58 protein-coding genes and 1 pseudogene (1 of these 59 only partly in view) are annotated in these 49,012 nt (G+C 66.4%); 33 read left to right on the top strand and 26 right to left on the bottom strand.

Features of this window, described 5'->3' with window-relative positions; all coding sequences use genetic code 11:
- From GJ631_RS01130 to GJ631_RS01145, 4 genes are all read right to left on the bottom strand, one after another.
- On the bottom strand, positions 1 to 4,215 hold the 5' portion of the coding sequence (locus GJ631_RS01130) for an AMP-binding protein (RefSeq protein ID WP_370518519.1). 1,176 nt of this gene lie to the left of the window's left edge; 4,215 of the gene's 5,391 nt are visible here — the first part of the coding sequence; the start codon lies at positions 4,213 to 4,215; its stop codon lies off the left edge, out of view.
- A gap of 100 nt (positions 4,216 to 4,315) precedes the next feature.
- Positions 4,316 to 4,735, bottom strand: coding sequence for a universal stress protein (locus GJ631_RS01135; RefSeq protein ID WP_156707370.1), 420 nt, complete (start codon positions 4,733 to 4,735; stop codon positions 4,316 to 4,318).
- Positions 4,736 to 4,777: 42 nt separating this feature from the next.
- Positions 4,778 to 5,953: an inorganic phosphate transporter gene (locus tag GJ631_RS01140; RefSeq protein WP_156707371.1), complete on the bottom strand. Its 1,176-nt coding sequence runs from the start codon at positions 5,951 to 5,953 to the stop codon at positions 4,778 to 4,780.
- A gap of 40 nt (positions 5,954 to 5,993) precedes the next feature.
- Positions 5,994 to 6,593, bottom strand: coding sequence for a hypothetical protein (locus GJ631_RS01145; protein WP_231753836.1), 600 nt, complete (start codon positions 6,591 to 6,593; stop codon positions 5,994 to 5,996).
- Between the two features lie 279 nt (positions 6,594 to 6,872).
- Between GJ631_RS01145 and GJ631_RS01150 the strand changes: the two genes are divergently transcribed.
- Genes GJ631_RS01150 through GJ631_RS01160 form a run of 3 tightly spaced genes read left to right on the top strand, consistent with a single transcriptional unit; the run spans position 6,873 to position 8,987 of the window.
- Positions 6,873 to 7,700, top strand: coding sequence for an undecaprenyl-diphosphate phosphatase (locus GJ631_RS01150; protein WP_370518520.1), 828 nt, complete (start codon positions 6,873 to 6,875; stop codon positions 7,698 to 7,700).
- A 43-nt stretch (positions 7,701 to 7,743) separates the two neighbouring features.
- Positions 7,744 to 8,445, top strand: coding sequence for a DUF4330 domain-containing protein (locus tag GJ631_RS01155; RefSeq protein WP_156707374.1), 702 nt, complete (start codon positions 7,744 to 7,746; stop codon positions 8,443 to 8,445).
- On the top strand, positions 8,442 to 8,987 hold the full coding sequence (locus tag GJ631_RS01160; protein WP_156707375.1) for a hypothetical protein: 546 nt from the start codon (positions 8,442 to 8,444) through the stop codon (positions 8,985 to 8,987). Before GJ631_RS01155 ends, GJ631_RS01160 begins: the two co-directional genes overlap by 4 nt.
- On the opposite strand, the gene glmS is transcribed toward GJ631_RS01160, so the two are convergent.
- Together glmS and GJ631_RS01170 are read right to left on the bottom strand one after the other, a co-directional pair.
- Positions 8,988 to 10,781 carry a glutamine--fructose-6-phosphate transaminase (isomerizing) gene (gene glmS, locus GJ631_RS01165; RefSeq protein WP_156707376.1) on the bottom strand — a complete coding sequence of 598 codons (1,794 nt, stop codon included), beginning with the start codon at positions 10,779 to 10,781 and terminating at the stop codon, positions 8,988 to 8,990. It lies immediately after the preceding gene.
- Positions 10,781 to 11,965 (bottom strand): sugar phosphate nucleotidyltransferase, encoded by a 1,185-nt coding sequence (locus GJ631_RS01170; RefSeq protein ID WP_156707377.1) that lies wholly within the window; start codon positions 11,963 to 11,965, stop codon positions 10,781 to 10,783. Before GJ631_RS01170 ends, glmS begins: the two co-directional genes overlap by 1 nt.
- Positions 11,966 to 12,058: 93 nt before the next feature.
- Between GJ631_RS01170 and GJ631_RS01175 the strand changes: the two genes are divergently transcribed.
- From GJ631_RS01175 to GJ631_RS01200, 6 genes are all read left to right on the top strand, one after another.
- The gene (locus GJ631_RS01175) at positions 12,059 to 12,259 is read left to right on the top strand and encodes a hypothetical protein (RefSeq protein WP_156707378.1); all 201 of its coding nucleotides are present in this window, start codon (positions 12,059 to 12,061) and stop codon (positions 12,257 to 12,259) included.
- A 71-nt stretch (positions 12,260 to 12,330) separates the two neighbouring features.
- Positions 12,331 to 13,578, top strand: coding sequence for a tRNA pseudouridine(54/55) synthase Pus10 (locus GJ631_RS01180; RefSeq protein WP_156707379.1), 1,248 nt, complete (start codon positions 12,331 to 12,333; stop codon positions 13,576 to 13,578).
- Between the two features lie 69 nt (positions 13,579 to 13,647).
- The gene (locus GJ631_RS01185; protein ID WP_156707380.1) at positions 13,648 to 14,205 is read left to right on the top strand and encodes a response regulator; all 558 of its coding nucleotides are present in this window, start codon (positions 13,648 to 13,650) and stop codon (positions 14,203 to 14,205) included.
- A gap of 50 nt (positions 14,206 to 14,255) precedes the next feature.
- Complete coding sequence (gene rnhB / locus GJ631_RS01190; protein WP_156707381.1) at positions 14,256 to 14,888, top strand: ribonuclease HII; 633 nt, start codon at positions 14,256 to 14,258, stop codon at positions 14,886 to 14,888.
- A 55-nt stretch (positions 14,889 to 14,943) separates the two neighbouring features.
- Positions 14,944 to 15,384, top strand: a complete 441-nt coding sequence (locus GJ631_RS01195; protein WP_156707382.1) for a DUF2240 family protein — start codon at positions 14,944 to 14,946, stop codon at positions 15,382 to 15,384.
- The gene (locus tag GJ631_RS01200) at positions 15,384 to 15,788 is read left to right on the top strand and encodes a hypothetical protein (RefSeq protein ID WP_156707383.1); all 405 of its coding nucleotides are present in this window, start codon (positions 15,384 to 15,386) and stop codon (positions 15,786 to 15,788) included. Before GJ631_RS01195 ends, GJ631_RS01200 begins: the two co-directional genes overlap by 1 nt.
- Here GJ631_RS01200 and GJ631_RS01205 read toward each other — a convergent pair.
- Positions 15,738 to 16,403 carry an HAD family hydrolase gene (locus tag GJ631_RS01205; RefSeq protein ID WP_370518521.1) on the bottom strand — a complete coding sequence of 222 codons (666 nt, stop codon included), beginning with the start codon at positions 16,401 to 16,403 and terminating at the stop codon, positions 15,738 to 15,740. The genes GJ631_RS01200 and GJ631_RS01205 overlap by 51 nt on opposite strands.
- Positions 16,404 to 16,505: 102 nt before the next feature.
- On the opposite strand from GJ631_RS01205, the pseudogene pyrF reads away from it, so the two are divergent.
- Positions 16,506 to 17,316: pseudogene (gene pyrF, locus GJ631_RS01210) on the top strand (orotidine-5'-phosphate decarboxylase).
- Between the two features lie 27 nt (positions 17,317 to 17,343).
- Here the strand turns inward: pyrF and GJ631_RS01215 are convergent.
- The gene (locus GJ631_RS01215; RefSeq protein WP_156707384.1) at positions 17,344 to 17,553 is read right to left on the bottom strand and encodes a hypothetical protein; all 210 of its coding nucleotides are present in this window, start codon (positions 17,551 to 17,553) and stop codon (positions 17,344 to 17,346) included.
- A gap of 300 nt (positions 17,554 to 17,853) precedes the next feature.
- Here GJ631_RS01215 and GJ631_RS19335 point away from each other — a divergent pair, with 300 nt between their 5' ends.
- Complete coding sequence (locus tag GJ631_RS19335) at positions 17,854 to 18,159, top strand: J domain-containing protein (RefSeq protein ID WP_370518522.1); 306 nt, start codon at positions 17,854 to 17,856, stop codon at positions 18,157 to 18,159.
- A gap of 46 nt (positions 18,160 to 18,205) precedes the next feature.
- A complete protein-coding gene (locus GJ631_RS01225; protein WP_156707385.1) occupies positions 18,206 to 18,799 on the top strand; it encodes an NUDIX domain-containing protein in 594 nt (197 codons plus the stop codon).
- Positions 18,800 to 18,887: 88 nt separating this feature from the next.
- Here the strand turns inward: GJ631_RS01225 and GJ631_RS01230 are convergent, their stop codons facing one another.
- Positions 18,888 to 19,355: a ferritin-like domain-containing protein gene (locus tag GJ631_RS01230; RefSeq protein ID WP_156707386.1), complete on the bottom strand. Its 468-nt coding sequence runs from the start codon at positions 19,353 to 19,355 to the stop codon at positions 18,888 to 18,890.
- Between the two features lie 181 nt (positions 19,356 to 19,536).
- Between GJ631_RS01230 and GJ631_RS01235 the strand changes: the two genes are divergently transcribed.
- On the top strand, positions 19,537 to 19,749 hold the full coding sequence (locus tag GJ631_RS01235) for a hypothetical protein (RefSeq protein WP_156707387.1): 213 nt from the start codon (positions 19,537 to 19,539) through the stop codon (positions 19,747 to 19,749).
- On the opposite strand, the gene GJ631_RS01240 is transcribed toward GJ631_RS01235, so the two are convergent.
- From GJ631_RS01240 to GJ631_RS01250, 3 genes are read right to left on the bottom strand one after another with little or no spacing between them, the layout of a single operon-like run.
- Positions 19,746 to 20,990: an MmgE/PrpD family protein gene (locus GJ631_RS01240; protein ID WP_197424701.1), complete on the bottom strand. Its 1,245-nt coding sequence runs from the start codon at positions 20,988 to 20,990 to the stop codon at positions 19,746 to 19,748. The genes GJ631_RS01235 and GJ631_RS01240 overlap by 4 nt on opposite strands.
- Positions 20,991 to 21,038: 48 nt before the next feature.
- Entirely contained in the window at positions 21,039 to 21,368 is a 330-nt protein-coding gene (locus GJ631_RS01245) for a hypothetical protein (RefSeq protein WP_156707389.1), read from the bottom strand.
- Entirely contained in the window at positions 21,361 to 22,416 is a 1,056-nt protein-coding gene (locus GJ631_RS01250; protein WP_156707390.1) for a zinc-binding dehydrogenase, read from the bottom strand. The genes GJ631_RS01245 and GJ631_RS01250 overlap by 8 nt, the downstream gene beginning before the upstream one ends.
- Positions 22,417 to 22,506: 90 nt before the next feature.
- On the opposite strand from GJ631_RS01250, the gene GJ631_RS01255 reads away from it, so the two are divergent.
- Complete coding sequence (locus tag GJ631_RS01255) at positions 22,507 to 23,151, top strand: molybdenum cofactor biosynthesis protein B (protein ID WP_156707391.1); 645 nt, start codon at positions 22,507 to 22,509, stop codon at positions 23,149 to 23,151.
- Here GJ631_RS01255 and GJ631_RS01260 read toward each other — a convergent pair.
- Complete coding sequence (locus GJ631_RS01260) at positions 23,148 to 23,462, bottom strand: cupin domain-containing protein (protein ID WP_156707392.1); 315 nt, start codon at positions 23,460 to 23,462, stop codon at positions 23,148 to 23,150. The genes GJ631_RS01255 and GJ631_RS01260 overlap by 4 nt on opposite strands.
- Before the next feature lie 43 nt (positions 23,463 to 23,505).
- Positions 23,506 to 24,939: a helix-turn-helix domain-containing protein gene (locus GJ631_RS01265; protein ID WP_156707393.1), complete on the bottom strand. Its 1,434-nt coding sequence runs from the start codon at positions 24,937 to 24,939 to the stop codon at positions 23,506 to 23,508.
- Positions 24,940 to 25,113: 174 nt separating this feature from the next.
- On the opposite strand from GJ631_RS01265, the gene GJ631_RS01270 reads away from it, so the two are divergent.
- The 10 genes from GJ631_RS01270 to GJ631_RS01315 all read left to right on the top strand — a co-directional run bounded on the left by GJ631_RS01270 (position 25,114) and on the right by GJ631_RS01315 (position 35,000).
- Complete coding sequence (locus GJ631_RS01270) at positions 25,114 to 28,266, top strand: S8 family serine peptidase (protein WP_156707394.1); 3,153 nt, start codon at positions 25,114 to 25,116, stop codon at positions 28,264 to 28,266.
- Positions 28,267 to 28,326: 60 nt separating this feature from the next.
- Positions 28,327 to 28,536, top strand: coding sequence for a hypothetical protein (locus GJ631_RS01275; protein ID WP_156707395.1), 210 nt, complete (start codon positions 28,327 to 28,329; stop codon positions 28,534 to 28,536).
- Positions 28,537 to 28,583: 47 nt separating this feature from the next.
- Positions 28,584 to 29,516 carry a methenyltetrahydromethanopterin cyclohydrolase gene (mch, locus tag GJ631_RS01280; protein WP_156707396.1) on the top strand — a complete coding sequence of 311 codons (933 nt, stop codon included), beginning with the start codon at positions 28,584 to 28,586 and terminating at the stop codon, positions 29,514 to 29,516.
- The gene (locus tag GJ631_RS01285) at positions 29,516 to 30,001 is read left to right on the top strand and encodes a hypothetical protein (RefSeq protein ID WP_156707397.1); all 486 of its coding nucleotides are present in this window, start codon (positions 29,516 to 29,518) and stop codon (positions 29,999 to 30,001) included. The genes mch and GJ631_RS01285 overlap by 1 nt, the downstream gene beginning before the upstream one ends.
- A 53-nt stretch (positions 30,002 to 30,054) precedes the next feature.
- Positions 30,055 to 30,429 carry a translation initiation factor IF-5A gene (locus GJ631_RS01290; protein ID WP_156707398.1) on the top strand — a complete coding sequence of 125 codons (375 nt, stop codon included), beginning with the start codon at positions 30,055 to 30,057 and terminating at the stop codon, positions 30,427 to 30,429.
- 6 nt (positions 30,430 to 30,435) lie between these two features.
- Positions 30,436 to 31,254: an arginase family protein gene (locus GJ631_RS01295; protein WP_156707399.1), complete on the top strand. Its 819-nt coding sequence runs from the start codon at positions 30,436 to 30,438 to the stop codon at positions 31,252 to 31,254.
- Between the two features lie 61 nt (positions 31,255 to 31,315).
- Positions 31,316 to 31,984, top strand: coding sequence for a hypothetical protein (locus tag GJ631_RS01300; protein ID WP_156707400.1), 669 nt, complete (start codon positions 31,316 to 31,318; stop codon positions 31,982 to 31,984).
- Between the two features lie 42 nt (positions 31,985 to 32,026).
- On the top strand, positions 32,027 to 32,794 hold the full coding sequence (locus GJ631_RS01305) for a Nif3-like dinuclear metal center hexameric protein (RefSeq protein WP_156707401.1): 768 nt from the start codon (positions 32,027 to 32,029) through the stop codon (positions 32,792 to 32,794).
- An 87-nt stretch (positions 32,795 to 32,881) separates the two neighbouring features.
- Positions 32,882 to 34,294 (top strand): APC family permease, encoded by a 1,413-nt coding sequence (locus tag GJ631_RS01310; protein ID WP_156707402.1) that lies wholly within the window; start codon positions 32,882 to 32,884, stop codon positions 34,292 to 34,294.
- 1 nt (position 34,295) lies between these two features.
- Positions 34,296 to 35,000 (top strand): universal stress protein, encoded by a 705-nt coding sequence (locus GJ631_RS01315; protein WP_156707403.1) that lies wholly within the window; start codon positions 34,296 to 34,298, stop codon positions 34,998 to 35,000.
- On the opposite strand, the gene GJ631_RS01320 is transcribed toward GJ631_RS01315, so the two are convergent.
- Entirely contained in the window at positions 35,001 to 35,696 is a 696-nt protein-coding gene (locus GJ631_RS01320; RefSeq protein ID WP_156707404.1) for an SDR family NAD(P)-dependent oxidoreductase, read from the bottom strand.
- A 124-nt stretch (positions 35,697 to 35,820) separates the two neighbouring features.
- Here GJ631_RS01320 and GJ631_RS01325 point away from each other — a divergent pair, with 124 nt between their 5' ends.
- From GJ631_RS01325 to cruF, 3 genes are read left to right on the top strand one after another with little or no spacing between them, the layout of a single operon-like run.
- Positions 35,821 to 37,296, top strand: coding sequence for an NAD(P)/FAD-dependent oxidoreductase (locus GJ631_RS01325; protein ID WP_156707405.1), 1,476 nt, complete (start codon positions 35,821 to 35,823; stop codon positions 37,294 to 37,296).
- A gap of 15 nt (positions 37,297 to 37,311) precedes the next feature.
- Positions 37,312 to 38,184, top strand: coding sequence for a prenyltransferase (locus tag GJ631_RS01330; RefSeq protein ID WP_156707406.1), 873 nt, complete (start codon positions 37,312 to 37,314; stop codon positions 38,182 to 38,184).
- On the top strand, positions 38,177 to 39,013 hold the full coding sequence (gene cruF, locus GJ631_RS01335; RefSeq protein ID WP_156707407.1) for a bisanhydrobacterioruberin hydratase: 837 nt from the start codon (positions 38,177 to 38,179) through the stop codon (positions 39,011 to 39,013). The genes GJ631_RS01330 and cruF overlap by 8 nt, the downstream gene beginning before the upstream one ends.
- 1 nt (position 39,014) lies before the next feature.
- On the opposite strand, the gene GJ631_RS01340 is transcribed toward cruF, so the two are convergent.
- Positions 39,015 to 39,968, bottom strand: a complete 954-nt coding sequence (locus tag GJ631_RS01340; protein ID WP_156707408.1) for a phytoene/squalene synthase family protein — start codon at positions 39,966 to 39,968, stop codon at positions 39,015 to 39,017.
- Positions 39,969 to 40,065: 97 nt separating this feature from the next.
- The gene (gene gcvH / locus GJ631_RS01345; RefSeq protein WP_156707409.1) at positions 40,066 to 40,449 is read right to left on the bottom strand and encodes a glycine cleavage system protein GcvH; all 384 of its coding nucleotides are present in this window, start codon (positions 40,447 to 40,449) and stop codon (positions 40,066 to 40,068) included.
- A 99-nt stretch (positions 40,450 to 40,548) separates the two neighbouring features.
- On the opposite strand from gcvH, the gene GJ631_RS01350 reads away from it, so the two are divergent.
- A complete protein-coding gene (locus tag GJ631_RS01350; protein WP_156707410.1) occupies positions 40,549 to 40,725 on the top strand; it encodes a hypothetical protein in 177 nt (58 codons plus the stop codon).
- Here the strand turns inward: GJ631_RS01350 and gcvT are convergent, their stop codons facing one another.
- Positions 40,726 to 41,811 (bottom strand): glycine cleavage system aminomethyltransferase GcvT, encoded by a 1,086-nt coding sequence (gene gcvT, locus GJ631_RS01355; protein WP_156707411.1) that lies wholly within the window; start codon positions 41,809 to 41,811, stop codon positions 40,726 to 40,728.
- A gap of 86 nt (positions 41,812 to 41,897) precedes the next feature.
- Here gcvT and GJ631_RS01360 point away from each other — a divergent pair, with 86 nt between their 5' ends.
- Positions 41,898 to 42,338 carry an NYN domain-containing protein gene (locus tag GJ631_RS01360; protein ID WP_156707412.1) on the top strand — a complete coding sequence of 147 codons (441 nt, stop codon included), beginning with the start codon at positions 41,898 to 41,900 and terminating at the stop codon, positions 42,336 to 42,338.
- A 106-nt stretch (positions 42,339 to 42,444) separates the two neighbouring features.
- On the opposite strand, the gene GJ631_RS01365 is transcribed toward GJ631_RS01360, so the two are convergent.
- Positions 42,445 to 42,807, bottom strand: a complete 363-nt coding sequence (locus tag GJ631_RS01365; protein WP_156707413.1) for a hypothetical protein — start codon at positions 42,805 to 42,807, stop codon at positions 42,445 to 42,447.
- 149 nt (positions 42,808 to 42,956) lie between these two features.
- Here GJ631_RS01365 and GJ631_RS01370 point away from each other — a divergent pair, with 149 nt between their 5' ends.
- Positions 42,957 to 43,793: a TatD family hydrolase gene (locus GJ631_RS01370; protein ID WP_156707414.1), complete on the top strand. Its 837-nt coding sequence runs from the start codon at positions 42,957 to 42,959 to the stop codon at positions 43,791 to 43,793.
- Between the two features lie 57 nt (positions 43,794 to 43,850).
- The gene (locus GJ631_RS01375) at positions 43,851 to 44,432 is read left to right on the top strand and encodes a hypothetical protein (RefSeq protein ID WP_156707415.1); all 582 of its coding nucleotides are present in this window, start codon (positions 43,851 to 43,853) and stop codon (positions 44,430 to 44,432) included.
- Here GJ631_RS01375 and GJ631_RS01380 read toward each other — a convergent pair.
- Genes GJ631_RS01380 through GJ631_RS01390 form a run of 3 tightly spaced genes read right to left on the bottom strand, consistent with a single transcriptional unit; the run spans position 44,427 to position 46,232 of the window.
- Complete coding sequence (locus tag GJ631_RS01380; RefSeq protein WP_156707416.1) at positions 44,427 to 44,924, bottom strand: GNAT family N-acetyltransferase; 498 nt, start codon at positions 44,922 to 44,924, stop codon at positions 44,427 to 44,429. The two genes, GJ631_RS01375 and GJ631_RS01380, sit on opposite strands and share 6 nt — an antisense overlap.
- Positions 44,917 to 45,591 (bottom strand): metal-dependent hydrolase, encoded by a 675-nt coding sequence (locus tag GJ631_RS01385; protein ID WP_156707417.1) that lies wholly within the window; start codon positions 45,589 to 45,591, stop codon positions 44,917 to 44,919. Before GJ631_RS01385 ends, GJ631_RS01380 begins: the two co-directional genes overlap by 8 nt.
- Positions 45,591 to 46,232: a hypothetical protein gene (locus GJ631_RS01390; protein ID WP_156707418.1), complete on the bottom strand. Its 642-nt coding sequence runs from the start codon at positions 46,230 to 46,232 to the stop codon at positions 45,591 to 45,593. The genes GJ631_RS01385 and GJ631_RS01390 overlap by 1 nt, the downstream gene beginning before the upstream one ends.
- 112 nt (positions 46,233 to 46,344) lie before the next feature.
- On the opposite strand from GJ631_RS01390, the gene GJ631_RS01395 reads away from it, so the two are divergent.
- Positions 46,345 to 47,073 (top strand): SDR family NAD(P)-dependent oxidoreductase, encoded by a 729-nt coding sequence (locus tag GJ631_RS01395; protein WP_156707419.1) that lies wholly within the window; start codon positions 46,345 to 46,347, stop codon positions 47,071 to 47,073.
- 20 nt (positions 47,074 to 47,093) lie between these two features.
- Here the strand turns inward: GJ631_RS01395 and GJ631_RS01400 are convergent, their stop codons facing one another.
- The 4 genes from GJ631_RS01400 to GJ631_RS01415 all read right to left on the bottom strand — a co-directional run bounded on the left by GJ631_RS01400 (position 47,094) and on the right by GJ631_RS01415 (position 48,650).
- Positions 47,094 to 47,549, bottom strand: coding sequence for an Hsp20/alpha crystallin family protein (locus GJ631_RS01400; RefSeq protein ID WP_156707420.1), 456 nt, complete (start codon positions 47,547 to 47,549; stop codon positions 47,094 to 47,096).
- A 70-nt stretch (positions 47,550 to 47,619) separates the two neighbouring features.
- Positions 47,620 to 47,811: a helix-turn-helix transcriptional regulator gene (locus GJ631_RS01405; RefSeq protein ID WP_156707421.1), complete on the bottom strand. Its 192-nt coding sequence runs from the start codon at positions 47,809 to 47,811 to the stop codon at positions 47,620 to 47,622.
- Positions 47,808 to 48,206: a DUF2178 domain-containing protein gene (locus tag GJ631_RS01410; protein WP_156707422.1), complete on the bottom strand. Its 399-nt coding sequence runs from the start codon at positions 48,204 to 48,206 to the stop codon at positions 47,808 to 47,810. Before GJ631_RS01410 ends, GJ631_RS01405 begins: the two co-directional genes overlap by 4 nt.
- A 30-nt stretch (positions 48,207 to 48,236) precedes the next feature.
- Positions 48,237 to 48,650, bottom strand: coding sequence for a hypothetical protein (locus GJ631_RS01415; protein ID WP_156707423.1), 414 nt, complete (start codon positions 48,648 to 48,650; stop codon positions 48,237 to 48,239).
- A gap of 116 nt (positions 48,651 to 48,766) precedes the next feature.
- Between GJ631_RS01415 and GJ631_RS01420 the strand changes: the two genes are divergently transcribed.
- On the top strand, positions 48,767 to 49,012 hold a 246-nt coding region (locus GJ631_RS01420), incomplete at its 3' end, for a helix-turn-helix domain-containing protein (protein ID WP_156707424.1).

A 49,012-nucleotide genomic window follows, 5' to 3' on the forward strand; every position in this document is an offset into this window, starting at 1 on the left:
GGCGGTCCGGACGGACTCCCAGCCGGTGCCGGTCGCGCCGCCCTCGACGAACATCGCCGTCTCCGATTCGATGTCGAGGGTGGTGAACAGCGCCCGATACACCGTTCCGAGCGCGAGGACGTACGACCCGGCCTCTTCGAGCGTCGCCTCGGCCGGAATCGGATGGACCTGCGGCCCCTGTGCGACCATGAACTGCTGGTGGCTGCCGTCGGGTTCCTCGTAGCCCTGGATGCTGAAGCCGGCGTACATCGGGTCCAGCCCCATCCGCGGGGACAGCAGGTCGCTCTGCCCCGAGTAGACGGTGACGAGGTCGCCGACCTGTACGCGGCCCTGTTCGCGGACGGCCGCCCCCTGCTCGACGACGAGGGCGACGCCGCCGCTGCCCGTGATGTGGCGGTCGCTGTCGTGGTTGTCGAACTGGCTGACGGGGATGCCGGTCACCGCCCAGATGTCGTTGAAGTTCACCTCGCTGGCGAGGACGTACAGCAACACCTCGTTGGGACCGGGCTCTTCGACCGGGTAGACACCCTCGAGTTCCGCCTCGCGTGGGTCGCCGTGGTTCGGTTCGCCCGTCTCGGGGGCCTTCTCGACGGCGAAGCCGAACTGCCAATCTGGGACCTCGTCGACGCCGGGGTAGAACGGCTCGCCGACGGGAATGGCCTCGCCCGAGTCGATTAGCTCCTCGGCGTCCTCGATACCGGGAGCCTCCCGTGGTCGAAGCGGCAACGGCTCGCTTCGCTTGTCGAGGAACTTCTCGATGCCGGTCTTGCCACCGTCGGGGTCGACGACGGCGGCCCCGAAGTGCTCCGCTTCGGTCGCATACCCCGTCTCGATGCCGTCCTCGAAGCCCGTCCGGATGGCGTCGACAGCGCGGTCGAAGGCGGCCGCCCGGCCGGCGCTCGCGTGTTCACACTGCCGGCGGTTGCGAGCCACGTCAGGGTCGTCGAGGACATCTTCGTCGAACTCGCCGGGCGTCCGCCAGCGCTCGCGAGCGGCCCCTCGGTCCTCCTGGGCGTCGCGAAGCGTCGCCGTTTCGCCGCGGACGTGGGCCCGTGCGAGCGCCGCCGCCCGCGACCGGGCCGTCGTTTCGGTCGCCACCTCGTCGATAAGTCCCATCGCCTCGGCGTCGTCGGCGTCGACCGACCGGCCGTTCGTTATCATCGTCACCGCGTCGACGATACCCTCCGTTCCGCGCTCCTCGGCGAGGACTCGCGGCAGGCGCTGAGTGCCGCCGTAGCCGGGGATGAGGTTCAACCGGAGTTCCGGTTGCCCGAACTCGACGTGGTCGTCGGCGACGGTGTAGTGGGTCGCCAACTGCAGTTCGTTGCCGCCGCCCAGGGCGACGCCGTTGACGGCCGCGACGACCGGTACCGAGAGCGTCTCCAGTTTCCGGAAGGCCTCGTGGGCCTTCGTCGCCAGCGTCCGGGCGGTGTCGGCCTCGTGGACCTCCTCGAGGAACTGCTCGATGTCGGCGCCGGCGACGAACGCCTCGCTCTCGCTGGCGAGGACGACCGCGTCCACGTCCTCGCGGCGGTCGAGGTGGTTCGCGACGGTGTTGAGTTCGTCCAGCGCCCGCTCGGTGAGCGCGTTGACCGGCGGGTTGTCGATGACGACCGTCGCCACGTCCGCATCGGCCCCCGGAACAGTGTTGTACTGTACCGTGAAGAACCGATACTCGTCGAGAACCTCCTGTTCGCGGGCGATGCGCTGTCGGCGCCGCCACCGCTCGGCTTTCGGCCGAATCGCCTCGACCGCCCCCGGATTCTTCAGCGTCGTCGTATCGCCGGGGTCCTCACCCGACAGCATCGCTGTCAACATCCGACGCATGTACTTTCCAGAGCGGGTCTCGGGGAACGCCTCGACCTCGATGAACGAATCCGGGACCGCGACGACGCCCTTCTCCTCTCTGACGAGACGGGCCAGTCGGCGTTCGACCTCAGTGGTCAACTCCGTCCCCTCCCGTGTCTGGACGAAGGCGACCGGAACCAGCCCCTGCTCGTGGTGTGGCGCGCCCACGACGACGACGTTTGCGACCGGCGTCTCGGGGTTCAGTTGCTTGTCGCGCAGCATCGCGCCCTCCAGTTCCTCAGTCCCCATGCGGTGTCCGGAGACGTTGATGACCTCGTCGGAGCGACCGTGCAGGGAGAACGAACCATCGTCGTACTGCTTTGCCACGTCGCCCTGCAGGTAGGCGAGTTCGCCCTCCTTTTCGACCCAGTAGGTGTCTTCGAAGCGCTGGCGATTGCCCGTCCAGTCGGTCGGATTCTCGGGGTCCCAGCCCTCCAAGTCGCCCCACACCGTCCGCATCAGATACGGATACGGCTCTCGGATGATGATTTCGCCCCGCTCGCCTACGTCTGCGTCCTCGAATCGAACGCCGTCTTCGGTCTCCTCTTTGCGCCACACGTCGCCGAACACCCACGGACAGGGGTAGGTGTGAGCGTCCGGGCGCAACTCGAAATCCTCGTTGCCGAAGAAGTGCGTCCAGACGATGCCGCCGTGTTCGGTCGCCCAGTAGGAGTTGATGTACCACTCACACACCGCCTCCATGCCGAACTTCTGGACGGCCGGACTGACCGGCTCCGCACAGAACGTCGCCACACGGAGCGAGTCGGTCGACCACGCCTCCATGTCGGCGACGTTCTCCTCGTCTTCCATCACGGTCTTCAGGAACGTGACGCCGGCTTTGAACGCCGTCACGTCGTACCGTTCGATAATCGAGGTGAATCGGCCGGCATCGGGGTACAGCGGCGACCCCTCGGCGATGACGCCGGTCGTCCGCGTCGAAAGCGAGGCGCTGATGAGGTACGACTGTCCCGTAATCCACCCGGGGTCGGCGACGACGAATATCGTGTCCTCGCCCGGCACCACGTCGAAGGACACCGACATCGTGTGTGCGATGCCCGCGGTGTAGCCGCCGTGGACGTGGACGACGCCCTTCGGCTTCCCCGTCGACCCGCTTGTGAAGATGACGAACAGCGGGTACTCCGCGTTGACCGGCTCGGGGTCGTTGCTCGCCCACAGCGCCTCGACGAACTCTCGGTCCGAAAGCGTCGCTAGCTCTTCGCGCGTCTCCACGTCGAAGCCGGCGTCTCGGGCGTTTTCGAGGACTTGCTCGCCCGCCTCGGCTTCCAGTTCGTGGGCCCACGAGTCCCGCTCGTAGCACTGAATCTCGTGGCCGGTGTGTTCGACGACCACCACATCGTCGACGACGTGGTCGGCACCGACGAGCGCCGAGGCGAGTTCGGTCCGCACCGCCGACGCCCGCTCGGGCGACAGCGACAGCGAATCCAGGGCGTGTCCCACCCCGCGCATCGCGTCGGCTCTGTCGACCGTTATCTCGCCCTCGATGGCGGATTCGACGCCCTCGCGGACGGTCGCGGCCTGCTCCTCGGAGAGGTCGAGGTCCGAAAGCGTCCGGTCGACGACATCGAGAACGGTCTCCGTCGGGAGGTACTCCTCCAGGGCCGGGTCGGCGTAGGCCTCCTTGTACGGCGTCACCTCGGCGTTCCGGTAGCCGCCGTCGGCTGTCACGAGCACGTCGGCGCCGAGTTCGGCGATGCGGTCCGAGAGGGTCTTGTCGCTGAACCCGCCGAACACCGGCGTGTAGACGACGCCGAGGCGCTTGCAGGCCTCGATGTAGTAGATTTGCTCGGGAACGTTCGGCATGTTGAGCGCGACGCGGTCGCCCTTCTCGACGCCGAGGTCACGGAGCACCTCGGCCGCGACGACGACCTCGTACAGCAGTTCCCGTCGGGAGATAGCCTCGGAGACGACCGGCCCGCCTCGGCCGTCGTTTTGCAGTTGGTCCCACCGGTCGCCCTCGAACTGGTAGGCGATTTCCTCGCCGTGGCCGGCGAGAACGTGGCGGTCGACTTCGTTGAAACAGGCGTTCGTCAGGCCGCCGGCGAACCACCGATACAGCGGCGGGTCCGAATCGTCGAAGGCCACGTCCCACGGTTCGTATTCCGCGTCGTAGTCGAGTTCCGTCGGCATACACCCCTCGAAGCCGGTCCACGTCTCGGCGTCGGCGTCGAGACTCGCCCACGCGCCGTCGTCGGGGAGAAACCAATGGAGTTCGCGTTTCGCGATGTCGCCGTGGAACGCGCCGGGGTCCTCTCGGGCGCGCCGTCGCTGTTCGTTCCAGTCGTCGGCCGTCCGTATCGGATTGCTACGAATTCGGTCCGGCGGCCGAGGAGCATCAGAATCGTTCACACGTACCGCTGTAGTTCGCGACGGCAAAACCGCTTCGCCGATAGGAGGAATTTCCGCGAGGGGAGGTGTAAATCAGCCTGAACGAGACGCCGCGAGGGGTCTACCGAACGACGGTCACCGGGACGGGGCACCGTTGGAACACTGTCTGGGCGACGTTGCCGATGAACAGACGGTCGACGAGAGAGCTGCCGTGGCTTCCGATGACGACGGTGTCGAACGACTCCGCACGGTCGACGATGGCCCGCCCCGGACGGCCCATGTCGACAACCGTGTCGATGTCACGGTCGTATTCGTCGGCGATGGCGCGAGCGCGGGCGAGCACCTCACTCGCCTGTTCCTCGGCGGCGGCTTCGATGTCATCTTCCAGCGCCAACGCGGTCGCCTCGCCGAGCATCGACGACGGCTCTCCGACGACGTGCATGACGGTGATGTCGGCGTCGGCGTGGGTTTCGAGGGCGTACCTGAGCGCGCTCTCGGCGAGTTCCGAATCGTCCATCGGGACGAGTACGCGTGTCGTCATACCACGACTACGCCCGAGAGCCGAATAAACGCTCGGGGGCGCTTACCAGAGGAACGTAAACAGCGCCCAGAAAGCGACGTACGAACCGAGCGTCGAGATGACCGGAACGAGGTTCTGCATCAGGATGACCCGCCCAGTCGTCGACGGGTCGAACAAATCCGACGCCTTCGGGATGTCTTCAGGCTCTTCCTCGCCGATTTCGGGGGCTTCCTCACCCGGTTCTTCGGCGGCCAAAGCGCCGACCGAGACGTTCGTTTCGTCCTCGCCGCGGATGCTCCCGGAGACCGTCGCGGTTCGGGTCGCCCGGCCCCAGCCGAGGCCGACGATTGACATCGTCGCGATGATGACGAAACTCGCCGGGATACCGATAGCCGACAGCCCGATGACGATAGCGGAGGCGACGACGGCGACGACGATGGCCGCGGTCAGCGGGAGGTCGGTGATGTCGTTGCCGAGCGTATCGAGCGTCCGGCGGGCGATGGAGAGTGCACCGACGGCGACCGCCGCCGACCCGGCCAGTATCAGCGGGTTCATCGACACGCCGGCGCCGTACAGCGGCGCGATGGCGTTGGCGATGTTGGACGTTCCCGACGAGAACGCCATCAGACAGCCGATGGAGACCAACACGATGGTCCCGAAGAACTCACGACGGGTGGTGTTCGGCCCCGCTTGCGGAACCGGAAGGAGTCCCGACCGGTCGAACTCGACGAGTGCGCCCTCGGTTTGGGTAATCGCGATCCAGCTGTTGAGCGTCGGGTAGACGTACCGGCCGATCATCACCGACACCCAGAATCCGACCAGCGGGGCGACGATCCACCAGATGGCGATTTCGCCCATCACCGTCCAGTTGAGTTCGCCCGTTGCGACGCCGAGGCCGGCGATGGCACCGACGGCCGTCATCGACGTGGAGGCAGGGACGCCGACGTAGTTGCCGACGAACAGCGCGCCGCCGATGAAGAACAGCACGACAATGCTCGTCTCGATGGTGAACACGCCGGGGTCGTAGACGAGGTCCCGGCCGAGCGTGTTGACGACGCGTCGGCCGATGGTCCACGCGCCGATGGCGAAGAATATCGACATCAACACGCCGGCGAGGAACTTCGAAATCGCGCCCGCGCCGACGGCCGGCCCGAACGCCGGTCCCGTCGTCGACCCACCGATGTTGAACCCGACGAACAGCGCGACGAGCAGCCCGACGCCGATGAGTACCTCGACCATGCTCAGACCACCTCCGTTTCGAGTCGTCGCACGCTCCCAATCATTCGTCGTCCCGTTCGTCGTCGGCGTTGCTCTTCGAGTCCCCGTCGGCCGCCGCTTCGACCTCTTCGGCGTCGAGTTCCTCCTTCCGAGGCCGTCTGTCGATGCGTTGGTTGACCGCCTCGAGTTGGTCGACGATGGTCTCGATTTCGTCGGAAAGCGTCTGCTCGACGTTCTCGGTCACCTCTTGGGTGACTTCCTGTGTGACTTCCTGTGTGACCTCTTCGGCCACCTTCTCCTCGACGCTCTCCGTGACCTCTTGGGTGACTTTCTCCCCGACGTTCTCCGTCACCTCTTGAGTGACTTTCTCCCCGACGTTCTCCGTGACCTCCTCAGTCACCTTCTCTTCGACGCTCTCGGTGACTTCTTCTGTCACTTTCTCGCCGACGTTCTCGGAGACCTCCTCGGTCAGCGACTCCTCGATGTTCTCGGTGACCTCTTTGGTCATCCAGTCGGGGTCGAAGCGCGCCATCTTCCAGGCGACGTGAACGGCATAGGAGACGAGCGCGCCAAGTCCGAAGGCGATACCGATCCCCGTCGACCCGGTGGCGATGAGGACGATCGCAACCAACAGCAGGAGACCGTACGCCATGTCAACCATGAAGTCGACTCGGCTCGGATTCATCGGGACATATCCACCAGTTGCCAGAAGGGTTCGTTCATGAAATATAAAGCCTCTACTATAGTTCCCGGGCGCCGGAGGTTTAGTCTGATTCATTCCGGACAGCCATCGGCAGGCGAACGTTCGTCGACGGCTCTCGAACGTTCGGTTCTCACGTCGACTGGCCGACTCGCAGGGCCACGCCGACGCCGACCCGAGGAGTCCGACCGGCGTGAGGAACCACCGGCGTTTTCTACCCGACGCTCCGAGGTGCCAGCAGTGAACCGCGCCGAGTTGCTGTTCGCGCTGCTCGTGGGAATCCTGCAGGGCGTCTTGGAGTGGCTCCCTATCTCCAGTCAGGGTAACCTCTCTATCGTCACGACCGCCGTCGGGGGCGTCGACCCCGTGGTCGCTTTGGACCTCGCACTGTTCGTGCAGGTCGGAACCGTCTTCTCTGCGGCTGCCTACTACCGCGCGGATATCGCCGACGCACTCTCGAACGCCCCCGGATGGCGGCCGAATGCAGCGTTCGACCCGGAGAACGCCGACGTGACGTACCTCGTCCTCGCGAGTCTCGTGACCGGAATCGTCGGTATTCCGCTGTATCTCACACTGCGTGACGCCGTCGCCGGACTCGCCGGCGGCGTCTTCATCGCCGTCGTCGGCGGCCTGCTGGTCGCGACGGGACTGCTCCAACGCGCCGCCGACTCGATGGGGTTCGTCGGCAAGGAGACACCCACCCTCGTCGATACGCTACTCGTCGGCGCGTTTCAGGGCCTCACCATCCTCCCGGGCGTGTCGCGGTCGGGAACGACCGTTTCGGTCCTCCTCCTGCGTGGCTACGAGGGGCCCGCCTCGCTGCGACTGTCGTTTCTGTTAGCCATCCCGGCCGGCGTCGGTGCCGCCGCCCTCGTCGTGGTGAGCGGTGGGGGCCTGCCGGGCATTTCGCCGCTGGCGGCCGCCGTCGCACTCGCGACCAGCGCCGTCGTCGGCTACCTCACTATCGACGCCTTGATGCGGTTCGTCGAACGCGTGCCGTTCTGGGCAGTGTGTGTCTCGCTGGGGACGCTCGCGGTCGTTGGGGGACTGCTCGTCGCCGTGGCGTGAGGAACGAAACACGTTAGTGAGCGCCGGGAACACACCGGGACAGATGGAACTCATCGACGAGAAGGGCCGACTGTTCGGCCGCGTGAACATCGTCGACGCGCTCGTCGTCCTCTTCGCAATCGCGGTGCTCGCAGCCGGGGCGGCGTTGGTGTTGGGCGGTTCCGATGCCCCAGACACATCCGAGCGGATGCACGTTACTGTCGAAACGCCGAACCAGTCGGCAACCACTTTCACCCCAGAGAGAGTGACGTACGACGGCGCAGATGCAAACATTACGGACGTGTACCGAACACCGAATCGGACGTACCTACGAGTCGCTCTAGACGGCACTCGAACTGAGGATGGCTTTCAGTTCGACAGCAAGCACGTCCGCTTGGGCGATACCCCAACCATAGCGACGAATACAGTCGTAGCGGGAGGGACTGTCACCGAGCGGAACACCACCGCAGCTTTCGACACTGAAACGACGACCGTGACTGTCGAAACGACCGTGGATGACTCCGTCGCTTCGGCCATCTCGTCCGGCGACGAACAACGTTTCCAGGAGACGACCGTCGCTACAATTACCGGTGTCGATACGACGAGTGAGAACACAACTCACGCCAACCTCAACGTGACGCTCACGCTCGAAACCCGACTCGTCAATGGGACACCGTACTATGGGGGAAGTCCAGTCCGCCTCGGCCGAACGCTCGCCGTCGAAACCAACGGATACGAGTTCGAGGGCGAAATTATCCAGCGATGACGCAGTTCGGGACGCTCCGTGAACGTCTTCGGCGCGCTGTCGAGAACTCGTGGGTCGTTCGAGTCAGTAGTCGAACCGAATCCACCCTGTCACGGTGGGGCATCGGCTCGCGCATCGTCCAGTGGTTCCTTGCGGAACCCGAACCGGAGGTCATCGTCATCGATTTGCGTGAGACGTACACCATCGGCCCGATTCTGCGAGCAATCGAGTGGGCACTCGGCCACGGGAATCGGTTGGCAGAACGGAGCGGACTGACTGCGGCCGTACGGAAGGCGGCCCAGTGGGCCCACTCTCAACCGATTCACCTAGTCGGTATCGTGCTGTTCGGTGTCGCCGTCGCGGGACTCGCTTCCGCAGCGCTCTCGTCTGGAGCGTTCGGCCGCTGGCTCGTGCTGTCGGGAATCGCTCTCCTCGCAGTCCGTGAACGCCGATCGTGGGATGAAATCCGAGACACCCGCGTTGGCCGAGCGCTGGCAGCTGCGTTCGCACCGCCGGACCCGCCAGACGACAACCGACAGCAACCCGACTCCGAAACAGAATGATTACTCGACAGTGACGCTTTTCGCGAGATTGCGAGGCTTGTCTATCGACCGTCCGAGTTTTGCGGCGGTGTGATACGCCACGAGTTGGAGCTGGACGTTCGTCAGTATCGCCGCGGTCCGTGGGTGCGTCTCGGGGATTTCGAGGACGTGGTCGGCGTAGCGTGCAACGTCGGATTGCCCGTCCGTAATCGCCACGACGGGCGCGTCGCGGGCTTCGACTTCTTTGACGTTGCCGACCGTCTTGCGTGCGAGTTCGCCGTCGCCGACGACGGTCGCGAAGACGGGCGTCTCCGAGGTGACGAGCGCCAGCGGGCCGTGTTTCAACTCGCCGGCGGCGAACCCTTCAGCGTGCTCGTAGGATATTTCCTTCATCTTCAGGGCCCCCTCCAGCGCGACGGGGAAGTTCAGCGACCGGCCGATGAAGAAGTAGGCGTCGCTGTCGAGGTAGGCTTCGGCGACGGCTTCGGCCTTCGAGCTGTCGAGGACCTCCTGGACCTGTCCCGGCACGTTCCGAAGCGCGGCGATGACGTCGCGGTCGGCCCCGCCCTCCGTCGCTGCCTCGGTCAGGAGGTTCAGCGCGGTCTGTTGTCCGGCGAAAGTTTTCGTCGCCGCGACGCCGATTTCCGGGCCGGAACGGATGTAACAGACGTGGTCGCACTCGCGGGCCATCGTCGACCCGACGGTGTTCGTCAGCGCGAGCGTCTCGGCACCGCGACGGCGGGCCTCCCGGGTCGCAGCGAGCGTGTCGGCCGTCTCGCCGCTCTGGGAGACGCCGACGACGATGGCGTCCTCGGCCGGCGGGGGCGAGGTGGCGTACTCGTGGGAGAGAAACGGCTGGGCGGGGACGCCCTTGGCTTGCAGCAGTTGGGCGCCGTAGATGGCGGCGTGATAGCTCGTTCCCGCAGCGACGAGATGGACCCGTTCGAGGGACAACTCGCCCAACTCCTCTAGGGTGACGGTCCCGCGGAGTTCGTCGACTCGGCCCTGGAGACACTGCCGGAGGGCACGCGGCTGTTCGTGAATCTCCTTGAGCATGAAGTGGTCGTAGCCGCTCTTGCCGGTGTCTTCGGGGTCCCACGTCACCGTCTCGATGGATTTCTCGATGGTCCCGCCGTCGACATCGGAGACACGCCAGCCGTCGGTGTCGAGTCGGGCGTACTCGCCGTCTTCGAGGTACACCACTTTGTCGGTGAACTCCCGGAAGGCGGGCACGTCGCTGGCGAGATACGTCGCGTCCTCGGCGATGCCGAGGACGAGCGGCGAGTCGTTGCGTGCGACGAACACCGAGTCGGTGCCAGCGATGACACAGGCGATGGCGTAACTGCCCTCGAGACGACCGATAGCCGCCCGGAAGGCGGCTTCGGGGTCGGCTCCCGATTCGAGGCTCGCCTCGACGAGATGCGGCACGACCTCGGTGTCGGTGTCGCTGCGGAACTCGTGGCCCGATTCGGCCAGTTCGTCGCGGAGCGACTGGTAGTTCTCGATGATGCCGTTGTGGACGACGGCAACGTCCCCGGTGCAGTCGCGGTGGGGGTGTGCGTTGCCGTCCGTCGGCGGCCCGTGGGTGCTCCAGCGGGTGTGGCCGATGCCGACCCGTCCACCGATGTCGGAGGTGCTCAATTCCTCCCGAAGCGCGTCGAGTTCGCCCGACTTCTTGACGACCGACACCGAGCGGTCGTCGACCAACGCGACGCCCGCGGAGTCGTAGCCCCGATACTCCAGTTTCGAGAGCCCGTGCAGCAGCGTATCGAGCGTCTCGTCGCCACGGCCAACACAGCCGATGATGCCACACATCAGCGGACTACCTCCGCGCCGTTGCGAATCCAGCCACTCACGTGGGCGCCCGTCCCGACCGTTGCGTCGGCGCCGACGAGCGTGCCGGGCATGAACGTGGCACCGCCGCCGACCGACGCTCGGTCAGCCAGCACTGCTCCGAGTCCCTGATTCTCGAACACCCGGTCGCCGACTCGTACGTCGCTCGGGCCGCCCGGAACGACCGTTCCGGGGCCGATGGAGACGCTCTGTCCGGCGACGCAGTCGACGAGCGTCGACCCGGGGCCGACCCGACAGTCCGAATCCAACAGCGTGTTCTGCAGCGTCACGTTGCCGCCGACCGTCGCGTTCCGTCCGACCGCTACGTCGGGGCCGACGACGGCACTGGCCGCGATTTCGGCGTCGGGACCGACGACGACCGGTCCCTGGAGGGTCGCCTCGGGGTGGACGCGGGCGCTGTCGGCCACCCACACGTTGTCGCTTCGCTCCGGAAACTGCACGCGCCCGTTGGCGAGTAACTCACGCGTGAGATACAGCAGGTCCCACGGGTACGTCGCGTCGACCCACAGTCCGTCCGTCGACACCGCCCGAACTTCGCCGTCGTCCATCAGCGTCCCGATGACGTCGGGCAGGTGGAGTTCGCCGTTGCGACGCGGCGTCCGTTCGATGGCATCGAACACCGACTCGTCGAAGGCGTAGACGCCGGCGTTGATGCGACCGAAGGCGTCGCTGTCGGGTTTTTCGACGAGCGTCGACAGCGTGCCGTCGTCGACCTCGACGGCGCCGTACCTCGTCGGTGTCGGGTGGTCCAACACCGCCATCGCGGGCGTGCCGTCGAACCCCTCGAGAACGTCGGCGACGATTCGCTCGTCGATGACGCGGTCGCCGTTCAGCACCAACACGGGTCCGTCGGTCTCCGGAGCGGCCTGCTGGAGGGCGTGACCGCTCCCGAGTTGCTTCGTCTGGTGGACGTACGTGATGGGCACGTCGCGGTAGGAGGGTCCGAAGTGCTCTTGGACGCGTTCGCGCTGGTAGCCGACGACGAGACAGAGCCGTTCGATGCCGCAGTCGACCAACACGTCGAGGACGTGTTCGAGAATGGGGCGTCCGGCGGCGGGAAGCATCGTCTTCGGTCGGTTGAAGGTCAGCGGCCGCAGCCGCGTCCCCTCCCCCGCTGCGAGGACGATGCCGGTCGTGATGTCCATACCGACGGGTCGTTGCCGCCCCGGTTGAAACTATCGGCGGAGCGCGGCTTCCGCGAGCGATACACACAGCAGGCTCCCGACCGTACCGTCGGTATGGCCGACGACGAATATCCGCGGGAACCACCCGAGGACGTGCCGCCGGAACACCACGACCGAGCGCGGGAGCTCCAGCTCGAACTGCTCGTCCTCGAAGCGCGCCTCGAGTCGGCGAACTTCGAAGACAAGGAGGCCTTCCGACGAGCGATACGTACGCGCCGCGAGGAACTGGACGGACTCCGAACCGGTAGCGGCTAATCGGCCGGACGGGACAGGCGGTACCGTCGTGGATGGCAAGCGTGTTACCGTCGCGGCACCGACCGGGCCGTATGAGCCTCATCGACGACGCCCGCGCGCTGCTCGCGACCGGGCCGCTGTGTGACGCCTGCCTCGGGCGGCCGGTCGCCGACCGCAGTTTCGGGCTGACCAACGCCGAACGCGGGCGGGCGCTCCGAACCGCCGTCGCACTCGACGACGACGACCCCTTCGAGGAACCCGACGCCGACTGCTGGGTGTGTGAGGGCATCTGTGACCGCTTCGACGAGTTGGCCGACCGCGTCGTCGAGGCGCTCGGCGAGACCGAACTGTACACCTATCAGGTCGGCACGCGCATCCCACCGCTGGTCGAGGAAAACGAGCGACTCCTGCGACTCGATGCCGGCTTCGAGGAGGACGCCGGCGAACCGCTGAAAACCGAGGTGAATCGCGAGGTCGGTCGTCGCGTCGGCGCACGACTCGGCGCCGAGGTCGACTTCGAGCGCCCGGACGTACAGTTCCTCATCGACCTCGCCAGCGAGGACGTCGACGTCGAAGTCCAGCGCAACTCCGTGACGATTTACGGCCGCTACCGGAAACTGCAGCGAGACATTCCCCAGACGGAGTGGGAGAAGTTCGACGAGAGCGTCGAGGAACTGGTCGCACCGCCGTTTCTGTCGGCGTTCCGGGGTACCGAGGCCGTCTTCCACGGCGCCGGGCGGGAGGACGTCGACGCACTCATGCTCGACTCCGGGCGGCCGTTCGCGCTGGAAATCAAACAGCCCCGTCGACGGGACGCCGACCTCGAGGAACTCGCCGACGCCGTCAACACCGGTACCGACGGCAAGGTCGAGGTGACCGACCTCGCCTTCGCCACCTACGACACCGTCGAGCGCGTGAAGGAACACGACGCGACGAAGACCTACCGGGCGACCGTCGACTTCGACGACTCCGTGTCGGAGGCCGACTTCGAGGCGGCGCTGGCCGAGTTGGACGGCACCACCGTCGAACAGCGGACGCCGCATCGAGTCTCCCACCGGCGTGCGGACCTCGTTCGGGAGCGCACCGTCCTCTCCATCGACGGCACGCTCGAAGACGACCTCACGGCGACCATCGACGTCCACGGCGAGGGCGGCCTCTACATCAAGGAACTCATCAGCGGCGACGAGGGCCGCACCGAGCCGAGTCTGACCGGCCTGCTCGGCGTCGGGGCGACCGTCCGGGCGCTCGACGTCATCGACGTACAGGGCGTCGATGAACCGTTTCTCACCGAGGAGTACGAACTCGAACGCGACGGCGACCCTGTCACGGGTGCGCCGTAAATCGCCCGCGACCGGGGATTTATTAGGAATCAACGCCCTACACCGTTATAACCGGTTTCACGGTTTCACATGAGCGAAGACGTCATTCTCGTCGTCGAGGACGAGCAGGATTTAGCGGACCTGTACAGTGGGTGGCTTTCGGAACGATATCCGGTCCGCGTAGCCAACGACGGGTCGGAAGCCCTCGAAAAGTTCGACGAGGATGTCGAGGTCGTCCTCCTGGACCGACAGATGCCCGGGATGGACGGCGCTGCGGTCCTGAAACTCATCCGGGACCGCGACCCCGACTGTCAGGTGGCGATGGTCACCGCAGTCGAACCCGACGTCGACGTCGTCGACATGGGATTCGACGCCTACATCACGAAACCCGTCCGCGAGGAGGAACTGTTCGACCTCGTGAACCACCTGCTGCACCGGCGGGTGTACGACGACAACGTCCGCGAGCTGTTCGCAGCCATCTCGAAGCAAATCGCCCTCGAGAACCAACACGAGCCCGAAGAACTCGCCGAGGACCCCCAATACCAGTACTTGCTCGCGAAAATCGACAAACTCCGCGCCGAAACCGTCGACCTCGCCGAACAGTTCGACGACGAGGAGTTCCGAACGGCGCTGGCGGCGCTGCAGTAACACGACGACGCTGACGACTGTTTTATGTCGCTCGCCTTCGAGCGACCGCCATGGAGTTCGGCGTCGACGAGGCCGGCAAAGGCCCAGTCCTCGGGTCGATGTTCGCCGCGGCAGTGCAGGCGCCGAGAGAGGCCCTCCCCGACGGCATCGACGACTCCAAGCGACTGAGCGACACGCGCCGCGAGGAACTCGCCGACCGACTCCGTGGGGACGACCGCATCAGCGTCGGCATCGCCGAAATCACGCCCGAGCGCATCGACGCGGGCAACATGAACGATCTCACCGTCGCCGCTCACGCCGAGGCACTCGCCGAGGTGGCCGAGGACGGCGACGCCGGACTGTGTGATGCCGGCGACGTAGACGCCGACCGCTTCGCCTCGCGGGTCGCCGACCGACTCGATGCCGAAGTGAGCCTCGGCGCCGAACACCGCGCCGACGAGTCCGACGAGCTGGTCGGCGCGGCGAGCATTCTCGCCAAGAGCACCCGCGAGCGCCACGTCGCCACGCTCGCCGAGCGCTTCGGCGACGTGGGCAGCGGCTACCCCTCGGACCCGACGACGCGGACGTTCTTACGAGAGTACGTCGCCGAGACCGGGGCGCTGCCCGACTGTGCCCGGCGGTCGTGGTCGACCTGTGAGGACGTTCTCGCCGCGGCCGAACAGTCCGCACTCGACGAGTTTTGACGACGTTCGATTGGAGACCGACGGCTATTTCTCGCCGCCGCCTCACTCCGCGGCCATGAGTCTCCGGACGGCCGTCGCGGCGCCGTTTCGTCAAGCCGGGAGCCGCGAGATGGGGGAAAGTGCCTTCGTCGTCGCGCTGTCGCTGGACCGCGATTGGTTCTCGCCCGACCAGGCCAAGCGACTGGTCGACGTGGCCGCGAGCGAAGGGCTCCTCGAACGCGACGACGGGGAGTTGCGGGTGTCGTTCGAGCCCGGGTCAGTCGATATCCCCGAGGGGTTCACCCCCGAGGAGTCCATCCTCCAGGAGCGCTCGACGTTCGAGCGCGTCCTCGACGCCTTGGTCGATGCCGGCCACGACAAACAGGAGGCCGTCGCCGCGGTCAACGGCCTCCAGTCGGAGTTAGGCGTCACTATCGAGGCCGCTGCGGTGCTGTACGCACACCGCAACGCCGTCGACGTACAGCAACACGCCGAGACGGCGCTGGGTGAACTGTAATGGTCGAAGACGAAACCACCGATGGCACGCGAATCGCGCAACTGCTCTCCTCGGAGATACACGGCCACGAACGCGGTAGCCTCGGGTTGCTCTCGGTGGTCGATGCCGACCCCGATGTCAAACCCGAGGAATTCGGCGCCTTCGCCTACGGCGTGGCGTTCGAAACCGACGACGAATCGCGCCGAATCGCCGAGGTGTACATTCATCCCGACCGTGCCCGCGTGGAGTTCCTCGCCGGCGTCGAGACAGCCACCGAAGCGGCCGACGGAGAGGGCCTTCGCGTCCGACCGAAGGCCGTCGACCCGCCGCGAACGCTCGTCTTCGTCGAGAGCGGCGCGGAAGTGAAGCGGGCACTACGCGTCGTCCGTACCGTCGCCGACCAACTCCGTGAGGAGAGCCGGTAGCGTCGGCAGTTCTTCCCGTGACAGCGACGCGTCGGCGTCGGGATGGACCGCCGGCCCGCCGTCGTAGGTCACCTGTATCGCGAGGAGGCCGGCCGCGGCGGCACCCGCGACGTCGCGGTCGGGGTCGTCGCCGACGTAGGCCACCGCCTCGGGAGCGACATCAAGGGCGTCACACAGCGACGCGAAGGCGGCGGCGTCGGGTTTCGGCGCGCCGAGGGCGCCTGTGACGAGGATTTGGTCGAACGAGTCGGTCCACCCCAGCCGCCGGAGTTTGTCCCGCTGGGTTCGGTCCGGACCGTCCGTCAGCAGGCCGACCCGGTAGCGCTCGCGAAGCCGCTCGACGGTCTCTGCGGCGCCGTCGACGGGGGCCATCGCCTCTCCGACGGCCGCGCGGTAGGCGCGAGTCACCGCCGGAGCCTGCTCGCCGACGAGCGCCTCGAACACCGGCCGTCGGCTCTCGGTGCCGCTGTGTTCCCGGTGGGCCGCGAGGTAGTCCTCGCGGTCGAAATCGAGTGCCACGTCGGCGCGGTCGGCGGCCTCGGCCAGGAGCGTCTCGCGGTCGCGGGCCGTAACCGCGAGCGTGTCGTCGAGGTCGAAGGCGACGGCGCGAAGCACGACCGACCGTAGCGGCCCCGGCGACATATAGGAGTCGGCTCCGGACAGCTCCCGAGCGGGCGGAACGGCAGCGTTTTGCCCCACCGCCGCAACGCGCCGACAATGAGCTTCTTCGACGACCTCGCCGCACGCATCGAGTCGACGAACAGCGTCGTCTCCGTCGGCTTACGACCCCGACCCCGACCGACTGCCCGACTTTCTCGATTCGGACCTCCCGCGGTGGGCGTTCAACCGCCGAATCATCGACGCCACCCACGAACACGCCGCCTGCTACAAGCCCAACGCCGCCTTCTACGAGGACCCAGACGGCTGGCGGGCCTTAGAGGAGACCGTCGCCTACGCCCACGGCAAAGGCGTTCCCGTCCTCCTTGACGCCAAACGCGGCGACATCGGCAACACTGCCCGACAGTACGCCGACCTGCTGGACGACGACGGCCTCGCGGTCGACGCGATGACCGTCAACCCCTACATGGGCCGAGACACCCTCGAACCGTACCTCTCGAAACCCGAAAAGGGGGTCATCGTCCTCTGTCGGACCTCCAACTCCGGCGGTGCGGACTTTCAGAACCTCGAAGTCGGCAACGGCAAATCGCTGTACGAGTACGTCGCCCAGCGCTGTGCGGAGTGGAACGACAACGACAACGTCGGCTTGGTCGTCGGCGCGACGGCTCCAGAAGAACTCGAATCCGTCCGGGAACTGGTCGATTTGCCCTTCCTCGTCCCCGGCGTCGGCGCACAGGGCGGCGACGCCGAGGCGGCCGTCGAGTACGGCCTCGCCGACGGCGTCGGGCTGGTCAACTCCTCTCGGGGCATCATCTTCGCAGGAGAAGGTGCCGACGACGAAACGTCGTACTTCAACGCCGCGGGAGCGGCGGCCAAACGGCTCAAGAAACGGCTGAATCAGTACCGCTGACCGGCGGTCGGTCGACTGTCGTTTGGCTCAAAATCGATACTCGTCGACCCCGTCGGGGTACTCCCGTTCCTCCCGGTCGGAGTCGTCGGCCGGTCGGTCGCCCAGTTCGGCGAGACAGTCGGTACACAGCCCACTCGTCCGGTCGTAGTGTTCCGCACACACCAACCGGCCACAGCGGTCACAGCCGTCCTCGACCGTCTCGGACTCACAGATTTCACAGAGTCCAGCGACGCTCATACACCACCTTGTGTGTCTATCCCCCTAAAGCAATCCCCGAATTTACGGTGTCCGGGAACGTATTGTGGGTGTGCAAAAAGAGCGGCTCGTCCTCGGTCTCACCGTCGTCTTCGGCGCCATGACGGCGCTGGTGTTACTGTTGAGCGTCGCGCTCGTCGAGCCGGTGCTGTTCTTCGTGGCGCTGCCGCTCGGCGCCGCCGCCTACATGTTCTGGTATCAGTCCTCGGGGAAGCTCCGGGAGCGCGTCGCCCGCACACAGCCGGGGGCCCGCAGCACCGGCGAGGGCCGAGGGGGGGTTCGGTGCAGGCCCCCCGAAGCGGCTTCGAGAGCGCACGCGGCCAGCAGGCGCGCGAGGAATGGGAGCGCCGCCAACGCCAACAACGCCAGCGCCAGCAACAGAAACGCCGGCGACGGGCGGATGTCGGTCCGTCGCCCGGACTCAGTCGCGCCGAAGCCTACCGCCGATTGGGGCTGGACACCGACGCCGACGAGGGCGAAATCAAACGCGCCTACCGGGAACGAATCAAGGAGGCTCATCCCGACAGAGGTGGCGACGAGGCGGAGTTCAAGCGGCTCACTGAAGCCTACGAGACGCTGACCGAGTAGGCCACGAGTCGAAGCCTCCTTAACAACCCTCCCCGTTTTCGTAGCCATGAGTACGGACGACATCGACCCCGCGGGGTCGAAGGCGGAGGGGACGCCCGACCACGAAAACGCCCTCCAAGACGTTATCGCAGTCGACGGCGACGACAACCCGGAGGGGCTCGTCAATCGCCTCGACGCCCACACCGGCGACGGTATCCGCCACCGTGCGTTCACGGCGCTGCTGTTCGACGGCGACGGCAACGTGTTGCTCGCCCAGCGCGCGCCGAACAAGCGCCTGTGGGACACCTACTGGGACGGAACGGTCGCCTCCCACCCCGTCGAGGGCCAGACCCAACTCGAGGCGACCCGGGAACGACTCGAAGAGGAACTCGGCGTCACGCCCGAGCAGTACGGCGACCTCCGGGTGACGGACAAGTTCGAGTACAAGCGTTACTATCTCGACCAGGGGGTCGAATGGGAGGTGTGTTCGGTGCTGCAGGCGACGCTCGAGGACTGTACGCTCGACCCCGACGAGGAGGAGGTCGCGGGGCTGATGTGGGTACCCTACGACCGACTCCACGAGAACCCGAAGTGGTACCGACAGCTGCGACTCTGCCCGTGGTTCGAAATCGCGATGCGGCGGGACTTCGCCGAGGACTGATACGGTGGTGTAACGATTTATCGGTCATCGCCAGTGCGGGTCAGCGATGACCGATAGAAGACTACAGCAATCCGTATGACGCTCGCTGTTAGTCGTTCTGGTACTCTTTCTCGAAGCCGCGGAACTCCGTTCGGTGTGCTTCCTCGTCGGCCAGAATCGTCACCGCGAGGTCCTCCGTAACGGGGTCGTTGGCCGCTTCAGCGGCGTCGATGAGCGTCCGGTAGGTCTCGATGGCGTCTTCCTCGGCATCGAGGACACCCCGGATGACCGAAATCACGTTCGTCGAATCCTCCGGCGGCTGGAGGGTGTCCTGTCGGGCGACGAACTCCGCCGACCCCGGCGGTCGGGCGTCCAGCTGCTTGAGGCGCTGCCCCAACTGTTGGGCGTGGGTCAGTTCCTCCTGGATGTCCTGTTGGAGGCTCTCTTTGATTTCCTCGGCACGAACGCCGTCGAGAACGATAGCGTTCGTCTGGTAGTTCATCACTGTCTCCATCTCGTCGCCGTAGGCTTTCTTCAGGATTTCGACCACTCGCTCGGAGGCGTCGGATTCGGACATGGCACTACTTAGTTCGGGCCGAAGCGTGAAGAAACCCACCTCGAAGTGGCTCTTCCCGAACAGATTCCGCCGTCTTTGTTTGAAACACATTCGTCACAGTTTGTGGATTAAATGCGAATGTTCGTCCCACACTATCGTAGAAAGCTTTAGGTAACATCGTATTGTATGCTTATTCGTTCCGATGTACAACAACAAGGTTCGGACCGCGGTTGCACTACACCTGACCGGCACGCTGACGGAGGGTGAGGCGGCCCGACACGCCGGGCTGTCGCGTGCGCAACTGCGCCGCTACACCCGAACCTGCGGCGCCATCGTTCCGGCGCCATCGACAGACGACCTCGACGCCGAACTGCAAGAACACGCCGACTCGAATGCCGTCCGCCTCGACGGTTAATCGAGTAACCGGGTGAGTTCGGCCGCCGTCTCCGCTTCCAACCCGCGAACCGTCTCGATGATGTTACTCCGCCGTTCGACGTCGTAGCGGTCCTCGGCCAGCGCGTGGAACTTCTCCTCAACGACGCCCCACGACGCCGCGCGTGCGGGGTGGCCGGTGAACCACTTCTCTTCGGCCTCGTGTATCGCCCCGTCGTGACAGTCGACGGTGACGCGAGCCGGCAGTTCGCCCCGTTCGGCCCGCTCGCGCAACTCGTCGTCGACTCGGGCGTCGACGGCCGAGGCGACGGGTCGGAGGTCCTCGCGGGCGGCGGGGCGTTTCGTCGCATCGCGATCGACGAGAGCGGCCGCGAGCGTCACAGGGTCGAGCGCCTCGACGGCTTCCGGATACGTCTCGACGGTGACCGAGTCGATGTCGGCAGGGTCGAGCGTCACGTCCGAGGCGAGGTCCAACGCGGCTTCGAGCGTCGACTGAGCGTGTGGATGGGCGTCGTAGGGGCGGATGGCCGCGTCGCGAACCCGCTCACAGCCGGGGTCGAGGTCCAAATCGAACGGCCCGACGAGGTCGTGCCACCCGCCCGGCCCCGCGATAGCGTCGGGGCCGACGACGCCGCTTTCGGCGAGGAGACACGCCGAAACCGCCTCGTGTGTCGCGTTCCCCCCCACGACCGGGTCGAACTCGTCGTCGACGGCGAGCGTTCCGCGACCGGCCGCGATGCCGATTGCGCTTTCGAGACGACCGGTCCCGAACCCCAGCGCCCGGCCGACGCCGGCCGCCGCCGCGATGGCGCCGTGGGTCGCCGGATGGAACCCGTCCAGCGGCGCGTGCCACGCCAACTCGCCGTGAATCTCGTGGGCGGCGGCGACGCCGGCGAGGAGTTCCTCGCCTGTCGCGCTTCGGGCCTCCGCAGCCGTCAACACCGCGGCGACGGAAATCGAGGCCGACCCCAGCGCGGGGGCGAGAAACACCGTCCCGTTGCCCGCACAGGCCAGCGCACCGTTGTACATCGCGGCGTCGGACGCCGCCGCGCTCAACTCCGACCCCCACAGTCTGCTTCGGCCCGTCGCGTTCTGTGTCGCCACGGTACGGCGGACGCCGTCGGTCGGCGAGGTGCCGACGCTGTCGATGGCGACGGCGACGGCATCGAGCACGCGGCGTTTGGCCGCCTCCCGAACGTCCTCGGGCAGTCCCTCGTAGGTGACGCCCGCCGCGAACTCCGCGAGGGCCCCAGTCGATGTCATGCCAGACGATACCATGTCCGGCTTCAAAAACGTTCGCAGGCGGCGGGGTCAGGGCCGGGTCGTTGCCCACACCGCGAGTATCCCGAGGACGATAGCCGGTACCATCGGGAGGGCGAGATACGTGTCCCAAAAGGAGAGCCCGAGCTGGGAGCCGAGGTACGGATACGCGTAGATGATGCCCGGAACGACGACGAACGCGACGAAGACGGCCGCGACGAGCGTCCACCCGCGTTTGTCGAACTCGCGGTCCACGTCGTCGGGGTGGACGGTCATCGGGTCGCGGTCGGACTCGTCGTCTGCCGTCTCCGAAGCCGCCTCCGGCGTGTACTCGTCGTCATCGTCGAAGGCGTCGGGGTCGTGGGTGTAGCCGTCACTCATAATCGTCGGGGTCGTACTCGCTGTCGGGGACGACGACCACCGACCCGAACCCTTCCCGACCTTCGAGCATCTCGTGAGCGCGGGCCATCTCGCTCATCGGCAACACCGCACGGACGTGGGGTTCGAAGGTGCCGTCGAACACCTTCGCCATCACGTCGTCCATCTCGCCGGGCGTCCCCATCGTCGACCCGAGGATGTCGAGTTGCTTCCAGAACACCTTCGGGATGTTCGTCTCCGGCGTCACACCGGAGGTCGCTCCACAGGTGACGACGGTCCCGCCGCGGGCGGCGGCCGACAGCGAATCGTCCCACGTCGCCTCACCGATGTGGTCGACGACGACGTCGACGCCGCGGCCGTCCGTCTCGGCTTTGACGACCTCCGCGAAGTCCTCCTCCTCGTAGTTGACGAGGTGGTCGGCGCCGCAGTCGCGGGCGTGGTCGAGTTTCTCCTCCGAGGAGGCCGTCGCCCACACCTCACACCCCTCGTTGGCGGCGATTTGGACGCAGGCGTGGCCGACGCCGCCGGAGGCGCCCAACACGAGGACGGTGTCGTTCTGCTGGATTTCGGCGCGTGTCATGAGCATTCGCCACGCCGTCTGGAAGACCAGCGGCGCCGAGGCCGCGGTGACGAAGTCGACGCCCTCGGGCAGCTCGATGAGGTTCGCCTCGGGAACCGCCGCCTGCTCGCTGTGGACGCCGCGGACGTGTTCGCCAATCATCTTGTAGTCGACACACAGCGACTGCTCGCCCTTCCGGCAGAACTCACACTCACCACAGTACAGACCGGGGTCGACGACGACGCGGTCGCCTTCCTCGAAGCGGGCGACGCGTTCACCGACCTCGCTGACGACGCCCGCACCGTCGCTGCCCGGGATGTGCGGCAGTTCCTCGGGACTCGGCATCCCGCGGCGCGTCCACACGTCGAGGTGGTTCAAACCGCCCGCCTTGATGTCGACGAGTACCTCCTCGGGTCCAATCTCGGGGTCCGGGAACTCGTCGTACTGGAGCACGTCGGTCGAGCCGTGTTCGTCGTAGAAGACCGCCTTCATACCCGCCTCTCGGAGCGGGGTGTGCAAAACAGTAGCGGAGTCGGAGGCGACCCCGGTGGAGTTTAGCGGCCGGCCGACGCAAGACGAGGTATGAGCGACGACGGCCACCACCACCACGAAGACCATGGACACGACCACGAGGACGGACCGCACGGCCACCACCACGAACACGACGACCACCACGCCCACGACCTCGACGAACTCGGTATCGCGGTCCTGACGGTCTCCTCCTCGCGGAGCATCGAGGAGGACCCCTCCGGCGCGGCCATCGTCGACCTCGCTGAGGAGGCGGGCCACGACGTCGTGGTCCGGGAACTCGTCGGCGACGACTACGACAGCGTTCAGGACGCCGTCGACCGCTTCGTGGGTCGCGAGGACACCGACTGCGTCGTGACGACCGGCGGCACCGGCGTCACCCCCGACGACGTGACCGTCGAGGCAGTCGAACCGCTGTTCGAGAAGGAACTGCCGGGGTTCGGCGAACTGTTCCGGTCGCTGTCGGTCGAGGAAATCGGCACCCGCGTCGTCGGGACGCGTGCCGCCGCGGGCATCGCCGACGGCGTCCCCGTGTTCTGTCTGCCCGGTAGCGAGAACGCGGTTCGGCTCGCAGTCGACGACATCGTCGTCGCCGAGGCACCGCATCTCGCCGGCCTCGCCCGTCGAGACGACGATACCGAGGAAAGTGACGATACCGAGGAAGGCGACGAACCCGACGAGGGCGACGAGAGCGCCTAGGGAAGCGGACAGAGACTCGCGGTCAACAGCGCCCGCTCGTCGCTTTCGTTTCGCGCGCCGTGTTCGACGCCGCGTTCGTTGTGGACGACCGCGGGCGCGGAAACCGTCTCCTCGGTGCCGTCCTGTGTGACGACGACTTCGCCCTCCAAGAGGTGAAAGACGTTCTCGCAGTCGTCGTGGACGTGTGGGTCGAAGGCGCCACCGGGACCGAGTGCGAACAGTTTCACGAGCACGTCGTCGTGGACGACCAACTCCGCCGTCTCGACCTCGCCGTCGGCGGGGTCGACCGCCGGCAGTTCGTTCAGCGTCATACCGACCGATTCGGCTACGTGAACTTAACTCTCGGCGATGGAATCAGTCGGCGCTGACTTCGCGGCCACCGCCGGCAGAGACGCCGTCATCGCCGGTGTCGAGTGTCGACCTAACGGAGGGCGCCAGCCGCGTGACCTTGCTCGCGCCGTCTTTCTCCTGGACGACGAGGCCGTCGTCGGCGAGTCGCGAGAGGTGATACGACACCGTGCTGTAACTCGTCTCCACCTCGTCGACGATGTCGCCGACGGTCGCCGCGCCGTACCGCCGGAGTACATCGATGATGGCGGCGCTGGAGTCCTTTTCGAGGGCCGCGGCGAGTTCCTCGTTTTCCGTCCCGATGGGGAACAGCCGTCTGTTGCCGCGGAGCTTCCGGGAGGTGACGAGCCGTTCGCGTTCGAGGACGCGGAGGTGATGCCGGACGGTCGACAGCGGCGTGTCGAGGTCCTCGGCGAGCGCCGACAGCGAGACACCAGGGGAGTCGGTGATTCGGTCGTGAATCCGCTCCCGCGTCTCGTGTTCGAGGGGGTCGGAGCCGTCCTGGCGGCCGAAGCGGAACATCGCACCGAACCGCCCCAGCCAGTCGGCCACGAGCGCGGTACCCACCGAGAGGAAGCCGGTCCACGGTTGGGCCACCGCGACGAACATCGCCGTCCCGAGCGCCGGGACGTAATCGAGCAGCGCGGCGCCGTCGAACCACGAAAGGGACCCGAGCAGCGACGCGGGCGGCTCCCCGTCGTCTTCGGCGTTCAGTTCCGCCGACTCGCCGTCCGCCGTGTCACCGGCGGTCGTCGGCTCCACGGCGATAGATTCGCTATCGGCGGCCGCCGTCTCCGCGTCGGCGTCACCGTCGGTATCCGACGATGTCGAGGAGACAGCAAGTTCGGGGCCGTCGGCTGCATCGATGTCCGCCGGTGGTGTCACCGACGAACCGGAGTCGGAGGTCGCCGACCCCGACAGCGGAACGTCGACTGCCAACCCCGGCGCCGAGTTCGTCGTCGAGCCGACCTCGACGGCGACGCCGCCAGAGGTCACGTCGACTGTGGGGGCCCCGGCGAGCGCCGGCGACGCCGTCACACCATCGAGGCCGGCCATCCCGTCGTCGAGACGCCATTGCTCCGCGTCCGCCCCGGAGAGAGCCACGAGCTGGTCGACGGACTCCCCGCCGTCAGTACCGTCCGTCGCTGTTCCGGCAGTTGCGTTCGTGATGTTCGTGATGTTCGTGGCGTTCGTAGCGTTGTCGAGGACCGTTCCTGTCGTGTTCTCGACGGTTTCTGTCGCCGTCGCCGTCAGGTTTCGAACCGGCTCGGAGTCGTTTCGTTGCCAGTCGCTGTCGTTGTCGCCCCACTCGTGTTCGTCGGTCTCCCACTCGCCGCCCTCATCGTCGGATATCGCTGCGGCAGCCGGCGCGGCCGCGGGGAGGGCAACACCGGCGACGAGCAGCGTACAGACGACGAGCGTGCGTAATCGTAGTCCCAATTCAGTAACCCCCTTTGACGGCGAATAGACCCGATTACGAAAGTTCGTTTCACCGGTTATGGACGGACTTTTATATTCGCCTCGTATTCACGGCCGACTACTGGCCTCTGGCGGTCGTTTCGATGCGGTTGTTAGAACGTTCATAGGAGATTCAGTGGTCGTTTCGACCACGACATGAGTAGAGACGATTCGGGACTGTCACGACGAACGTTCATGAAGGGCGTCGGAATAACCGCCCTCGCGGCAGCGACGGGGCCCTCCCTTGCGAGCGCCGACCACGCTATCGACGAGCGGTTCCTCAACTGGCGTGCCGTCGAGGCACGGAAGGTCTGGGACCGTGGCTTCCGTGGGCGCCGCGACCGGACCCTCGCATTGACCGACTCTGGGGTCGAGGGGCGACACCCCGACCTCGGCCCGTGGAACGGCGTCCGCGTCGAAATCGAAGACGACGAGTTCTCGCTGGTTCGCTCGGACGGCGACTCCGGAGGCGGCGTCGAGCTCCAGCCGGTCGAGGGCGACGACGGCGAACCGCTCACCGAATCCGACAGCGGCACCTTCACCCCCGGCGCGTTCGTCGCGCCAAACGAGCAGTTCAGCGAAGTCAAAGGCGCGACGTTCACCGCACAGGCGACGAGCAAACTCGATGCCGAACTGTCGTGGACGCCGCCGGGCAACGACCTCGAGTTCCGCATCGACGACGTGACCGACGAGCGGACGGAAGTCGGCCGCGTCGCGAGCGCCGAAAACCCCGAGACGCTGCTGGTCGACCTCGAAAAGGACCGGAAGTACCAGTTCGTCATCGAACTGTACGCGGCCGTCGGCGGCCAGTACACCGTCGAGGCGACGTACGTCGAGAAGGTTTCGAACGACGATGGTGGCGGGACGGCCACCGTCGACGCCAGCGACATCTTCGCTGACCCCTCCAACAAGACGTTCGGCTGGTACGACGCCAGCAGTCGCTACGGCAGTTTCGACCAACCGCGCGACCAGAACGGCCACGGGACCCACGTCTCCTCCATCATGGCCGGCTCCGGACGCGCCAGCACCATCGAGTCCTCGACGGTCCACGAGGAGAACGCGACGCTGTTGCCCGGCGACTTCCTCGAATACGAGGTCGATGCCGTGGCCGGCCAGAGTGTCTGGGCGTCGGCGTTCGGGACGAACGTCAACCTCTACATCATCGACGAGGAGGGACGGGAACTCGACGAGTCGCCGGTCCGGAAGGACTCGCTGATTCTCGAATATCCCATCGACGAAGACGGCACCTACACCGTGCAGGTCCGTCCCCGAGAGACCGACACTGTCGTCAGCGGCGCAGGCGAGCAGGCCCAATCCGGCAATCCGACGGCGGGCACGCTGGAACGCATCGCCGTCGGGACGACGAAGTTCGCCGCCGACACCGCAGGCGAGGGCGTTCCCGGCGATGTGAGTGAAAGCGAGCAGGCACTCCATCCCGGCGTCGCCCCGAACGCCGGCATCGTCGGCCTGCAGGGTCTCGGCACGCCGACCGTCGACCTCGGCAACTACGCCGAGCAGTTCAAGGAGGCGTTCAACATCCGTTCGGTGAACATGTCCTGGGGGCCGCTGCAGGGCGTTCCCCTCGGCCAAGTCGAGCAACTTGACTCCACCCGCGCTGACGTGCGACGCATCACCGAAGGCGGGATGTTGGTCTGTGCGTCGGCGGGCAACGCCTTCACGCCGGCCAACGGCAACGGTGGCCCGGCGGCGGCCGACGAGGCCATCTCCGTCGTCGCCACGGGGCCCTTCGACGGCATCTCGACGTACTCCTCGGGCGGCATCGGTGGCGTCGACGAGCAGAGCGACGACTCGCCCGAATCGAGCCCCGCCTACGCCAAACCCGACGTGACCGCCCCCGGCGGCGACATCGGGCCGGACGCCTTGGCGAACATCGGCCTCGGACTCGCGACGAACCCACCGGTCGGCGCCGGACCGGAACCGCCGGTCGGCATCGAATACCCGATTCCCTCGAACTACGAACTCGCCCGCGCGGCGAAGAACGGCGACCCCGAGAAGAGCTACGGCGACGCCGACGGCACGGCGGACACTGGCGCCGACGAACCGTTCGCACCCCGCGATTACACCGACAAGGCAGGTACCTCGATGTCGTCGCCGTACGTCAACGGCGTCGCGGGACTCCTCGCCGAGGCTATGGAGTTCGGCCGCCCCGAGGGCGGCGAGCGACCCGACGCCGTAACGCTGCCCGAACCGGCCGCGACGACCGAATCCGACGTGTATCGACTGAAGAGCCTGCTGTTGGCGACCGCCAGCGAATCGGTGTTCACGGCCGCGCCGTATCACGCCGGCCAGAACCCGCCGAAGGGGCCGACCTACGACTTCGGCGGCCGGGACCCCTTCGAAGGCTTCGGTCGCGTCAACCCCGACGCCGCCGTCGACGCCGTCACGCGGGACTTGACGCCCGAACTCACGAACGAGGACGGCGACCCGACGACCGGCTCGGCGACCACCGAGGAGACGCTCGGCCTCTACGTCCCCGAGGACTCCCGTGCGACCGCGGGCTACGTCGAGGCGCCGACCGGAACGATGACCGTCAGCGTCTCGCTGTCGCATCTCTCCGGCGGCAACAAGGGCATGGCCGCCGGCGACCCCCACATCGACCTGTTCGTCTACGACCCGGCGAATCCGACCGACCGCGGCGAACCGAACATCGTCGCCCGCGCACAGGGTGCCACCGGCGCCCCGTCGGTGACCGTCTCGGTGCCCGACGACGCCGAGACCAAGACCTACGTCGTCGTTGCCAAACTGGTCAACGTCCCCGGCGTCGTCAACGGCTTTGACGTCCAGAGCCACTTCGACCTCACCGTTGCCCTCGACGCTGCGGAGAACACCTTCGACGTGGCCGGCGGCGCACGGACCAGCGACGCGACGGTGCTCCCCGGCGGACGGGCCAACCGCCTCATTGTCGAGGTGACCGACCCCGACGAGGAAGCGCTCGTCCGCGACGTGGTGCCGGGGTCCTGGAACGTCCTCACCGAGTTCTCGGACACCGTCGACCGCGTCGAACAGCCCACCGAGGGCGGCCCGCAGTTCGTCTATCTCGCCGACAGCGCCGCGACCGGCGAGACCACTTCCTACACCTACTTCGTCGAATCGCCCGATAGCCTCGAAGAGTCCAACGCCTACCAGTTCGGCCCGGCGGAGGCGAAACCGACCGAGGACGCCGATGACGACAGCGTGCCGTTCGTCGCCGTCCCGAACACCTCCGGCAACGTCGTCGCCGTGGGCCTCGACACCGCCGACCCGCAGGGCAGTCTGCCGGGCGGCGACATGGAACCGCCGACGAACTGAGCGGTCACTCCGCAGTGTGACTGGTGGGATTTTTTACGGCGCGTCGAGAGGCGCCCGTGTATGGAGCCGATTGCCCTCCTGTTCGTCCTGTTCGGACTTCCCGGTGCGATTTGGCCCTACCGGATGGCCCGGTTCGAAGAGCAACTCGACGCCATCGGTAGCAAACGCCGCTGGTCGGAGGTCGAACCCGCCGACTGGAAGGTCATGCTGACGAGATACGTCGGCATCGTGATGGTCGGCGGTGGCGTCCTGTGGTTCCTCGCGGGGTGAGCGCCGAGTCACGAACCCTTTTCACCGAATCCGTCCGAGAGGTCGGTATGGAGAGTCTCAACCGGATGGCCGTCGAGTTGGTCGACGAGGCCATCGACTTCGCCGACGAACTCGCTATCGAGGTTCACGAACTCGACAACGGCGCGGTCGTTCTCGACTTCGGCGTCGAGGCGGTCGGCGGCATCGAGGCCGGCCTGCTGTTGACCGAAATCCAGACCGGCGGGCTGTCGACGGTCCAAGTCGGGATGGACGAAATCGAGGGCGTGCCGTTCACCCACGTCGAGACATCGACGGACCACCCCGCACTCGCGCTGTTGTGCGCCCAGAAGGCCGGCTGGGAGCTGTCGGTCGAAGGCTTCGAGGGACTCGGGTCGGGGCCGGCCCGGGCGCTCGTCGCCGAAGAGGAGGAGTACGCCCGCGTCGGCTACCGCGACGCCTCGGACTTTGCCGTCCTCGCCATCGAAAGCGAAGAGTTGCCCGACGAGGCCGTCGCCGAACACATCGCCGACCGCTGTGGCGTCCCCGTCTCGAGCGTCTTCCTGCCGACGTTCTCGACGGCAAGTGTAACGGGAAGCGTCGCCCTCGCAGGACGGGCCGGCGAACTCGCCGCCTTCCGGCTCTCGGAGCTGGGGTACGACCCCGTCGAGTTGCTGACGGTGACCGCTTCCGCCCCGGTCGCTCCGGTCGCCGAAAGCGACGAGTTGGCGATGGCGCGAACCAACGACGCACTCGCATACGGCGGACAGGTCCACATGAGCGTCGACGAGGGCTTCGACCGCTTCGACGAGGTCCCATCGACGGCCCGCGAGGAGTTCGGCCGGCCCTTCGTCGACATCTTCGAGGACCACGAGTGGGACTTCTATGACCTCCCGCTCGAAGTGTTCGCGCCGGCGCAAGTGACCGTCGACGTGGTCGGCGAGGGCGTCGAAGCTCTCGGTCGAACCGACGAGGCGCTGTTGGCCGAGAGTTTCGGACTCTAATGAAATTCAAGGTCGTCCCCGAACCGGCCCCGTCAATCGACCGCATCGCCGAGGTACAGCGGGCGGTGCCGCTCGTTCCCGACGGCGAGACCTCCTGCTGTGTGCGGGTGATGGAGCAGGCGGGCGTCCCCTCACAGGACCGCGCCAAGGAGTGGTTGACGTTCCTGCGGGCACTGGAGCTCGTCGAGGAGACCGACGGGGAGTACCGGCGACTCCCGAGAGAGGTCGACCCCGAAGCGCTGCGGTCGGCGTTTCTACAGCGGGTGTATCTCGCCGAAGAGGTCGTCGCGACGCTGGATGCGGCCGAGGAACCACTGGCCGCCGAGACGGTCTTCGAGCGATTGGCCGACCGCCTCCCGCAGTGGGAGCGACTCCGGCACACCGACCCCGAGTCGGTGTGGCGCGAGCGCGTCAACCGGCTGCTGGAGTGGGCCTGTACGTTCGGGCTGGCAGAGCGCGTCGACGGTGCCTACGCGGGCGCGTGACACCGTCGGGGCTTTCCAAACCGTTTATACTGCACCGAAGGCAAGCCGTGGGTATGCCGAGAGAGCAGACTGAGGTCCGAGAACTTCAGGAAGGCAACTACGTGATGATAGACGACGTGCCAAGCAAAATCTACGCCTACAGCACGTCCAAGCCCGGCAAACACGGCAGCGCGAAGGCCCGCGTCGAGGGGACGGGCGTCTTCGACGGCCAGAAGCGAAACTTCACCCAGCCCGTCGACGCGAAGGTCTGGGTTCCCATCATCAACCGCAAGCAGGGACAGGTCGTCTCGGTCTCCGGCGGCGACATGCAGGTGATGGACCTCGAAACCTACGAGACCATCACGATGCGCATTCCCGAGGACCTCGACCCCTCGCCGGACGACGAAATCGAGTATCTCGAGTACGAAGGACAGCGCAAGGTCGTATAGGGCGGTATGGGCGAGTTCCCCGGTGCGAACGCCGACCCGGACGACGCCGATTACGCCGTCGTCGGCGCACCACTCGACGTTTCTACCACGTTTCGCCCCGGAACCCGCTTCGGACCCGACCGGGTCCGACGGTTCGCTCGCCCGTTCGATGACTACGACCAGCGAACCGACCGACATTTCTCGGACCTCGTTTTCGACGCCGGCGACGTGGCCGCGTGGGACGCCGCCGCCGACTATCTCGATTTCCTTTCGGGCAGTCTGCGTGACCACCACGACGACGGCCGTCTCCCCCTGTTGGTCGGCGGCGAGCACACCATCACCGTCGCCGGGCTCCGTGCGGCCGACCCCGACACCTACGTCTGTCTCGACGCCCACCTCGACCTCTACGAGGCGTATGCGGGCAACGACCACTCACATGCGACGGTGACCCACCACGCCCTCGAAATCGCGGACGAGGCGATTTTACTCGGTGCACGCACCGGCAGCGAGGCCGAGTGGGACCGCGCCGAACAGTCGGACGTGACCGTCGTGCCCCCCGAGGAGGTTCCCGAGTGGCGCCCCGACTTCGACGGCGACGCCTACCTGAGCGTCGACATCGACGCCGCCGACCCCGCCTTCGCCCCCGGCACCGGAACGCCGGAGCCGTTCGGACTGAGTTCACGAGAGATGCGCGATGTCGTTCGAGCGGTCGCCCCCTCGGCTGTCGGCTTCGACGTCGTCGAGGTAAACGACCGTGACGACGGCCAAGCCGGTTCGCTTGCGGCGAAACTGCTCCGGGAGTTCGTCTTCTCCCACGCCGACGGCGCCGGCGAGGCATCGCCCTGAGGCGAACGGACGAACACGGCTCCAAAACTACTTTTCGGAGCGCCGACCAGCGGGCGAGTGTATGCCGCCCTCCACGCTCGTGTCCCTCCTCGCGTTAGGCATCGTCGTCGCCGTCCCAATCGTCAGCCTCTATCGTCACTGGGGGCGCTCGGAGCCGCCCGACTGGCCGCGACTCAGGCGAGGGTTAGCGCTGAACGCGGCGCTTCTCGTCGGCGTCGTCGCCCTCGTCATCGCCACCGGTTCGCCCGCCGACGTCGGCCTCGTCGTCCCGTCGGTCGGGGCGATAGTTGACGGCTTTCTGTTCGGGTTCATCGCCTTCGGCGGGACGATGCTCGCCGTCGCGCTCCTCGCGAAGTTCCGCGGCGGCGTCAGTGCCGACCCGGCGTCGCTCGCCGTCTTCGAGCAACCGCTTCACCGTCGCCTCACGGTCGCAGCGACGGGGGCGACCGTCGAGGCGCTGTTGTTTTTCGGTGTCGCCATCGAGGCGATTCTCGCCTTGGGCGGCGGTCCCTACGTCGCCGGCGCAGTCTCGGCCGCCGGTCTGTTGGCCGTCCGTGCGCGATTCAGCGTCAAAAACGCCGTCCAGTGGATTCCCGGCGCGGCCGTCCTGTCGGGAATCGCACTCACCTCGGGCACGGTCGTTCCGGTCCTGTTGGTTCGACTGCTGTACGACGGCCTGACGCTCGCCTCCGGCGAAAAGGGCGATTACGTCACGGACGGTGACGCCTGAGGCGAGCAGGGAATACAAATGCAAGCCGAGTGAGGGTCAGGTATGCAACTCTCGGAGTTCCGCGACCGGCTGAACGACCGTCTGAACCACGCCGACTACGCGGGTGTCGACGCCAGCGCCAACGGCCTGCAAGTGGGCAGGGCCGACGGCCGACCCGTCGAGCGTGCCGCCTTCGCCGTCGACGGCGTCGAGGCGACCGCTGAGACGGCTGCCGACGCGGGGGCGGACGTCCTCGTCGTCCACCACGGCATGGTCTGGGGCGGTCTCGACAGAGTGACGGGGCGCGACTACGACCGCGTCGCCGCGTTGGTCGACAACGACCTCGCGCTGTACGTCTCTCACCTCCCGCTGGACGGCCACGCCGAGTTGGGCAACGCCGCCGGCCTCGCCGAGTTCCTCGACTGTGACGTCGTCGAACCGTTCGGCGACTACGGCGGTGTAACCATCGGCCAGCGCGTCCGAGCAGCCGAATCCTACACCCTCTCGGACCTCGAAGCCAGACTGTCGGCACTCGACACCGGCGAAGGGTCGGTACGGACGCTGGATTTCGGCCCCGACCGCATCGAGGACATCGCCATCGTCACCGGCTCCGGTACCGACTGGATTCGAGAGGCTGCCGACGCGGGCGTCGATGCACTGGTCACCGGCGAGGGCAAGGGGAAGGCCTACCACGAAGCCCGCGAAGCGGGGCTGAACGTCTTCCTCGCGGGCCACTACGCCACGGAGACGTTCGGCGTTCGAGCCCTCGCCGACCTCGTCGAGGAGTGGGGCGTCGAGACGACGTACGTCGACCATCCCACAGGGCTGTGAGGGGAATCCCACGCCCGCGGCACCGAGATTCAATCATTCCGTTGCTGCACCAGTACTAAGCCGTCGCCACGCGTCGGTCGGATTCGTATGAGTGAGGCTCCGAGCGGACAGAACATCGAGGGCGAGACACCGTCCGCCGAACCGGTCGTCGAAACCGACGAGGCGACGGTCACCGAGAACGCCGAACTCGAACGCACGCTCGGACTCTCCGGGGGGTTGGCTATCGGTATCGGCACGATGATAGGTGCCGGTATCTTCGTCTTTCCCGGCCTCGCGGCGGGGCGGGCCGGACCCGCTGCTGCGTTGTCCTTCACCATCGGCGCGGTCATCGCGCTGTTGGTCGCACTCCCGACTTCGGAGTTGGCGACGGCGATGCCGAAATCCGGCGGCGGCTACTACTTCATCTCCCGCGGGCTCGGGGCGCTCGCGGGGTCGGTCGTCGGCCTCTCGCTGTGGCTCGGATTGGTCTTTGCGACGGCGTTTTACCTCGTCGGCTTCGGCTACTACGCCGTCGACGCCCTCGGCGTTCTCGGCATCGCCATCGGAGAGAGCCTCGTCATCCCGATTGCGTTGCTGTTCGGGGTGGGCTTTACCCTCCTGAACGTCACCGGCACCGAAAACGCGGCGAAACTCCAGAACGGCGTCGTCGCGCTGTTGCTGTCGATTCTCGTCGTCTTTCTCGGGTTCGGAATCCTCGATGCCGTCGGCATCGTCGGCGAACCGACCACGCCGGAACAGTTCGCTCCCTACGGCCCGTTCCCGATTCTGACGACGGCCGCGCTGGTGTTTACCTCCTATCTCGGGTTCGCACAGGTCGCGACCGTCGCCGGCGAAATGAAAGACCCCGGCCGGAACCTCCCGCTGGCGATGGTCGGGTCGGTAGTCATCGTCGGCGTGTTGTACGTCGCGACCATCTTCGTCGCGACGAGTGCGGTCGGGAGCAACGCCCTGTCGCTGGCCGGCGAGACCGCGATGGTCGCCGTCGGCCGAGAACTCCTCGGTCCGGCCGGGGGCTTCGCAATCATCCTCGGCGGCCTGCTGGCGACGATGTCGAGTGCGAACGCGTCGATTCTCTCGACCTCCCGAGCCGTCTACGCCGTCTCGAAGGACGCGCTGTTGCCGGGACGTGCGAGTCGTATCAACCTGAAATACGGGACCCCACACGTCGCGTTGGGAATGGCCGGCGGTCCGATTCTCCTCTTGACGGCGACCGGCCGCGTCGAAGTGCTCGCCGAAGTCGCCTCGTTTCTGCACCTCGTCGCCTACGGCCTCATCTGTGTTGCGTTACTCGCGCTCAGACGCGACGAACCGGAGTGGTACGACCCCGACTTTCGGGTCCCCGGCTACCCAGTCGTGCCGATAGTCGGCGGCGTGGCGAGTTTCGCGCTCATCCTGTTCATGCAACCACTCTCACAGATACTCGGCTTCCTCATCATGCTCGGAGCCGCCGGGTGGTACTTCTACTATGCACGCGATGTAACACTCAAGGGGGCACTGTAAGATGACGCGAGTACTCATGCCGCTGGCGGTGCTGGAGGGTGAATCGGTCGCCTACGGGCTGATGGACCTGCTGGAGACGATGGACGTGACCGTCCTCGGCTACCACGTCCTGCCGGAACAGACGCCGGCCGACCAGGCCCGCGAGCAGTACGAAGAGCGGGCCGTCTCGGGACTCGAAGACACCGCCGAGGAGTTCCGCAAGGCCGGCGGTGCCGCCGATTACCGACTCGTCTTCACCCACGACCGCCACCAGTCAGTCGAGCGCGTCGCCGACGAAGTCGACGCTCGCGCCTACGCTATCAACGGCGCGACCGGCGACGTAAATCGGTTGCTCGTCCCGCTGAGCGGTGACGTGGCCGTCGACCGCATCCTCGAGTTCGTCACGGAGCTGGTCGGCGACCGCGACATCGCCATCACGCTGTTTCTCGCCAGCGAAGCCGACGACGCCGATGACCTGCTACAGCGAAGCGCCCGACGACTCAGAGATGAGGGGCTCGAGGTAACGACCGAACGCGTCGTCAGCAACCGGCCCTTCGAGACGCTAATCGAGGCCGTCCCCGACCACGACGCGGTGGTCGTCGGCGAAGCCGCACCGTCGCTGTCGCAGTTCCTGCTGGGCGACGAATCCGAGCGCCTCGCCGCCGCCTCCGTCGGCCCGGTGTTGGTCGTCCGCCGCGAAACCGACGGAGACGGCGCCGACGAGTAGTCACCGCGTCGCCGCCTTCCACTCCCGTAGCCCGACGACTGCCCCGTCGATGGCTTCGGCGTCGGCCTCCGTCGCGGCCCACAGGAACATCGGTGCGACATCGGCGGGGTCCCGTCCCTGCATCCGGTTCGTCAACTCCGTCTGCACCTGCCCCAAATCGAGGACGCCAACGGCCTGCTCCAGTTCGGCGGCGAACTGTCGGGCGACGGCCTCGGCGGTCGCTTTCGACACCGCGTAGGCGCCGAAACCGGGTTTCGCCTCGCGGGCGATAGCGCCCGACGGGACGACGACGCGTGCGTCGTCGGTCAGGTGCGGAACGGCCTCGCGAATCGTCGCGAAGACGCCGCGACCATTGATGCGGAGCGTGTCGTCGAACGACGAGTACGAAGCCTCCGCCAGCGGCGTCTCGCCGGGAGCGCCGTGGTAGACGCCCGCGTTGGCGACGACGAAGTCGATACCACCGCGCTCGCCGGCCCGCGAGGCGGTTTCCATCAGTCGCTCGACGTCGAACTCGTCGCGAACGTCGGCCCGCATCGCCGTCGCCGTCCCCCCGTCATCCTCGATGGCTTCGACGACCGACTCGACGGCGTCTCTATCCCGCGCACACAGCACGACGTGGACGCCTTCCGCTGCGAGCAGTCTCGCGACGGCTTCGCCGACGCCTCGGGACCCACCGGTGACGACTGCAGTGTTCATACCGCACAGTCGTGCGGCGGCGACAAGGACGTTTCCCAAGCGGCGGTCCGGACGGCCACGGCGGTAGCACCGTGCCACCGTTCCCCACGCCCGTTTTATGGGCGGTCCGCCCCTATATCGGATTATGTCCACATCCCGCGAGGTGGTCGTCGTCGGCTCCGGATTCGGCGGCCTCTCGACCGCGTGTTATCTCGCCGACGCGGGCTTCGACGTGACGGTCCTCGAGAAGAACGAGCAACTGGGTGGGCGGGCCTCCCGACTGGAAGCCGACGGCTTCCGGTTCGACATGGGCCCGTCGTGGTACCTGATGCCCGACGTCTTCGAGCGGTTCTTCGGCCACTTCGGGAAGGAACCCGAGGATTACTACGACCTCAATCGGTTGGATCCCCACTATCGCATCTTCTTCAAGGACGGCGACACCGCCGAAGTGACCTCCGACCGAGAAGCGATGTACGACCTCTTCGAGTCCTACGAGGACGGAGCGGGCGATGCCCTAGAGGAGTACCTCGACACCTCCGAGACCCACTACGAGGTGGCGATGGAGCAGTTCGTCTACACCGACCGCCCCCGCCTCCGCGATTGGGTCGACTGGGAGGTCATGAAGGCCGCACCCATCGGCCTGCAGTTGCTCGGGACGATGGACGACTACGTCGCCGACTACTTCGACAACCCGAAACTCCAGCAAATCATGCAGTACACGCTGGTGTTCCTCGGCGGCGCGCCATCGAACACGCCCGCGCTGTACAACATGATGGGCCACGTCGATTTCAACCTCGGCGTCTACTACCCCGAAGACGGACTGGGGTCGGTCGTCGACGCCTGCGTCGAGTTGGGCGAGGAGTTGGGCGTCGAATACGTCACCGACGCCGAGGTGACCGAAATCGTCAACCGCAAGCAGGGGTTCGTCGTCGAGTCCGCCGCCGGTGACTTCGAGGCGGAGTACGTCGTCAGCGACGCCGACTACGCCCACACCGAACAGGAACTGCTCCCCGAACACGAACGCCAGTACGACGCCGACTACTGGGACGACCGCACCTACGCGCCGAGTGCCTTCCTCATGTACATGGGCGTCGAGGGCGACGTGGAGCCACTCGAACACCACACGCTCGTCCTCCCGACCGACTGGGACGGCCACTTCCAGCAGATTTTCGACGAGCCGACGTGGCCCGAAGACCCCGCCTACTACCTCTGTGTCCCCTCGAAAACCGACGACAGCGTCGCCCCCGAGGGCCACTCGAACCTCTTTGCGCTCGTCCCCATCGCGCCCGGCCTCGACGACACCGAAGAGGTCCGGACGTGGTACCGCGATGTAATCCTCGACGACATCGCCGAGAATACGGGCGTCGAGTTGCGCGACCGACTGGTCTTCGAGGAGATATTCTCCGTCTCGGAGTTCGCCGACCGCTACAACAGCCAACAGGGGACGGCACTCGGCATGGCTCACACCTTGCGACAGACCTCGCTGCTCCGGCCGCCGCACCGCTCCGAGGCCTGTCCGGGGCTGTACTTCACCGGCTCGTACACCACTCCCGGCATCGGCGTCCCGATGTGTCTCATCAGCGGCCAACACACCGCCGACGCGCTCGTCGAGGACGCCTGACCGGACCCGCCGACCATGACGGACCACGCAATCGACCGTGTGCTGCCGAGCGAGGCGACGCCGAGCGGCTACGTCCTTCGGATGTCGCGGCCCCGCTTTTGGTTCTACCTCGCCGGACCCGTCATCGTCGGCGTCGCCTACGCCGCCGAGGCGCCAGCGGAGCTGTTCGGCCTCCTTTCGGTCGCCCTGTTCGCGTATTTCCTGTTGCCGGCGAACGTGTTCCTCTACGGCGTCAACGACGTCTTCGACGCCGACATCGACGAGGCGAACCCGAAGAAGGACGACCGCGAGGTGCGCTATCAGGGCGACCGACTGGTGCCCGCCCTCGTCGTGCTGACGGGACTGGCCGGCCTCCTGTTCCTCCCCACACTTCCGACCGCCGGCGCGGTCGCGATGGTCGGCTTTCTGTTGTTGGCCGTCGAGTACAGCGCCCCACCGTTGCGGTTCAAGACAACGCCGTTTCTCGACTCGCTGTCGAACGGCCTCTACGTCCTGCCGGGCGTCGTGGCCTACGCTGCCGTCGCCGGGAGTGCGCCACCGCTCGCCGCCGTCGTCGGGGGCTGGCTGTGGGCGATGGGCATGCACACCTTCTCGGCGATTCCCGACATCGAACCGGACCGCGAGGCCGGCATCGAGACGACGGCGACGTACCTCGGGGAGTCACGAACCTACGCCTACTGTGCGGCCTGCTGGCTCGCCGCGGCCGCCGTCTTCGCGACGGTCCATCCGTTCTTCGCCGCCGTCCTCGGCGTTTATCCCGTCTTCGTCGCCGGCATCGTCGCCGCCGACGTGGCCGTCGACCGCGCTTACTGGTGGTTCCCGGCGCTGAATACGGCCGCCGGGATGGTGCTGACGCTCGCGGCGCTGTGGGTGATGCTGTATGCGTGAGGCCGTCACCGACTTCGAGATGCCGCCCCGAGGGCACCTCGAGCGCCGTCTCGACGAACTCGTCGACGAGAACCGGTTCACCATCGCCGTCGTCTTCCCAGCGCTCGGGGCGGTGACGCTGCTCGCCTCCGCCGAGGGCCTGCTCCCGGAGCCGCTCAGTTTCAACCCCTACTTCCTGCTGTTCGGCGTCGCGGTGATGCGACTGCCGCTGGTCGCCGGCCTCGCGCCGGTGTTGACCCGAAAGGCCGCCGCCGGTCTCGCCGCGCTGTGTGGCTACACCTATGCCATCGAGTACGTCGGCATCACGACTGGATTCCCCTACGGCGCCTTCCAGTACGGCGTCGATTTGGGGCCGATGCTCGGCGGGATTCCGGTTGCACTACCGCTGTTTTTCCTCCCGCTCGTCGGCAACGCCTACCTGCTGTGTCTGTTGCTCCTCGGCGACGCCGCCCGACGAGTCGCCCTCCGGGTGCCGGTCGTCGTCGCCGCCGTCATCGGCATGGACCTCGTCCTCGACCCCGCGGCCGTCTCGGTGGGTTTCTGGGCCTACGACGCCGGTGGCCTCTACTACGGCGTCCCGTGGTCGAACTACGCTGGGTGGCTGCTGTCGGCCATCGTTGCCGTCGCCGTCCTCGATTACGCCCTCGACCGAAACGCCGTCCTCGCTCGGCTGGAGTCCTGTCGGTTCATGCTCGACGACCTCGTGAGCTTCGTCATCTTGTGGGGCGGCATCAACGCCTACTTCGGCAACTGGATTCCCGCGGCGCTGGCGGTGGGGTACGGCTACGCACTGTGGAAAACGGACCGCTTCGACTTCCCCGAGCGGTGAGCTATCGCGTCGGGAAGGGCTCGTTCGGCCGGCGCTCGGTGCGGTGGTCGGCCGCCGACGGAACGACGCTCACCTTCGCGAACACCGTCTCGGGGTCCTTGCTCCAGAACCAGTGCCACCGGGTGCGTGCGACCAACAAGAGTTTCCGCCACGTCGACAGCGACGGCGTCTCGGTGACGGTGTCGTAGCCCCGCTGTCGCACCAGTCGGTGGTGGTCGGCATAGAGGACGGCCGCCGTCAGGACCGGTAGTTGGCAGTCCCGTGGCAGATACTGGATGCCGGCGACGCCCTCGCGGTACAGCCCCTCCGCACGCCGGAGTTCGTGTTCGATGGCCGCACCGATTTCGTCGGTGAACCGTCGTGCTTCGATGTCGGCGGGGTCGGCACCGTGTTCGTCCAGTGTCTCTCGGGGGAGGTAGATGCGGTCGCGGTCGGCGATGTCCTCGCCCACGTCGCGGATGAAGTTGGTGAGCTGGAACGCCTCGCCGAGGGTCCGGGCGTGTGGAATCGCGGTGTCCGGGTCCTCACACTCCATGATGAGCGTCATCATGACGCCGACGGCGGACGCCGACCCGCGCATGTACGCTTCGAGTTCCTCGTAGGTGTCGTAGCGGGAGGTCTCGATGTCGGCACACATCGCGTCGATGAACACGTCGACCTCCTCGTCGGGGATGTCGTGGGATTCCCGGAGTTCGGAGAACGCCGACAGGACGGGGTCGTCGGTCGGCTCGCGGCCGAGCGCCGCTTCACGAATCTCTTCGAGGCGGCGGCGCTGTTCGTCGGGCGACATTCCTTCGGGATTGTCGACAACCTCGTCGGCGACTCGGAAGAAGGCATACAGCACGTACGTCGCGTGACGGACCCGCTCGGGCAGCAACTTCGTCGCGTAATAGAAGGTCTTCCCAGTCGCTCTGTGGATGGACTTGCTCTCTGCAAGCTGGGTGTCGTCGACCATTCGGTACGTGTTTCATACGGCAGGAACCACCTTATGTGTTTGTACGCGGATTGAAAGAAAGCGGCAGTGCGTGTGGGGTTTTGCCCGGATTCCCGGTTCAGGCTATCTGGTCGTCGTACTCGGCTGGTGACAACAGCGCCTCGAGTTCCGACTCGTCGTCGAGGTCGACCTCCAGCATCCAGCCGTCGCCGAAGGGGTCCTCGTTGACGAGTTCCGGCGCGTCGAAGAGGTCCTCGTTGACCGAAACCACGTCGCCGGAGACAGGCGCATACAGGTCCGAAACGGCCTTGATGGACTCGATGACGCCGAACTCGGCGTCTTTCTCGACAGACTCGCCGACCTCGGGCAACTCGACGAACACCACGTCACCGAGTTCGTCCTGTGCGAAATCCGTGATGCCGATATGTGCGGTGTCGCCGTCGCGGCGGACCCACTCGTGGCTCTCCAGATATCGACAGTCGTCTGGTACGTCGAAGCTCATAGGTGTCGTATCTGTGGTGGGGAATGTAGTGGTATCGACTCAGCGCGGTTCGCGGCCGGAACCGTGCCCGTTATTTTTCGTCGTCCCTGAGGCCCGAGCGTGAACACCCCAGAATCCGACGCCACCGACGACTCCGACGGCTTGGTGGGGCGCGGATACCGGATTACCGTCGACGAGGGCCGCGAGTCGTTCTTCGCACTCTCCATCGAGGACCCCGACAGCGAGACCGCGTGGCTGATGTCCGACACCGTTCGGTCGCTCGAAGAAATGCGGTAATCAGCGACCGTAAAACGGCAGTTCCTCGACTTCCGCTCGTTTCTCACGACCCCGGACCAACACGTCGAGTTCGGTCCCGGGGTCGGCGTACTCGGTTGGGACGTAACCGAGACCGATGGCGTCGCCCAGCGTCGGACTCATCGTCCCGCTCGAGACGGTGCCGACGACCTCGCCGTCAACGGCGAGGTCGTAGCCGTGACGCGCGATGCCGCGTTCCTGGAGGCGGAAGCCGACCAGTTTCTCCTCGACGCCGGACTCCGCGGCAGCCGCGAGCGCCTCGCGGCCGACGAACTCCGTATCGAGGTCGACGACGAAGCCGATGTCCGCCTCGTAGGGGTTCCGCGGATTGTCTTCGATGTGGAAGTCTTGCCCGGAGAGGAGAAAGCCCGCCTCCAGTCGGAGCGTGTCGCGCGCGCCAAGCCCGCAGGGCTGACACTCCAGTGCCGACCAGACGGCCTCGGAGTCGTCGGCATCGAACAGCAACTCGACGCCGTCCTCGCCGGTGTAGCCCGTCCGAGCGACGAGACAGTCGACGCCCGCCACGTCGCGGTGGGCGACGGTGAACCGCGAGATGTCCTCGGGAGCCTCACACAGCTCGCCGAGCAACGAGAGCGCATCGGGGCCCTGCAGCGCTATCATGCCGTACTCCGTGGTCGCGTTCTCGACGGTGGCGTCGAGGCCCCACTCCTCACGGTGCTCGACCCAGCGGTCGTGGGCGTCCTCGTCGTGGCCCGCGTTGGGGATGAAGAGGAACGCCGCGTCGTCGGCCTCGGGCAGGCGATAGACGACGGTGTCGTCGATGATGTCACCGTCCTCGTCGGTGATGGCCGAGTACTGGGCGTCACCGGGGTCGAGCGCCGAGACGTCGTTGGTGGTCAGGCGGTTCATCAGTTCGGTCGAATCGGGGCCGGACAATTCGATTTCGCCCATGTGCGAGACGTCGAACTTGCCCGCGGACTCGCGGACGGCCTCGTGTTCGACGGTGATGGAGTCGAACTCGACGGGCATCTCCCAGCCACCGAACTCGGTCAGTTTCGCCTCCGCCGCGGCGTGTGCCTCGCCGAGCGGCGGCGTTCGAAGGGACATGCCCGATACCTCGTCGGCCGGGGAGTAAGAAGTTCCCCTCGCCGCCGACCAACACCGATTTCACCGCCGGTCGCGGAGAGGCCGTCATGGGACTGCTCGACCGCCTTCGCCCCCGCTCGACCCGCGTCGGTATCTTCGTCGACGGGCCGAACGTGTTCCGCGAGGAGTTCGACGTCGACCTCGACGAACTCCGGAACATCGCCCGCGGGGAGGGGACGGTCGCACTCGCCCGCGTCTACGTCGACGAGAACGCCACCGGCGGGCTGATTCAGGCCGCCGAGGCACGGGGGTTCGAAGTGGTGACGACCAGCGGCGACGTGGACGTGAAACTCGCCGTCGACGCCGTCGAGGCCACCGTCGCCGAGCAAATCGACACGGTCGTCGTCGTCTCCCGGGACACCGATTTCAAGCCAGTCTTGGAGACGGCGTCGAAACGCGGCCTCCGGACGGTCGCCGTCGCGCCCGGAACGTACGGTCGCTCCGATGCCCTCCGGAACGCCGCCCACGACGAAATTACGCTGGAGTGAACTCGGACCTGTTGGGCAGGGTTCGGTCCCCGTCGGCCGGTAGGTGCTTTCTGACGTGGAGTGCTAAAACAAGTGGACGATAGACGTGCGTGGTGACCGATTCCGCTCAGAGTGCGTCCCGACACGTGTCGGTAAACGTAGCGAGAGGGATATCCGCGTCCGAATCGATACTCACGAACAGCCCCGTGAACTGTTCCTCGATGAAGTGAAAGGCGGTCACCTCGTCGAATCGGTGGACCGAGCAGTGGAGGTCGCCGGCCTGGAATAACTCTTCGAGGTACTCCCGGCCCATCCCCTGAATGACGAGTTCGTCGTGTATCTCCTCTGCGACCGTCTGCATCTTCGCCTCCACATCGTCGCGGACGTACTGCACGTCGTAGCCCGCATCGTCGTATTCCGCAATCACCCGAACGGAATCCTTCCCCTCCTCGCGGATAGCGTTGATTTCGTTCTTCGAACAGGAGACCATAACACGAACCACTCTCGGAAGAATATTTAAAATAGAGGGTGATTGAAACGTCTCGTCACTGGCAGACTGAGACGAACAGTGGCTATCTGCTGTGTACGTTCTTCGTACAGAGCGCACCCCTTTTGCCGACCCCAGTACAACGTACGCCCATGTACGACGGCCCGATTCTCGACAATCACCTCCATCTCGACCCGGTGAACGGTCGCGGCGCCGAGGCCGCCGCGGAGTTCGCCGAGGTCGGCGGTACGCATCTGAACGTCCTGAACAAACCATCGTGGCACCTCGTCGGCGAGGTCGACGACGCCGATGGGTTCCGGGAGACGTTCGACCTGACCGTCGAGGTGACAGAGAAGGCCGACGAGATACTCCCCGGGAAAGCCTGGCCCGTCCTCGGGGTCCATCCGGCGTTGATATCCCAGCTCGTCGACCGCGGCTACGACGCCGAGGCGGCCGCCGAGTTGATGAAGACCGGCATCGACGTAGCCGCCGAGTACGTCGCCGAAGGGCCGGCGCTGGCCATCAAGTCCGGCCGGCCGCACTACGACACCAGCGACGCGGTCTGGGCGGCCTCCAACGACGTAATGTGTCACGCCTTCGCCCGCGGCGCCGAGGTCGGCTGTGCCGTCCAACTGCACACCGAAGGCGGCGAGGACTTCACGGAAGTGGCGGAGTGGGCCGAAGCCGAGGGACTGCCACGCGAACAGGTGGTCAAACACTACTCGAACGGCCACGTCGAGGGGCCAATTCCGAGCGTCATCTGCGACAAGGACGAACTCGAACGGGCCTGTGGCGGCGACTGGCCCTTCTTCATGGAGACGGACTTCATCGACGACCCCGACCGCCCGGGCGCGGTCATGGGGCCGAAGACCGTCCCCAGACGCACCGAGTGGCTCGCCGAGGAGGGCCACTCCGAGGCACTCTACCGGGCCCACGTCGAGACGCCCGCTCGCGTCTACGGCGTCGACACCGAGGCGACACTCCAGTAGTCCGTCCTTCAGGAGGCCACAAATTTATTCATACAGCGGCGTGTCGGAAGAACTGATATGTCGTCCAACATCGATGCTGACAGCCTTCCACTGGTCCCCGGTGCCCTCGCGGGTGTCGCCGCGTGGGTCCTCGGATACGTGTTCACGTACCTGTTGGTGAGTTCCGACCTCCGCGAGTCGGGGCTGAACCAGTTCGCCCAGGCGTTCGGCGACGGTGACGCAACGTACGAACTCGTCGGCTGGGTGTTCTTCAACTCCCACTTCGCCGAGACGGTCATCGACGCCGGCTTCTTCGGGACCGACACGACGAGCTTCATCGGCGGCGAGAACGGCTTCACCGCCCTCCTCTACGTCATTCCGGTCGCGTTGATACTGGCCTCCGGCCTCGCTATCGGGCGATATCAGGGCGTCACAGACATCAACGACGGCGCCATCGCCGGCGCGCTCGTCGTCCCGGGGTATCTGATACTCTCGATAGTCGGCGCGTTCCTGTTCCGCGTCGAGGCCGGCGGCGCGAGCGGTCAACCCGACCTCCTGCCTGCAATCATCCTCGCCGGCATCGTCTACCCGGTCGTCTTCGGCGCCATCGGCGGCGCCATCGCCTCGGTCACCGCCGAGGACGACACCGGCGGCCTATAGCTCCCGGGCGACGATTTCGCCCCACGGTTCGAACCCCAACTTCTCGTAGAAGGCGTAGGCCCGCTCGTTGGCCGGGTCCACGTCGAGCAACAGTCTGTCGAGCGGGAGGTCCTGTTCGGTCGCGAGGCCGACGGCGGCCTCCAGCAGCGCCTCGGCGACGCCGCTGCCGCGGTAGTCGGGGGCGACGAACAGTTCGTTGACGACGGCGGCGTCCCAGACGAAGGCGAGTCGCTCGGGGAGGACGAAGACGTAACCGACCGCCTCGCCGTCAGCGACCGCCAGCGTCACGCAGCGCTCGTCGTCGGCGACACAGCGGTCGACCCACGCCAGCCACTCGCGTCGGTACTCGTCGGTGAGTTTGGACTCGTAGGTGGCGGCCTTCTCGTCGCCGCCTTCGGCACCGAGTCCGGTCTCGAACGCCCGTTTCAGTTCCCACAGTGCCTCGCGGTCGGCCTCGGGGTCGTACGGCCGGAGGGTCGGCTTCTCAGTCATCGTCCCGTTTCGACGGGAGCGGCGACTGTAGCTTCTTCGCGACGAGCGTGAACGCACCGAGGGCGATGAGATACAGCTGCCACCCCTGGACCGCGATGGGCGCCCGGCGGTCGACGTTCTGCGGTTCGGGGTCCGGCGAGGGGTCGACCGGGCTGGAGACGTGGGTGTTCCCGGTCGTCCCGCCCTGTCCGGCGTCGACCGACTGCTGGCCCGTCTCGGGGTCGGTCGTCACCTCGATGAACGTCTGGGTGAACCCATCGGCCGTCGAGAAGAACGCCTCGCCGTCGAGATTGAAGAAGCGGTCCGTAATCGGGTAAAAGAGGTTGATGCCGTCGAGATGTGACCAATCGAACAGCATGTGAGCGAAGGTGTGGACGAACAGGCCGACCCACACGAGACGGACGCCGCGGGCACCGAAGCGCTCGCGGAGCCACGACGACTCCCGCGTCGTGTCCCACAACAGGACCGGCACTGCGACGGCGGTGAACACGAGGTTGTGCAACAGCGCCCGGTGGGCGCCGTCGAGGAACCATCCCGCGAACGTGTCAAGTTCGGGTGCGAGGACGACCGCGAGGACGAACACGAGCGCCCGCCGGTCGTAGAACTCCCCGAGGAGTCCGACCGCGAGGCAGCACGCCACCGCGGCGTGGACAACGGTCGAGGGCATCAGTCACCTCCTCCGTCGAGGAGTCGTTTCGCGGGCGCAGCGGCCGCCGCGATGATGACGACGACGAGTTGCCACCCGGAGTCGACGAACCGGAGGCGGCGCGCTACGTCGCCGTCGGCCCCTGCGGAGGGATTGAGCCACGTCTCGACGTGGTGGGTTTCGGTCGTTCCGGGCGAGGCCACTTCCAACCAGCCGTCGCCCCACTCGACGTACGTCTGGACGACCCCCTCCTGTGTCGAGAGGACGAGTTTGCCCGTAATCGAGTAGTACCGGTCCGACAGCGGATACAGCGCGGCGGCACTGTCGATGTTGAACAAATCGAGGCCGATGCCGGCGACGGCGTAGGCGGCGACGGCGACCCACGCGACGCGGACGCCGTACCAGCCGTACCGCCCGCGGAGCCACGAGGACTCCCGACGTTCGGTGTCGTAGTAGAGCGCGACGGCGGCGGCCGCCGGAACGAACGCGGAGTGTAGCAAGGCGTTGGTCACGCCCGGGACGAGGAGGCTGACCGCAGCGTCGAGGTTCGGAAGTGCGGCCGCGAGAGCGACGAGGGCCAGCGACCGCCAATCGAAGGCCGGGCCGAGCAGCGCGACACCGATGAGGACGCCGACGGCGACGGTGACGAGAGTCGGCGGCATTGCCGGGGCGTAGTGCTCGTGGGGCTTAACAGTAGTTGCTGTGCGCACACGCCGTTCCCATCCGCCGAGAACCGCCAGCGGTAGCTATACGCCGCGCGAGCGTACTTCGAGTATGCTATCCGACGACGTAGCCATCGTCACGGGCGGGTCGATGGGTATCGGGAAGGCCATCGCAGCGGAGTACGTCGAACAGGGCGCGGACGTGGTCGTCGCCGACGTCGATGACGACGCCGGGACGGAAACCGCCGACGCCATCGGGGCCGAGTACAGACACTGCAACGTCCGCGAGTACGAACAAGTCGAGTCGCTGGTGGCGGGCGTCGCCGACGACCACGGCGGACTCGACATCATGGTGAACAACGCCGGCGTCGGCAGTGAGTCGAAACTCGACGCTATGAGCCTCGAGGAGTGGCGCACCGTCATCGAGACGAACCTCGGCGGCGTGATGCACGGCGCGAAAGCGGCGCTCCCGCATCTCCTCGAGTCGGAGGGCTGTATCATCAACATCGAATCCATCTACGGATTGCGCGGCGGGAAGGGAGCAGCCGCCTACTCGGCGTCGAAGGGCGGCGTGGTGAACTTCACACAGCAGGTCGCCGTCGATTACGCAGCCGACAACGTTCGCGTCAACGGCATCTGTCCGGGGTTCGTCCGGACGCCGATGACCGACGAGCTCCTCGACGAAGAGCGGTTCTACGAGTTTCTCAAGGCCCGGACACCGATGGAGCGAGCGGCCGACCCCGAAGAGATAGCGCCGCTGGCGGCGTTTCTCGCCTCCGACGGGGCGTCATACATTACGGGGGCGAACATCCCGGTCGACGGCGGCTGGACCGCCTTCTGAAGGCCCGCTCCAGTCGTCGTTCACTCGACTTCGATGTCGATTTCGTGTGCGTCCTCGGCGGTTTCTTTCGGCAGCGTGACCGTCAGCGCACCGTTGTTCATCGTGGCCGTCACGCCATCGGCGTCGACGTCGCTCGGGAGCCGAACCGACCGGCTCACCGATTCGCGTCGGCGTTCGCGCCGGAGGTATCGGCCCTCGGATTCCGCTTCGGTCGTCTCCTCGTGGTCGGCGTCGATACGGAGCGTGTGGTCCGTCACCTGAACGTCGACCTCGTCGCTGTCGAAGCCCGGCAGGTCGGCGGTCACGACGAACGTCTCGTCGTGTTCGACGATATCGACGGCCATCCGAGAGACGCCGAGCGACAGCCGACTGAACGGTTCGGCTGTCCCCAGTTCTCGCGACGTGTCGTCGAACTGCTCGCTCAGCTGGTTGAAGAAGCGTTCCAACTCGGTGAAGGGGTTGATTCGTGTTGTCATCGTCTCTCGAACGACGATTGGTCGTCTAGCGGCATGTAGCCGAACCCCCGTTCCCAGGGAGTGAGAACACTCACTCCGGTTCGAAGATGTCCTCGATAGCGCAGTCGAAGTGCTCGGCGAGGGCGAAGGCCAACTCCAGGGAGGGGTCGTACCGTTCCCGTTCGATGGCGTTGATTGTCTGTCTGGTCACGTCGACGGCCGCCGCGAGGTCCGCCTGGCTCTCGCCGCGGTCGGCGCGGCGCTCCTTGAGGTCGTTTTTCATCGATATCGGTGGTAGCCGAGCGCGAGCAGGTAGACGGCGTAGACGGCGGCCGTCGCGAAGGCGACGGCGGTGCTGGCCGGTCCCCACGAGAACTGTCCGGTCGCCGACAGCGCGACCAGCGAGGGGTAGACGATGGCCGACAGCCAGCCGAACAGCGTCAGCGTCGTCCCGGCGGCCTTCCGGGCGATTTCGTCGTCGCGTTCGTCGAACAGGCGCGCGTCGGTAACCGCCGGTAACGCGAACACCGTGAGGAGGCCGAGCGCGTAAACGGCGATGCCGACGAACGGCGCCTCGAAGACTACCCCGCCAGCGAGGGCGAGTGCAGCGAGCAGGGTAACTCCGAACGTCGTGCGTTTGAACGTCGCGGGGTCGAATCGTGTCGTTGTCAAGCTCATTGTTGATTGGGGTGGTGTGACTGCAGTCGATTACGAGCGGAGCCGAACGGCGACGTAGGCAACCGAGTAGACGCCGAACATCGCCGCGTAGCCGTACAGTGCGCCGAGTGCGAGCGTCGGTATCTCGTAGCCAGCGTCCATCACCGCGGGCAGTGCCGGCCCGACGAGTATCAACACCGCACCGACGACACCGAAGGTTCGTTTCGTCGCTCGTGCCTCAAGCGCTTCGTGTCGTTCGTCGTACAGCGTGACCGAACTGCCCTTCCAGATGCCGAGGAATCCGAGGAAGCCGACCCAGTAGATACCGAGGGCTGCCAGCGGTGCATCTACTCGAAGGCCGGCGATGTAGCCGACGAACCCGACGGCCAGAAACCCGTACATGATGATTCGATACCGGCGTGGACTGGAGGACCGATTCGTCGTTGGGGACGTGTTCGCTGTCATGGGTGGAGGGTGTAAAGCGTGTATTACGTAAAGCTCGCTTTACAGTAAAGCGTACTTTACACACCCACTTATTTCCTTCGGGCAGCCTTATGCCTCGCCGTCTACTCCCTCAGGGCATGCGCGACCCACGGGAGGAACTCGCCGAGCGCATCGCCGGCGAGGTGACGCTCTCAGAAGAGCCCGGCGCGACCATACGGAAGTGGCGCGAGGAGTTCGACGTGGCACAGACGACGCTCGCCGACGAACTCGGCGTCTCGGCGTCGGTCGTCTCCGACTACGAGAGCGGCCGCCGGGAGAACCCGGGAATCGGCGTCGTTCGGCGAGTCGTCGAGGGGCTGCTCGCCGTCGACGAGCGCCGCGGC

The organism is Natronomonas sp. CBA1123, assembly GCF_009741925.1.
GTDB lineage: Archaea > Halobacteriota > Halobacteria > Halobacteriales > Haloarculaceae > Natronomonas.

Coding starts and splice junctions, on each gene's coding strand:
- GJ631_RS01250 (WP_156707390.1), bottom strand. CDS start 22,416: ATGAAGGCGGTCTTCTACGACGAACACGGCTCGACCGACGTGCTCCAG.
- GJ631_RS01155 (WP_156707374.1), top strand. CDS start 7,744: ATGGAACTCATCGACGAGAAGGGCCGACTGTTCGGCCGCGTGAACATC.
- GJ631_RS01235 (WP_156707387.1), top strand. CDS start 19,537: ATGTACAACAACAAGGTTCGGACCGCGGTTGCACTACACCTGACCGGC.
- GJ631_RS01315 (WP_156707403.1), top strand. CDS start 34,296: ATGACGCGAGTACTCATGCCGCTGGCGGTGCTGGAGGGTGAATCGGTC.
- GJ631_RS01170 (WP_156707377.1), bottom strand. CDS start 11,965: ATGGACATCACGACCGGCATCGTCCTCGCAGCGGGGGAGGGGACGCGG.
- GJ631_RS01415 (WP_156707423.1), bottom strand. CDS start 48,650: ATGACAGCGAACACGTCCCCAACGACGAATCGGTCCTCCAGTCCACGC.
- GJ631_RS01395 (WP_156707419.1), top strand. CDS start 46,345: ATGCTATCCGACGACGTAGCCATCGTCACGGGCGGGTCGATGGGTATC.
- GJ631_RS01325 (WP_156707405.1), top strand. CDS start 35,821: ATGTCCACATCCCGCGAGGTGGTCGTCGTCGGCTCCGGATTCGGCGGC.
- GJ631_RS01385 (WP_156707417.1), bottom strand. CDS start 45,591: ATGCCCTCGACCGTTGTCCACGCCGCGGTGGCGTGCTGCCTCGCGGTC.
- GJ631_RS01365 (WP_156707413.1), bottom strand. CDS start 42,807: ATGGTCTCCTGTTCGAAGAACGAAATCAACGCTATCCGCGAGGAGGGG.
- GJ631_RS01200 (WP_156707383.1), top strand. CDS start 15,384: ATGGTCGAAGACGAAACCACCGATGGCACGCGAATCGCGCAACTGCTC.
- GJ631_RS01225 (WP_156707385.1), top strand. CDS start 18,206: ATGAGTACGGACGACATCGACCCCGCGGGGTCGAAGGCGGAGGGGACG.
- glmS (WP_156707376.1), bottom strand. CDS start 10,781: ATGTGTGGCATCATCGGCTGTGTTGGCCGTGGCGACGAGACGCTCGAT.
- GJ631_RS01185 (WP_156707380.1), top strand. CDS start 13,648: ATGAGCGAAGACGTCATTCTCGTCGTCGAGGACGAGCAGGATTTAGCG.
- GJ631_RS01310 (WP_156707402.1), top strand. CDS start 32,882: ATGAGTGAGGCTCCGAGCGGACAGAACATCGAGGGCGAGACACCGTCC.
- mch (WP_156707396.1), top strand. CDS start 28,584: ATGGAGAGTCTCAACCGGATGGCCGTCGAGTTGGTCGACGAGGCCATC.
- GJ631_RS01160 (WP_156707375.1), top strand. CDS start 8,442: ATGACGCAGTTCGGGACGCTCCGTGAACGTCTTCGGCGCGCTGTCGAG.
- GJ631_RS01295 (WP_156707399.1), top strand. CDS start 30,436: ATGGGCGAGTTCCCCGGTGCGAACGCCGACCCGGACGACGCCGATTAC.
- GJ631_RS01270 (WP_156707394.1), top strand. CDS start 25,114: ATGAGTAGAGACGATTCGGGACTGTCACGACGAACGTTCATGAAGGGC.
- GJ631_RS01380 (WP_156707416.1), bottom strand. CDS start 44,924: ATGACTGAGAAGCCGACCCTCCGGCCGTACGACCCCGAGGCCGACCGC.
- GJ631_RS01135 (WP_156707370.1), bottom strand. CDS start 4,735: ATGACGACACGCGTACTCGTCCCGATGGACGATTCGGAACTCGCCGAG.
- GJ631_RS01240 (WP_197424701.1), bottom strand. CDS start 20,990: ATGACATCGACTGGGGCCCTCGCGGAGTTCGCGGCGGGCGTCACCTAC.
- GJ631_RS01215 (WP_156707384.1), bottom strand. CDS start 17,553: ATGAGCGTCGCTGGACTCTGTGAAATCTGTGAGTCCGAGACGGTCGAG.
- GJ631_RS01195 (WP_156707382.1), top strand. CDS start 14,944: ATGAGTCTCCGGACGGCCGTCGCGGCGCCGTTTCGTCAAGCCGGGAGC.
- GJ631_RS01175 (WP_156707378.1), top strand. CDS start 12,059: ATGGCCGACGACGAATATCCGCGGGAACCACCCGAGGACGTGCCGCCG.
- GJ631_RS01340 (WP_156707408.1), bottom strand. CDS start 39,968: ATGGTCGACGACACCCAGCTTGCAGAGAGCAAGTCCATCCACAGAGCG.
- GJ631_RS01305 (WP_156707401.1), top strand. CDS start 32,027: ATGCAACTCTCGGAGTTCCGCGACCGGCTGAACGACCGTCTGAACCAC.
- GJ631_RS01245 (WP_156707389.1), bottom strand. CDS start 21,368: ATGAGTGACGGCTACACCCACGACCCCGACGCCTTCGACGATGACGAC.
- GJ631_RS01360 (WP_156707412.1), top strand. CDS start 41,898: ATGGGACTGCTCGACCGCCTTCGCCCCCGCTCGACCCGCGTCGGTATC.
- GJ631_RS01140 (WP_156707371.1), bottom strand. CDS start 5,953: ATGGTCGAGGTACTCATCGGCGTCGGGCTGCTCGTCGCGCTGTTCGTC.
- GJ631_RS01255 (WP_156707391.1), top strand. CDS start 22,507: ATGAGCGACGACGGCCACCACCACCACGAAGACCATGGACACGACCAC.
- GJ631_RS01320 (WP_156707404.1), bottom strand. CDS start 35,696: ATGAACACTGCAGTCGTCACCGGTGGGTCCCGAGGCGTCGGCGAAGCC.
- GJ631_RS01405 (WP_156707421.1), bottom strand. CDS start 47,811: ATGAAAAACGACCTCAAGGAGCGCCGCGCCGACCGCGGCGAGAGCCAG.
- GJ631_RS01230 (WP_156707386.1), bottom strand. CDS start 19,355: ATGTCCGAATCCGACGCCTCCGAGCGAGTGGTCGAAATCCTGAAGAAA.
- GJ631_RS01275 (WP_156707395.1), top strand. CDS start 28,327: ATGGAGCCGATTGCCCTCCTGTTCGTCCTGTTCGGACTTCCCGGTGCG.
- GJ631_RS01400 (WP_156707420.1), bottom strand. CDS start 47,549: ATGACAACACGAATCAACCCCTTCACCGAGTTGGAACGCTTCTTCAAC.
- GJ631_RS01300 (WP_156707400.1), top strand. CDS start 31,316: ATGCCGCCCTCCACGCTCGTGTCCCTCCTCGCGTTAGGCATCGTCGTC.
- GJ631_RS01330 (WP_156707406.1), top strand. CDS start 37,312: ATGACGGACCACGCAATCGACCGTGTGCTGCCGAGCGAGGCGACGCCG.
- GJ631_RS01375 (WP_156707415.1), top strand. CDS start 43,851: ATGTCGTCCAACATCGATGCTGACAGCCTTCCACTGGTCCCCGGTGCC.
- gcvT (WP_156707411.1), bottom strand. CDS start 41,811: ATGTCCCTTCGAACGCCGCCGCTCGGCGAGGCACACGCCGCGGCGGAG.
- GJ631_RS01410 (WP_156707422.1), bottom strand. CDS start 48,206: ATGAGCTTGACAACGACACGATTCGACCCCGCGACGTTCAAACGCACG.
- rnhB (WP_156707381.1), top strand. CDS start 14,256: ATGGAGTTCGGCGTCGACGAGGCCGGCAAAGGCCCAGTCCTCGGGTCG.
- GJ631_RS01285 (WP_156707397.1), top strand. CDS start 29,516: ATGAAATTCAAGGTCGTCCCCGAACCGGCCCCGTCAATCGACCGCATC.
- gcvH (WP_156707409.1), bottom strand. CDS start 40,449: ATGAGCTTCGACGTACCAGACGACTGTCGATATCTGGAGAGCCACGAG.
- GJ631_RS01180 (WP_156707379.1), top strand. CDS start 12,331: ATGAGCCTCATCGACGACGCCCGCGCGCTGCTCGCGACCGGGCCGCTG.
- GJ631_RS01290 (WP_156707398.1), top strand. CDS start 30,055: ATGCCGAGAGAGCAGACTGAGGTCCGAGAACTTCAGGAAGGCAACTAC.
- GJ631_RS01390 (WP_156707418.1), bottom strand. CDS start 46,232: ATGCCGCCGACTCTCGTCACCGTCGCCGTCGGCGTCCTCATCGGTGTC.
- GJ631_RS01145 (WP_231753836.1), bottom strand. CDS start 6,593: ATGGTTGACATGGCGTACGGTCTCCTGCTGTTGGTTGCGATCGTCCTC.
- GJ631_RS01260 (WP_156707392.1), bottom strand. CDS start 23,462: ATGACGCTGAACGAACTGCCGGCGGTCGACCCCGCCGACGGCGAGGTC.
- GJ631_RS01370 (WP_156707414.1), top strand. CDS start 42,957: ATGTACGACGGCCCGATTCTCGACAATCACCTCCATCTCGACCCGGTG.
- cruF (WP_156707407.1), top strand. CDS start 38,177: ATGCGTGAGGCCGTCACCGACTTCGAGATGCCGCCCCGAGGGCACCTC.